53 protein-coding genes and 1 pseudogene (1 of these 54 cut by a window edge) are annotated in these 55,405 nt (G+C 73.3%); 25 read left to right on the forward strand and 29 right to left on the reverse strand.

Annotated elements, in window-relative coordinates; translation table 11 throughout:
• The 5 genes and pseudogenes from ACFVYI_RS14785 to ACFVYI_RS14805 all read left to right on the forward strand — a co-directional run.
• A pseudogene (locus ACFVYI_RS14785) lies at positions 1-316 on the forward strand (DEAD/DEAH box helicase); the annotation flags it as partial.
• Positions 317-447: 131 nt separating this feature from the next.
• Positions 448-1,335, forward strand: coding sequence for an alpha/beta fold hydrolase (locus tag ACFVYI_RS14790; RefSeq protein ID WP_387885105.1), 888 nt, complete (start codon positions 448-450; stop codon positions 1,333-1,335).
• 379 nt (positions 1,336-1,714) lie between these two features.
• The gene (locus ACFVYI_RS14795; protein ID WP_360632886.1) at positions 1,715-1,861 is read left to right on the forward strand and encodes a hypothetical protein; all 147 of its coding nucleotides are present in this window, start codon (positions 1,715-1,717) and stop codon (positions 1,859-1,861) included.
• A gap of 318 nt (positions 1,862-2,179) precedes the next feature.
• Complete coding sequence (locus ACFVYI_RS14800) at positions 2,180-2,818, forward strand: DUF6758 family protein (RefSeq protein ID WP_387885107.1); 639 nt, start codon at positions 2,180-2,182, stop codon at positions 2,816-2,818.
• A 63-nt stretch (positions 2,819-2,881) separates the two neighbouring features.
• Positions 2,882-3,742 (forward strand): PHP domain-containing protein, encoded by an 861-nt coding sequence (locus ACFVYI_RS14805; protein WP_387885108.1) that lies wholly within the window; start codon positions 2,882-2,884, stop codon positions 3,740-3,742.
• A gap of 109 nt (positions 3,743-3,851) precedes the next feature.
• Here the strand turns inward: ACFVYI_RS14805 and ACFVYI_RS14810 are convergent, their stop codons facing one another.
• Positions 3,852-4,499, reverse strand: coding sequence for a suppressor of fused domain protein (locus ACFVYI_RS14810; RefSeq protein WP_387885111.1), 648 nt, complete (start codon positions 4,497-4,499; stop codon positions 3,852-3,854).
• 453 nt (positions 4,500-4,952) lie between these two features.
• Between ACFVYI_RS14810 and corA the strand changes: the two genes are divergently transcribed.
• The gene (gene corA, locus ACFVYI_RS14815; protein WP_387885113.1) at positions 4,953-6,077 is read left to right on the forward strand and encodes a magnesium/cobalt transporter CorA; all 1,125 of its coding nucleotides are present in this window, start codon (positions 4,953-4,955) and stop codon (positions 6,075-6,077) included.
• 13 nt (positions 6,078-6,090) lie between these two features.
• On the opposite strand, the gene ACFVYI_RS14820 is transcribed toward corA, so the two are convergent.
• Complete coding sequence (locus tag ACFVYI_RS14820) at positions 6,091-7,023, reverse strand: DMT family transporter (protein WP_387885115.1); 933 nt, start codon at positions 7,021-7,023, stop codon at positions 6,091-6,093.
• Between the two features lie 123 nt (positions 7,024-7,146).
• On the opposite strand from ACFVYI_RS14820, the gene ACFVYI_RS14825 reads away from it, so the two are divergent.
• From ACFVYI_RS14825 to ACFVYI_RS14840, 4 genes are all read left to right on the forward strand, one after another.
• Positions 7,147-7,704, forward strand: coding sequence for a hypothetical protein (locus ACFVYI_RS14825; RefSeq protein ID WP_387885116.1), 558 nt, complete (start codon positions 7,147-7,149; stop codon positions 7,702-7,704).
• A 144-nt stretch (positions 7,705-7,848) separates the two neighbouring features.
• Positions 7,849-9,132, forward strand: a complete 1,284-nt coding sequence (locus ACFVYI_RS14830; protein WP_387885117.1) for a magnesium transporter MgtE N-terminal domain-containing protein — start codon at positions 7,849-7,851, stop codon at positions 9,130-9,132.
• A 76-nt stretch (positions 9,133-9,208) separates the two neighbouring features.
• Positions 9,209-9,775: a DUF1003 domain-containing protein gene (locus ACFVYI_RS14835; protein WP_387885305.1), complete on the forward strand. Its 567-nt coding sequence runs from the start codon at positions 9,209-9,211 to the stop codon at positions 9,773-9,775.
• 56 nt (positions 9,776-9,831) lie between these two features.
• Positions 9,832-10,992, forward strand: coding sequence for an Mrp/NBP35 family ATP-binding protein (locus ACFVYI_RS14840; protein ID WP_387885119.1), 1,161 nt, complete (start codon positions 9,832-9,834; stop codon positions 10,990-10,992).
• A 63-nt stretch (positions 10,993-11,055) separates the two neighbouring features.
• Here the strand turns inward: ACFVYI_RS14840 and ACFVYI_RS14845 are convergent, their stop codons facing one another.
• From ACFVYI_RS14845 to sigE, 4 genes are all read right to left on the reverse strand, one after another.
• On the reverse strand, positions 11,056-11,730 hold the full coding sequence (locus tag ACFVYI_RS14845; RefSeq protein ID WP_387885122.1) for a hypothetical protein: 675 nt from the start codon (positions 11,728-11,730) through the stop codon (positions 11,056-11,058).
• Positions 11,731-11,958: 228 nt separating this feature from the next.
• Positions 11,959-12,411 carry a sec-independent translocase gene (locus ACFVYI_RS14850; RefSeq protein WP_387885124.1) on the reverse strand — a complete coding sequence of 151 codons (453 nt, stop codon included), beginning with the start codon at positions 12,409-12,411 and terminating at the stop codon, positions 11,959-11,961.
• A gap of 129 nt (positions 12,412-12,540) precedes the next feature.
• Positions 12,541-13,581 (reverse strand): anti-sigma factor family protein, encoded by a 1,041-nt coding sequence (locus tag ACFVYI_RS14855; protein ID WP_387885125.1) that lies wholly within the window; start codon positions 13,579-13,581, stop codon positions 12,541-12,543.
• Positions 13,578-14,312, reverse strand: a complete 735-nt coding sequence (sigE, locus tag ACFVYI_RS14860; protein ID WP_387885308.1) for an RNA polymerase sigma factor SigE — start codon at positions 14,310-14,312, stop codon at positions 13,578-13,580. Before sigE ends, ACFVYI_RS14855 begins: the two co-directional genes overlap by 4 nt.
• A gap of 326 nt (positions 14,313-14,638) precedes the next feature.
• On the opposite strand from sigE, the gene ACFVYI_RS14865 reads away from it, so the two are divergent.
• Positions 14,639-15,247 (forward strand): O-methyltransferase, encoded by a 609-nt coding sequence (locus tag ACFVYI_RS14865; protein WP_360632918.1) that lies wholly within the window; start codon positions 14,639-14,641, stop codon positions 15,245-15,247.
• A 152-nt stretch (positions 15,248-15,399) separates the two neighbouring features.
• Here ACFVYI_RS14865 and ACFVYI_RS14870 read toward each other — a convergent pair whose 3' ends face one another.
• On the reverse strand, positions 15,400-15,567 hold the full coding sequence (locus ACFVYI_RS14870; RefSeq protein WP_014137929.1) for a DUF3117 domain-containing protein: 168 nt from the start codon (positions 15,565-15,567) through the stop codon (positions 15,400-15,402).
• Positions 15,568-15,864: 297 nt separating this feature from the next.
• Here ACFVYI_RS14870 and ACFVYI_RS14875 point away from each other — a divergent pair, with 297 nt between their 5' ends.
• Complete coding sequence (locus tag ACFVYI_RS14875; protein ID WP_387885128.1) at positions 15,865-16,665, forward strand: enoyl-CoA hydratase-related protein; 801 nt, start codon at positions 15,865-15,867, stop codon at positions 16,663-16,665.
• Between the two features lie 67 nt (positions 16,666-16,732).
• Here ACFVYI_RS14875 and ACFVYI_RS14880 read toward each other — a convergent pair whose 3' ends face one another.
• Positions 16,733-17,323 carry a DNA-3-methyladenine glycosylase I gene (locus ACFVYI_RS14880; RefSeq protein WP_387885129.1) on the reverse strand — a complete coding sequence of 197 codons (591 nt, stop codon included), beginning with the start codon at positions 17,321-17,323 and terminating at the stop codon, positions 16,733-16,735.
• A complete protein-coding gene (locus ACFVYI_RS14885; RefSeq protein WP_387885130.1) occupies positions 17,320-17,742 on the reverse strand; it encodes a DivIVA domain-containing protein in 423 nt (140 codons plus the stop codon). The genes ACFVYI_RS14880 and ACFVYI_RS14885 overlap by 4 nt, the downstream gene beginning before the upstream one ends.
• 174 nt (positions 17,743-17,916) lie before the next feature.
• Between ACFVYI_RS14885 and folP the strand changes: the two genes are divergently transcribed.
• Positions 17,917-18,729 (forward strand): dihydropteroate synthase, encoded by an 813-nt coding sequence (gene folP / locus ACFVYI_RS14890; RefSeq protein ID WP_387885311.1) that lies wholly within the window; start codon positions 17,917-17,919, stop codon positions 18,727-18,729.
• A gap of 90 nt (positions 18,730-18,819) precedes the next feature.
• On the opposite strand, the gene ACFVYI_RS14895 is transcribed toward folP, so the two are convergent.
• Together ACFVYI_RS14895 and dapE are read right to left on the reverse strand one after the other, a co-directional pair.
• The gene (locus ACFVYI_RS14895) at positions 18,820-19,629 is read right to left on the reverse strand and encodes a TIGR00730 family Rossman fold protein (protein ID WP_387885133.1); all 810 of its coding nucleotides are present in this window, start codon (positions 19,627-19,629) and stop codon (positions 18,820-18,822) included.
• A gap of 133 nt (positions 19,630-19,762) precedes the next feature.
• Positions 19,763-20,836, reverse strand: coding sequence for a succinyl-diaminopimelate desuccinylase (gene dapE, locus ACFVYI_RS14900; RefSeq protein WP_387885135.1), 1,074 nt, complete (start codon positions 20,834-20,836; stop codon positions 19,763-19,765).
• A 357-nt stretch (positions 20,837-21,193) separates the two neighbouring features.
• On the opposite strand from dapE, the gene ACFVYI_RS14905 reads away from it, so the two are divergent.
• Positions 21,194-22,219, forward strand: coding sequence for a hypothetical protein (locus tag ACFVYI_RS14905; RefSeq protein ID WP_387885138.1), 1,026 nt, complete (start codon positions 21,194-21,196; stop codon positions 22,217-22,219).
• A gap of 373 nt (positions 22,220-22,592) precedes the next feature.
• Positions 22,593-23,357 (forward strand): hypothetical protein, encoded by a 765-nt coding sequence (locus tag ACFVYI_RS14910; protein WP_387885140.1) that lies wholly within the window; start codon positions 22,593-22,595, stop codon positions 23,355-23,357.
• A gap of 94 nt (positions 23,358-23,451) precedes the next feature.
• On the opposite strand, the gene dapC is transcribed toward ACFVYI_RS14910, so the two are convergent.
• Both dapC and fdxA read right to left on the reverse strand, forming a co-directional pair.
• On the reverse strand, positions 23,452-24,597 hold the full coding sequence (gene dapC / locus ACFVYI_RS14915; protein WP_387885142.1) for a succinyldiaminopimelate transaminase: 1,146 nt from the start codon (positions 24,595-24,597) through the stop codon (positions 23,452-23,454).
• 21 nt (positions 24,598-24,618) lie between these two features.
• A complete protein-coding gene (gene fdxA / locus ACFVYI_RS14920) occupies positions 24,619-24,948 on the reverse strand; it encodes a ferredoxin (RefSeq protein ID WP_329489462.1) in 330 nt (109 codons plus the stop codon).
• 199 nt (positions 24,949-25,147) lie between these two features.
• Here fdxA and ACFVYI_RS14925 point away from each other — a divergent pair, with 199 nt between their 5' ends.
• On the forward strand, positions 25,148-26,092 hold the full coding sequence (locus ACFVYI_RS14925; RefSeq protein WP_387885144.1) for a GNAT family N-acetyltransferase: 945 nt from the start codon (positions 25,148-25,150) through the stop codon (positions 26,090-26,092).
• Positions 26,093-26,204: 112 nt separating this feature from the next.
• Positions 26,205-27,098, forward strand: coding sequence for a transglutaminase family protein (locus ACFVYI_RS14930; protein WP_387885147.1), 894 nt, complete (start codon positions 26,205-26,207; stop codon positions 27,096-27,098).
• A gap of 41 nt (positions 27,099-27,139) precedes the next feature.
• Here ACFVYI_RS14930 and ACFVYI_RS14935 read toward each other — a convergent pair whose 3' ends face one another.
• Positions 27,140-27,766 carry a response regulator gene (locus tag ACFVYI_RS14935; RefSeq protein WP_387885313.1) on the reverse strand — a complete coding sequence of 209 codons (627 nt, stop codon included), beginning with the start codon at positions 27,764-27,766 and terminating at the stop codon, positions 27,140-27,142.
• 86 nt (positions 27,767-27,852) lie between these two features.
• Here ACFVYI_RS14935 and ACFVYI_RS14940 point away from each other — a divergent pair, with 86 nt between their 5' ends.
• Entirely contained in the window at positions 27,853-28,791 is a 939-nt protein-coding gene (locus ACFVYI_RS14940) for a MerR family transcriptional regulator (protein ID WP_387885148.1), read from the forward strand.
• Between the two features lie 40 nt (positions 28,792-28,831).
• Here the strand turns inward: ACFVYI_RS14940 and murJ are convergent, their stop codons facing one another.
• Positions 28,832-30,418 (reverse strand): murein biosynthesis integral membrane protein MurJ, encoded by a 1,587-nt coding sequence (gene murJ / locus ACFVYI_RS14945; protein WP_387885149.1) that lies wholly within the window; start codon positions 30,416-30,418, stop codon positions 28,832-28,834.
• 65 nt (positions 30,419-30,483) lie between these two features.
• On the reverse strand, positions 30,484-31,641 hold the full coding sequence (locus ACFVYI_RS14950) for a lipid II:glycine glycyltransferase FemX (RefSeq protein ID WP_387885152.1): 1,158 nt from the start codon (positions 31,639-31,641) through the stop codon (positions 30,484-30,486).
• Between the two features lie 140 nt (positions 31,642-31,781).
• Here ACFVYI_RS14950 and ACFVYI_RS14955 point away from each other — a divergent pair, with 140 nt between their 5' ends.
• Together ACFVYI_RS14955 and ACFVYI_RS14960 are read left to right on the forward strand one after the other, a co-directional pair.
• On the forward strand, positions 31,782-32,447 hold the full coding sequence (locus tag ACFVYI_RS14955) for a response regulator transcription factor (RefSeq protein ID WP_387885154.1): 666 nt from the start codon (positions 31,782-31,784) through the stop codon (positions 32,445-32,447).
• Complete coding sequence (locus tag ACFVYI_RS14960) at positions 32,444-33,913, forward strand: sensor histidine kinase (protein WP_387885157.1); 1,470 nt, start codon at positions 32,444-32,446, stop codon at positions 33,911-33,913. Before ACFVYI_RS14955 ends, ACFVYI_RS14960 begins: the two co-directional genes overlap by 4 nt.
• A gap of 43 nt (positions 33,914-33,956) precedes the next feature.
• On the opposite strand, the gene ACFVYI_RS14965 is transcribed toward ACFVYI_RS14960, so the two are convergent.
• The 4 genes from ACFVYI_RS14965 to ACFVYI_RS14980 form a co-directional block, all read right to left on the reverse strand.
• Entirely contained in the window at positions 33,957-35,192 is a 1,236-nt protein-coding gene (locus ACFVYI_RS14965; RefSeq protein ID WP_387885159.1) for a sensor histidine kinase, read from the reverse strand.
• Positions 35,193-35,200: 8 nt separating this feature from the next.
• On the reverse strand, positions 35,201-35,923 hold the full coding sequence (locus tag ACFVYI_RS14970) for an ABC transporter permease (protein ID WP_387885160.1): 723 nt from the start codon (positions 35,921-35,923) through the stop codon (positions 35,201-35,203).
• The gene (locus tag ACFVYI_RS14975; protein WP_387885162.1) at positions 35,920-36,876 is read right to left on the reverse strand and encodes an ABC transporter ATP-binding protein; all 957 of its coding nucleotides are present in this window, start codon (positions 36,874-36,876) and stop codon (positions 35,920-35,922) included. The genes ACFVYI_RS14970 and ACFVYI_RS14975 overlap by 4 nt, the downstream gene beginning before the upstream one ends.
• Positions 36,877-37,217: 341 nt before the next feature.
• Positions 37,218-39,401, reverse strand: coding sequence for a prolyl oligopeptidase family serine peptidase (locus ACFVYI_RS14980; RefSeq protein WP_387885163.1), 2,184 nt, complete (start codon positions 39,399-39,401; stop codon positions 37,218-37,220).
• 316 nt (positions 39,402-39,717) lie between these two features.
• Between ACFVYI_RS14980 and ACFVYI_RS14985 the strand changes: the two genes are divergently transcribed.
• The 5 genes from ACFVYI_RS14985 (at position 39,718) to ACFVYI_RS15005 (ending at position 45,758) form a co-directional block, all read left to right on the forward strand.
• Complete coding sequence (locus ACFVYI_RS14985; RefSeq protein WP_363610822.1) at positions 39,718-39,912, forward strand: DUF2304 family protein; 195 nt, start codon at positions 39,718-39,720, stop codon at positions 39,910-39,912.
• 31 nt (positions 39,913-39,943) lie between these two features.
• Positions 39,944-40,843 (forward strand): N-acetyl-1-D-myo-inositol-2-amino-2-deoxy-alpha-D-glucopyranoside deacetylase, encoded by a 900-nt coding sequence (gene mshB / locus ACFVYI_RS14990; RefSeq protein ID WP_387885166.1) that lies wholly within the window; start codon positions 39,944-39,946, stop codon positions 40,841-40,843.
• A complete protein-coding gene (locus ACFVYI_RS14995) occupies positions 40,840-41,301 on the forward strand; it encodes a DUF6113 family protein (protein ID WP_387885168.1) in 462 nt (153 codons plus the stop codon). Before mshB ends, ACFVYI_RS14995 begins: the two co-directional genes overlap by 4 nt.
• A 238-nt stretch (positions 41,302-41,539) precedes the next feature.
• Positions 41,540-43,849: a hypothetical protein gene (locus tag ACFVYI_RS15000; RefSeq protein ID WP_387885170.1), complete on the forward strand. Its 2,310-nt coding sequence runs from the start codon at positions 41,540-41,542 to the stop codon at positions 43,847-43,849.
• 199 nt (positions 43,850-44,048) lie between these two features.
• The gene (locus tag ACFVYI_RS15005; RefSeq protein ID WP_387885173.1) at positions 44,049-45,758 is read left to right on the forward strand and encodes an ABC transporter family substrate-binding protein; all 1,710 of its coding nucleotides are present in this window, start codon (positions 44,049-44,051) and stop codon (positions 45,756-45,758) included.
• Positions 45,759-45,832: 74 nt separating this feature from the next.
• Here ACFVYI_RS15005 and ACFVYI_RS15010 read toward each other — a convergent pair whose 3' ends face one another.
• The 9 genes from ACFVYI_RS15010 to ACFVYI_RS15050 form a co-directional block, all read right to left on the reverse strand.
• Positions 45,833-46,852 (reverse strand): ABC transporter ATP-binding protein, encoded by a 1,020-nt coding sequence (locus tag ACFVYI_RS15010; protein WP_387885176.1) that lies wholly within the window; start codon positions 46,850-46,852, stop codon positions 45,833-45,835.
• Positions 46,845-47,945 (reverse strand): ABC transporter ATP-binding protein, encoded by a 1,101-nt coding sequence (locus ACFVYI_RS15015; protein ID WP_387885179.1) that lies wholly within the window; start codon positions 47,943-47,945, stop codon positions 46,845-46,847. Before ACFVYI_RS15015 ends, ACFVYI_RS15010 begins: the two co-directional genes overlap by 8 nt.
• 15 nt (positions 47,946-47,960) lie before the next feature.
• Complete coding sequence (locus ACFVYI_RS15020; protein WP_387885180.1) at positions 47,961-48,944, reverse strand: ABC transporter permease; 984 nt, start codon at positions 48,942-48,944, stop codon at positions 47,961-47,963.
• Positions 48,937-49,881: an ABC transporter permease gene (locus ACFVYI_RS15025; protein ID WP_387885181.1), complete on the reverse strand. Its 945-nt coding sequence runs from the start codon at positions 49,879-49,881 to the stop codon at positions 48,937-48,939. Before ACFVYI_RS15025 ends, ACFVYI_RS15020 begins: the two co-directional genes overlap by 8 nt.
• 93 nt (positions 49,882-49,974) lie before the next feature.
• Positions 49,975-51,621: an ABC transporter substrate-binding protein gene (locus ACFVYI_RS15030; protein WP_387885183.1), complete on the reverse strand. Its 1,647-nt coding sequence runs from the start codon at positions 51,619-51,621 to the stop codon at positions 49,975-49,977.
• Between the two features lie 412 nt (positions 51,622-52,033).
• Positions 52,034-53,164 carry an ABC transporter ATP-binding protein gene (locus ACFVYI_RS15035; protein WP_387885184.1) on the reverse strand — a complete coding sequence of 377 codons (1,131 nt, stop codon included), beginning with the start codon at positions 53,162-53,164 and terminating at the stop codon, positions 52,034-52,036.
• The gene (locus ACFVYI_RS15040) at positions 53,157-54,206 is read right to left on the reverse strand and encodes an ABC transporter ATP-binding protein (protein ID WP_387885187.1); all 1,050 of its coding nucleotides are present in this window, start codon (positions 54,204-54,206) and stop codon (positions 53,157-53,159) included. Before ACFVYI_RS15040 ends, ACFVYI_RS15035 begins: the two co-directional genes overlap by 8 nt.
• A 15-nt stretch (positions 54,207-54,221) precedes the next feature.
• On the reverse strand, positions 54,222-55,136 hold the full coding sequence (locus ACFVYI_RS15045) for an ABC transporter permease (protein WP_360633059.1): 915 nt from the start codon (positions 55,134-55,136) through the stop codon (positions 54,222-54,224).
• Between the two features lie 76 nt (positions 55,137-55,212).
• On the reverse strand, positions 55,213-55,405 hold the 3' end of the coding sequence (locus ACFVYI_RS15050; protein ID WP_387885190.1) for an ABC transporter permease. Its footprint extends 734 nt past the window's final position; only the last 193 of its 927 coding nucleotides appear in the window; its start codon lies beyond the right edge, outside the window — the gene reads right to left on this strand; its stop codon occupies positions 55,213-55,215.

Here is a 55,405-nt window from a genome sequence, read left to right on the forward strand (position 1 = left end):
CCGCCGTCGCCGCCCGCGCGGCGCCGCCGGCGAGACCGCCGTCGCCGCGGTGGCCGAGGCGCCCGCCGCGGTGGCCGAGGCCGCTGCTCCGGCCGCCGCCGAGAAGGTCACGGAGAAGCCCTCGGAGAAGTCCGAGGAGAAGCCGGCCGCCAAGCGGACCCGCTCGCGGGCCAAGGCGAAGGCCGAGCCCGCCGCCGAGGCCGCCACGGCGCCCGAGGCCGGCGTGGACGCCCCGGCCGAGGCCCCGGCCCCGCGCCGTCGGGCCCGCACCCGCCGCCCGGCCGCCGAGGCCCCCGAGGCGACGCCGGAGAGCTGATCCCGGCACCGCACCACGCGGAGGGGGCGGCCCCGTCCACCACAGGACGGGGCCGCCCCCTCCGGCGTGTCCACCCGGCTACGCTCGGGGGTTACCGGCCAGTCGCCCCGCCGCACCGCAGGAGATCGCCCATGAGCACGCCGCCGTTCCTCACCCTCCCCCGCTGTGCGCGAGCCCTGCGGGTGGCGACGGCGCGCGGGGAGTTCGCCGCACTGCGGGCCGAACCGGCGGGTGCGGTCCGCGGGGCGGCCCTGCTGGTCCCCGGGTTCACCGGCAGCAAGGAGGACTTCATCGCGCTGCTGGAGCCGCTGGCCGCGGCCGGCTACCGGGTGACCGCGATCGACCAGCGCGGCCAGCACGAGAGCGGCGGCCCCGACGACCCGGCCGCCTACGCCGTCGACGCCCTGGGGGCGGACGTCCGGGCGCTGACCGAGGCGCTCGCCGAGGGCGCCGCACCGCTGCACCTGCTCGGTCACTCCTTCGGCGGCCAGGTGGCCCGGGAGGCCGTCCTCGCGGCCGCCGCCGACGGCCCGCTGCCGTGGAGCTCGCTGACCCTGATGTCCACCGGCCCCGCCTCGATCCAGCCCGGTGAGGCGGAGCGGACCAAGCTGCTGATCGACGTGCTGCCGTCGATGAGCCTGGAGGAGATCTGGCAGGTGCTCCAGCAGATGGACCAGCAGGCGCAGGAACAGGGCGGCGACGCGGTGCGCCGTCCGTCCCCGGAGGTCGCGGAGTTCCTGCACCGCCGCTGGGTGGCCAACGTGCCGCAGGCGCTCGCCACCACCGGCGCCCATCTGATCGCCGCTCCCGACCGGGTGGACGAGCTGGCCGCGACCGCGTCCGCGCTGCCCGCGCTGGTGCTCTCCGGGGTCCGGGACTACGCCTGGCCGGTGCCGGAGCAGACCCGGATGGCCGAGCGCCTGGGCGCCCGCCGCGTGGTGATCGAGGACGCCGGCCACTCCCCCAACGCCGAGCGGCCGGCCGCCACCGCCGCGGCCCTGGCGGACTTCTGGGGCTGAGCCCGGGACGCCCCGGGGCGTCCCGGCCCGCCCCCGCACGCCCCCGGGGCCCGCGGCGCGGCCGTGCGCCCACGCCCCACGGTGGCGGATCCCACAGGACAAAAGTCGTTAGTTGCGGTAATATTTGATTCTGTCCGGGAATCATCGTCGCTGCCGACGCTGGCGACAATCCGCCGAAACCTGGACTTTACGGGTGGGCAACGGCCCGGTAGCAGCACCACGACACAGTGGTTCACGAGGCACCAGACGCACTTGGCAAGCAGGGGGAGCCCCTTTGCCTCAGCAGATCGTCGACCGTTCGAACCGACAGACCGCGAAAGGGCTGATACCCACTCAGCCACGACCGCCCCGCCCGACGGGGCAAGAAAAGGAGAGGCCCATGCGCTTCGAGATCCTCCGACTGGACGACGCCCACGGCACCGCCACCGACCGCGTGATCGCCGACGCCGAAACCGTCCGCGAACTCGTCCAGGCCGCCGCCCGCACCGGCGAGCGCCTGCTCATCCGTCCGTGCCCGACCGTCTGACCCAGCGCGGCGCCTCCGACCGGGAGCCCTCACCCGCCGCCGAAGAGCCGGGAGCGTCCGATCCGGACGTTCCGATACCGGGCTGACGCCCCGTCACCGCGATCGCCGATGACGGGGCGTCAGTGCGTCCGGGCCCGTTCCCCGCACGGCGGCACCGACGTTTGCCGCCGCCCTCCGCTGGACATCCCCTAGCGGGAACCGCCCGCAGCGCGCCCAGCCGGCGACGGACGGGCGTCCGCCACCGACAGGTGCCGCCGCGCCCTCCGTACGGGTGATCGTCCTTGACGCGGCGGTCCGGAGGGAGGAGCGTTGTCGGCTATGAGGGGCGAGCCTAGCTGCCCGAGGTGCGCCGGTCGGGTCCGCGCCCCCGGTCTGTTCTCAGACACCTGGCAGTGCGACCGGCACGGAGCGGTGCACCCGATGCAGCCCGTGCTGCCCCCGAGCGTGGAGGCGCTCGGCGTCGCCGTCGCCCGTTCCCAGGTCCCGGTCTGGCTGCCCTGGCCCCTTCCGGTCGGCTGGCTCTACACCGGCATCGCGCACGTCGGCGACGACGTCTCGGGCGCCCGGGCCACCGCCGTCGCCTGCTCCGGACCGGCGCCGCTGGGCGGCTTCGGCGAGCTGGTGCTGGTCGCGGAGGAGCTCGGGGTCGGGCTCGGCGCCCGGTACGCGGGCCTGTCCGGCCCGGACCCGGGCGAGTCGGTCTCCCTCTACAAGCCCGCCGACGCCAAGCTGATGGCGGCCGGGCGCCCCACCCCGATGTTCCACGTGCCGGACGCGCCGGCCGACCGCGCGGTGTTCGTCGGCGAGGCCCGCGGCCTCTGGCTCTGGGCGGTGGCCTGGCCGGAGCAGTCAGCCCTGGTGATGTACGACGAGCTGGTCCTCACCGACCTGCGCGAGGCCGGCGCCGAGTTGGACCTGCTGCCCTGCGGCGCGCTCTCCCCCCAACTGCTCGGCTGACGGCCCCGCGGGCGCCCGCACTATCCTGGGCGACACCCGCCACCCAGCCCAGGAGCCGACTCCGTGCGCATCGACCTGCACGCCCACAGCAACGCCTCCGACGGCACCGACAGCCCGGCCGAGCTGGTCGCGGCGGCGGCCGCCGCGGGCCTGGACGTGGTGGCGCTCACCGACCACGACACGGTGGCCGGCCACGCCGAGGCCGCCGAGGCGGTGCACGCGCTGCCGGCCGGCACCCGACTGGCCCTCGTCCCGGGCGCCGAGCTGTCCTGCGCGGTGGACGGCATCAGCCTGCACCTGCTGGCCTACCTCTTCGACCCCGCCGAACCGGCCTTCGCGCGCGAGCGCGAGCTGGTGCGCACCGACCGGTTCCGGCGCGGGCGGGCGGTCGTCGAGCGCTGCCGCGCGCTGGGCGCCGACATCAGCTGGGAGCAGGTCCAGCGGATCGCGGGGACCGGCTCGGTCGGCCGGCCGCACATCGCGAGCGCCCTGGTCGAGGCGGGGGTGGTGGCCACCGTCTCCGACGCCTTCACCCCGGACTGGCTGGCCAACGGCGGGCGGGCGGACGTCCGCAAGCACGAGACCGACCCGGCCGAGGCCGTCCGGCTGGTCCGGGCGGCGGGCGGGGTGCCGGTCTTCGCCCACCCGGGCGCGGTCAAGCGCGGGCGGACCGTCTCCGACCAGGTGATCGCGGACCTCGCGGCGGCCGGGCTCGCGGCGCTGGAGGTCGACCACACCGACCACGACGAGCCCACCCGGGCCCGGCTGCGCGCACTGGCCGCCGACCTCGGTCTGCTGACCACCGGGTCCAGCGACTACCACGGCAGCCGCAAGACCGTCCGGCTCGGCGAGCACACCACCGACCCCGCCGTCTACGAGGCGTTGCTGGCCCAGGCCACCGGCGCGAAGCCGATCGGGGGCTGAGCCCTCCCGGCCGGGCACGCGGGCGTGCGGGAGCGTACGGCCGGGTGCGGCCGCGGCGCGCGCCCCTGTGACGCCGGCGGCGGGCACCGGCGTCACAGCTGACGCGGCGTCAGTCCAGCGGCACACCGCGGCGGTCGGCGTCGCGCAGATCGGTGCCGTGCTTCAGCCAGCGCTCCTCCAGCGCGGCCGCGCCGTGCACCCGCTTCCAGCCGGCCTCGTTGGGCGTCATCGGCAGCAGCGGCAGGAAGCGCACCGGGTCGGCCGGCTCGTCCAGCTCCAGATCGGCCACCAGACCGCCCGGCTCCGCGGCCAGCACCGAGGTGAACGGGGCGCCGTCCCAGAGCGGGGCGCCGAGGTCCAGCGAGCCACCGGGGGCCAGCACCAGGCCCTCCACCTGCGGCGTCGCGGCGAAGGTGGCCAGGGTGCGGAGCACGCTGTCGCGGACCCCACGGACCGTCAGCACCAGTTCGGCGCGCGGGCCGCGGAGCTGGTCGGCGACCGGCGCGGTCGGGTCCGCCATCGGCGCGGCGGCCATCCCGAGCGTGGCGTAGCGGACCAGGCCCTCGGCGTCCGGGCCGAAGCGCAGCACCTCGATCCGGTCCGCGCCGAGGAAGGTGACCGCGGCGCGGCCGCTCGGCTCGCCGAAGGTGGTCAGCAGCCGGGCCTCGACGGCGGCCAGCACCGCCTCGCGGGAGAGGCCGGCGGGGTCGTGGGAGCCGCCGGAAGGGTCACCGAAGAGCGGAAAGTCGTGCGCCATGCCGGTGAGCGTAACCGGTGCGCCCGCGGAGCCGGCGCGGCCACCGGGAGAACATCGCAGCGACGATGCCCGGTCAGATGTTAGTGTGAGCGACTGGCCACCGGGGATCCTCTCTCCGGGGCAGCGGCGTGAAGGAGGTGGTTGCGGTGGATACCAGCCGACCATGCAGTACCGGCAGCTCTACCCGGCCCGGACGCCTTCCCCGTACCCCTCGCCTCGCAGGCTGAAACAGCAGCACCAGTAGCTGGAACTGCAGCCGCGTCCACCGAGACGATCGAGGCGGTGTCGGCCCGGCCGGGAGAGCACCCTCACCGGCGTCCGGTCGTTCCAGCGCGAGCCCCAGCAAGGCCGAGGACCGACCGCAGGCGTCATTCCACCGGTGTTCCATGCCGTCGCACCACGGCCACCCGTCACCGCGCCGCCGTGCGGCGGTTCCTGCCCAGGGAGCCTGCCATGTCGATGATCAACAGCCTGCGCGCAGCCGTCCGCACCAACCGCCGCCGCTCCGCGGCCGGCCTGTTCGACTCGATCCACCCGGGCCAGTCCGCCTCCGCGGTGGTGGACTGCGCGGTCTACCAGTCCGGCAAGCGGCACGGCGAGACCTGCAGCCCGCGCGAGGCGGCCCGCCGGGTGAAGGCGTCGCAGCAACTGCCGGACGGTACGGGATCGTTCAGCTGGATCGGGCTGCACGAGCCGACCGAGGCCGAGTTCGAGGGCATCGCGCAGCGCTTCGGCCTGCACCCCCTGGCGGTCGAGGACGCCGTCCACGCGCACCAGCGGCCCAAGGTCGAGCGGTACGACGACGTGCTGTTCGCCGTCTTCAAGACGATCCGCTACGTCGAGCACGACCAGCTCACCCCGACCAGCGAGGTGGTCGAGACCGGCGAGCTGATGGTCTTCGCCGGGCGGGACTTCGTCATCACCGTCCGGCACGGCGGGCACAGTTCGCTGCAGGAGCTGCGGCACCGGCTGGAGGCCGACGCGGACGGCTCCGGGCTGCTGGCCAAGGGCCCCTCCGCGGTGCTGCACGCCATCGCCGACCACGTGGTGGACAACTACCTGCTGGTCGCCGACCGGCTGCAGACGGACGTCGACGAGATCGAGTTCGACGTCTTCTCCAACAAGGGCGGCCGGGGCACCGACGTCGGCCGGGTCTACCAGCTCAAGCGCGAGGTACTGGAGTTCAAGCGGGCGGTGACGCCCCTGCTGCGGCCGATGCAGCAGCTCTCCGAGCCGCTCCAGCGGCTGGTCGACCCGGACATCCAGAAGTACTTCCGGGACGTCGCCGACCACCTCGCCAGAGTCACCGAGCAGGTCCACGGCTTCGACGAACTGCTGAACTCGCTGCTCCAGGCCAACCTGGCACAGGTCTCGGTCGCGCAGAACGAGGACATGCGCAAGATCACCGCCTGGGCGGCGATCTTCGCCGTGCCCACCATGATCACCGGCGTCTACGGCATGAACTTCGACTACATGCCGGAGTTGCACCACGAGTACGGCTACCCGATGGTGCTCGGCAGCGTCGTCCTGATCTGCGTCGGGATGTACCGCGGCTTCCGCCGCAACGGCTGGCTGTAGCCGGGCGGCAGACCTAGCGCCGGCCGTCCCGGGCCACCAGCACCAGGCCCAGCAGGATCAGCACCACCGCCGGGTAGGCGGCCACCGGGGGCCACTGGCCGAGCCAGAGCGCCGCGATCAGCGCGGCGCCCGGGGTCTCCAGCAGGATCGCGGTCGAGGTGAGGGACGGGCCGAGGGTACGCACCACCCGGTTGCTGAGCGAGTGGCCGAGCAGCTGGGCGGTGACCATCAGCAGCACGATCTGCCACCAGACGCCGGCCGGCCACCCGGCCATCGACGTCCCGGCGGCCAGGCAGACCACCAGCAGGACCACCGCCGTGGTGGCGTAGCAGACCAGGGTGTAGGCGGTGGTGCTGACGGTCCGGCGGACCTCGGCCCCCAGCAGCATGTAGCCGGCCGCGGCGAGGCCCGCGCCGAGCGCCAGCGCATCGCCCAGCAGGGCGCGCGGCGAGAGCGTGAGGTCGACCCCGGTGAGCACCAGCACACCGGCGAAGGCCACCGTCATGCCGATCCAGACCGCGCGGGGCGCCCGCACCCCGCGCAGCCGCATCAGCAGGATGGTCCAGAGCGGGGTGGTGGTCACCAGCGCGGTCGCCGAGGCCACCGAGGTCATCCGCAGGCTCGGCATCCAGAGCGCGAAGTGCACGGCGAGCAGCGCGCCGGCCGCCACCGCCAGCAGCAGCGCCCGGCGGCCGATCCCGCGCAGCTCGGCCCGGTGCCGCAGCAGCGCGTACGGCCCCAGCACGCCGACCGACATGACGTTGCGCCAGAACGCGATCGCCAGGGCGGGTGCGGCGGTGGCACTGATCAGCGGCGCGGAGAGCGAGATGCCGGAGATCGAGACGGCGAGCAACAGCAGGTCGATCCTGGGGAGCGGCTGGGTCGGCGCCGCCGCGGCGGAACCGGACGCGACGGAGGGGGCTGCGGTCTCGGGCCGGGCGGGCACGGTGCTCCTCGGGCTCGGGGTCGGACTGGGCGGCTCCTAAGGTAAGGCCCGTGCGGCCATCACGGAACTGTCGCCCGACGGGTGAGACACCCCGTGGACGGCACAGGCCGTACGCTGTCCGCCATGGACCGTACGCCCGCCGCCGCCACCGCCGACGACTTCCTCGACCGGGCCCTGTTGGAGGAGGCCGCGAAGAAGTCCGGCCTGCTCTGGGTGCGCGCGGACGGCCAGGAGCACAGCCGCCCGCTCTGGCACGCCTGGCACGACGGCGCGGTGGTCGTGGTCGGCGACGGCGGCGAGCAGCCGCTGCACGGCCTGACCGCCGGATCGGGCGCGGTGGTGACGGTCCGCAGCAAGGACAAGGGCGGCCGGCTGACCGGCTGGGCGGCCCGCGTCGTCGAGCCGGCGCCGCGGAGCGAGGCCTGGCTCGGCGCGGTCGAGGAGCTCAAGGGCAAGCGGCTGAACGCGCCCGACACCGACACCATCACCGACCGCTGGGCCCGCGAGTGCCGGGTGCTCCGGCTGGAGCCGGTCGGCACCGGCCCGGGCCTGCTCGACGAGCACCCGGGCGCCATGCCCGAGGGCTCCCACGCCACCGCCCCGATGCCCACCGGCGCCACCACCCGCAAGCCCGTTCCGGCCGGCCTCCCGAAACTGCTGTTCAAGCGCCGCAAGAGCTAGCCCGCTCCGGGTCCGCGCCCGGTCCGCGCCCGGGCACGGAAGCGGCGTCGTGGCTCGTCGGGCCGGGTGCGGGGGGCGCGGGTAGCCTTGGCCGCGGGGCGTGCCCGCGCGCCCCTCCGGGCGTCGAGCGAGGCGAGGGAGTCCATGGCAGGAGCAGGCAGCCGGGTCTTCATCTCGCACCTCTCCGGCGTCGCCGTCTTCGACCCGAACGGCGACCAGACCGGCCGGGTCCGCGACGTGGTGGTCACGCTCCGCCTCGGCGGCCGGCCGCCCCGGGTGCTCGGGCTGGTGGTCGAGGTGATCGGCCGCCGCCGGATCTTCCTGCCGATGACCAGGGTGACCAGCCTGGAGTCCGGCCAGGTGCTCACCACCGGCGTGATCAACATGCGCCGCTTCGAGCAGCGCCCGGCCGAGACCCTCGTCCTCGGCGAACTGCTGGACCGCACCGTCACCTGGACCAAGACCGACCAGGACGTCACCGTCCTGGACGTCGCCATGGTGCAGACCCGGCTGCGCGAGTGGGAGATCAGCAAGGTCTTCGTCCAGGTCGGCCGGGTCGGCCGGCTGCGCAAGGCCAAGGGCGAGTCGCTCACCCTGGACTGGAAGGACGTCACCGGCTTCACCCTCCCCGAGGAGGGCCAGGGCGCCGCCAACCTGCTCGCCACCTTCGACCAGCTGCGCCCCGCCGACCTCGCCAACGTCATGCACCACCTCTCCGCCAAGCGCCGCGCCGAGGTGGCCGCCGCACTCGACGACGAACGGCTCGCCGACGTCCTGGAGGAGCTGCCCGAGGACGACCAGGTCGAGATCATCGGCAAGCTGAAGGACGAGCGCGCCGCCGACGTCCTGGAGGCGATGGACCCGGACGACGCCGCCGACCTGCTCTCCGAACTGCCCGGCGACGAGGCCGAGCGGCTGCTCCAGCTGATGGAGCCCGACGAGGCCGAACCGGTCCGCCGCCTGCTGTCGTACGAGGAGAACACCGCCGGCGGTCTGATGACCACCGAGCCGATCGTGCTGGAGCCGGACGCCACGGTGGCCGAGGCGCTGGCCCGCGTCCGGGTCTCCGACAACAAGCCGGCGCTGGCCGCCCAGGTCTTCGTCTGCCGCCCGCCGAACGAGACGCCGACCGGCAAGTACCTGGGCACCGTGCACTTCCAGCGGCTGCTGCGCGAACCCCCGTACACCCTGGTCGGCTCGCTGGTCGACGACGACCTCGACCCGCTGCCGCCGGACACCCCGCTGCCCCTGATCACCAGCTACCTGGCGACGTACAACATGGTCGCCGCGCCCGTGGTCGACGAGGCGGACCACCTGATCGGCGCGGTGACGGTCGACGACGTGCTCGACCACCTGCTGCCCGAGGACTGGCGCGAGGCCGCGCTGCACGGACTGGACGACGAGCGAGAGGTGACCGGTGGACGCTGACCGCAAGGGCCGACGGGACGACAGCCCCCGCCAGCGCCTGCAGGGCGAACTGCGCCAACTGCGCCAGCTGCGCGAACTGCGGGCCCGCGAGGGCGCCCGCGACCGGCGCAGCGAGCCCTCGACCGGCGGCCCCGCCCGCTCCCGGCTCGACCAGCCGCGAACCACCCGCCCCGGCCTGATCACCCTGCCGACGTACGACCCGGAGGCCTTCGGCAAGCTCTCCGAGCGGATCGCGCGCTTCCTCGGCACCGGGCGCTTCATCGTCTGGATGACGGTCGTGGTGGTCGTCTGGGTGGGCTGGAACACCGTGCTGCCGGACCAGGTCCACTTCGACGACTACCCGTTCATCTTCCTCACCCTGATGCTCTCCCTGCAGGCCTCGTACGCGGCGCCGCTGATCCTGCTGGCCCAGAACCGCCAGGACGACCGGGACCGCGTCAACATGGAGCAGGACCGCGCCCGCAGCGACCGGAACATCGCCGACACCGAGTACCTGACCCGGGAGGTCGCGGCGCTGCGCCAGGGCCTCGGCGAGGTCGCCACCCGGGCCTTCATCGCCTCGGAGCTGGGCACCGTCCGCTCCGAACTGCAGTCCCTGCTCAAGGAGATCGACGAGCGCCGGCAGGGCTCCGAGATGCTGTGACCGGCAGCACGCTACCGACGGGTTAAGCGGTACGCCCGGCGCCGTACCATCAAGGCATGGCCAACGAGACAGAGGTCGCGGCCGGCGTCACGGAGGAGTCCGTACGCCAGGCGCTGTCGACCGTGAACGACCCGGAGATCAACCGCCCGATCACCGAGATCGGCATGGTGAAATCGGTCGAGATCGCCGAGGGCGGCGAGGTCCGCGTCGCGGTCTACCTCACCGTCTCCGGCTGCCCGATGCGCGACACCATCGTCACCCGGGTCCGCGACGCGGTCGGCAAGGTCCCCGGCGTGACCGGCGTCGAGGTCGAGCTCGACGTGATGAGCGACGAGCAGCGCAAGGAGCTCTCCCAGCTGCTGCGCGGCGGTGCCCCGGAGCGGGAGATCCCGTTCGCCAAGCCCGGCACGCTGACCCGCGTCTACGCGGTCGCCTCCGGCAAGGGCGGCGTCGGCAAGTCCTCCGTGACGGTGAACCTGGCGGCCGCGATGGCCGCGGACGGCCTGAAGGTCGCCGTGGTCGACGCCGACATCTACGGCCACAGCGTGCCGCGCATGCTGGGCGTCGAGGGCCGGCCCACCCAGGTCCAGGACATGATCATGCCGCCGCAGGCGAACGGCGTGAAGGTCATCTCGATCGGCATGTTCACCCCCGGCAACGCCCCGGTGGTCTGGCGCGGACCGATGCTGCACCGCGCCCTCCAGCAGTTCCTGGCCGACGTGTACTGGGGCGACCTCGACGTCCTGCTGCTGGACCTGCCGCCCGGCACCGGTGACATCGCGATCTCGGTCGCGCAGCTCGTCCCGAACGCGGAGATCCTGATCGTCACCACCCCGCAGATGGCCGCCGCCGAGGTGGCCGAGCGGGCCGGCACCATCGCGGTGCAGACGCACCAGAAGATCGTCGGCGTGATCGAGAACATGTCCGGCATGCCCTGCCCGCACTGCGACGAGATGATCGACGTGTTCGGCACCGGCGGCGGCCAGATCGTCGCGGACGCGCTCACCCGGACCGTCGGCGCCAACGTGCCGGTGCTCGGCTCGATCCCGATCGACGTCCGGCTGCGCGAGGGCGGCGACGACGGCCGCCCGGTCGTGCTCGCCGCCCCCGACTCCCCCGCCGGCGCCGCCCTGCGCGCCGTCGCGGGCAAGCTCGGCGGCCGCCAGCGCGGCCTCTCCGGCCTCTCCCTCGGACTCACCCCGAAGAACAAGTTCTGATCGTCGCGTCGCGAAGGGCCGGGCGGTTGCCCGGCCCTTCGTGCTGCCCCGGTCGGGGCGGGCCTACGGGCGGGTGTAGGCCGTCAGGTCGGGGACGGTGGAGAAGCCGGTGCCGTAGGCGCTGACGCCGCGGCCGTAGGCGCCGAGGAGGACGCCGGGGGCCTCGCCCGCGAGCACCCAGCCGTACTCGGACTCGCGGTAGCGGAAGGGCTGCGGCAGCCCGTTCACCGGGAGGCTGAGGGTGGACCAGCCGGGGCCGGCCAGGTCGTCGGCGAGGTCCCAGGCGAGGGTGCTCTGCTGGTCCAGCCAGTCCTGGCGCAGCGCGCGGTCCAACTGGCCCGGCCAGGTGGACGCGAGCAGGCCGGAGCCGGCCAGCCAGGCGGCGGAGGAGGCCGAGGTCGCCTCCAGCGTGCCGGTGTTGTCGGCGCTGCGGCGGCTGCCCCGGCGGGCGACCGTGACGACGACGGCGAACTTGCGCATGTCGCGCGGCTCGTACTGCCGGGCCGGCTCCTCGCCGTGGCCGAGGGTGCCGTAGTCGACGCTGCCGGCCGCCCCGCCGCGCGGGCCGCCGGCGCCGGCCTGCATCAGGTAGCGGCGGCCGCTCCAGCCGTCGTCCAGCCCGTACCAGGGGAAGTCCGCCGACAGGTAGGGGACCAGTGGGTCCGCCGGGCCGGCCTGTCCGCCGACCATCGGGCCGTCAGCCGTCGCCGTCCCCACCGCATGACTCGTCGCGTCCATCCCCGGACCTCCTCAACGCAGATTGCCTGCCGTGGCGCGCTCCCATCGTGGCGTACCGCGGCGTCTCCGCCGGGTGCCTTCGGTCCGGAAGCGACCGGAAGTGACCGACGGCACAGCGGGAACAATCAGCACAATAGCGGCGCACACGCCACCGCCCCGCTCAGCCGTGCGGCCGGGCGGGGCGGTGGCGTGTGCCCGGGTCCCAGCGCCCGGAGGCGAGTGGGCGAATTACGTCGCGTCAGGGTCGAACGGGGGGCGCTCGCCTGGCTGGAGCGCGGGGCCGGAGGAGGCCGCACCCGCCGCACCCGCGGCGCCGGCCTTGTCCATGCTGACCGTGCCGGCGCGGCCGTGGCCGTTCACGGCGGCGGCGGGCTTGTCGTCCAGCACCGAGCGGATGTCCAGGCTGTCCCGGATCTCCTTGAGGCCCAGCGGGTCCTCCTGGCCGCCCATGAGCTGCTTGCGGACGAAGGTCTTGGGGTGGAGGTCCTCGAACTCGAAGTCCTTGAACTCAGGGCCCAGCTCACTGCGGATGTCCTCCTTCGCGGTGTCGGCGAAGGAGCGGACCTTCTTGATGAAGCCCATGGTGTCCTGGATCAGCTTCGGCAGCTTGTCCGGACCGAAGATCACGATGGCCATGATGACCAGAGTCAGGATCTCCAGCCCGCCTACGTCGCTGAACACCTAAGCTCCCTCAGCTCGTCGGACAACGGTTCCTACAGCGTAATGGCCACCGTCGGGTCCGGACCCCACAGTGTGATGAAGCCGTGGTGAAGACCCGCCGATGGCCATGGCCGTGGTGACCGGCGTGCGCTACCGGTTCTCCCGGTGCAGGCCGGCGAGGCCCGAGCTCGGGATGCGGTCCGGCACGACGTGCGGCGGGGTCGCGCTGCGGGTGGCCGCCACCGGGCGGACCGGGAAGTCCACCGGGACCTGCGCCTTCATCGGGGCGTACCCGCCGCTGCGGTCGGTGTTGCCGACCGGGCTCACCGAGGTGCCGTGCTGCTCGTCGCTCTGGGCGGCGAAGCCGCCGACCCCGCCGAGCGTCACCGCGGCGACCGAGAAGGCCCCGGCGGCGGCGAAGACGAACCGGCGCCCGCGCGGCGGCGCCTGCCGGACCACCGCGGGCCCGGTCGCGGCTGCGGCCGGCTGCGGTGCGGCGGCCTCGGGACGGCCGGAACGCCGACCCATCAGGGGGCGCAGCACCGAGCTCCCGCGCGCGAACGCCCTGGGGTCGATGCCCGGCACCGGTGCGTCCGCGCCGAGCGCGCCCGCACCGAAGGCGCCCGCGCCACGGCCGAAGGAGCCGCCGTTCAGCCGACTGCCGCCGAGGGTGCCGCCCCGGGCGTCCGGCCGGGTGGACCCCCAGGCCGCGGGCAGTCCGCCGCCGGGCAGGTCGTCGTCGTCCCGGCGCGGCCGGTCGGTGGCGGGAGGTTCCTCGTCCTGGAGGGCCCCGACGGCCATCAGCCGGGACATCAGCGCCGAGGACGGGCCGGGGGTACCGGTACGGGTCAGCAGGTGCTTCACGGCACGGCCCTCGTCGGCCTCGGCGAGGCACTGCGGGCAGGTCGCCAGATGGGCCTGGACGCGGTCGCGGGAGTCGTGGCCGAGTTCCCCGTCCACGAAGGCGGAGAGCCGCTCCCCGAGGTGGTGCTCCTCGGCGGCGGGCTCGGTGGGCTTGACGGCCACCGAGCGCAGCGATGCCTCGCCCGGCAGGGCCGCGGTGGGCGGCAGCGGCTCGTCGGCCCCGTCCTCGTGGCCTCGGCGGCCCAGCTGGGGCCAGCCGCCGCGCCAGGCGGCGCCCTTGCCGGGAGCGTCCGGTCGGCCCGGCCCCGACCGGCCGGTTCCGCTCACGATCGCCTCCGTCCGCGCCCGCCCGGCGCACCCGGGGCCTCGCCCGCCACGGCGCCGACCGGCACCGGCTCCTCGGAGCCGCCCCGGCGCTCGCGGCCCGGGGCCGCGCCGGGGGCGCGGTGCTTCAGGGCGGCGCGCAGGTGCGAACGGCCGCGGTGGATGCGGCTGCGGACGGTGCCGAGCTTGACGCCGAGCGTCGCCGCGATCTCCTCGTAGGAGAGGCCCTCGATGTCGCAGAGCACCACGGCGGCGCGGAACTCCGGGGCGAGGGTGTCCAGCGCCTGCTGGACGTCGGCGTCGAAGTGGGTGTCGCTGAAGTGCTGGGCCGGGCTGGGCTCGCGGCTGGCCAGGCGCTCGGCCGCGTCGTCGCCGAGCGCGTCGAAGCGGATCCGCTGGCGTCGGCGGACCATGTCCAGGAACAGGTTCGTGGTGATCCGGTGCAGCCAGCCCTCGAACGTGCCGGGGGTGTAGGTCGACAACGAACGGAACACCCGGACGAAGACCTCCTGGGTGAGGTCCTCGGCGTCGTGCTGGTTGCCCGTCAGGCGGTAGGCGAGGCGGTAGACGCGGGCGCTGTGCGCCTCGACGATCTCCTCCCAGGAGGGCGGAGTCCAGGTCTGCGCGTCGGGCCCCTCGGCGAAGCTCGCGAGGGCGGCGGGTGCCTCGGTGGTACCGGCGGCCGGCGTCGCGGCGGCCGGCTGGTCCAGGGTGGAGTGCGCAGGCTGGTTCATCACGGGCTTCGGCGTACGGGCTGACGCGGTGCCGCGGGAGTGCCGCCGCACAGGGACGTCGCCCTCGGCCACACCTCCTCGGTTGGCTCTTCTGCCCAGCAGGGCCACCACCATATCCACCTCACCCGTCAAGCCCGGATAAAAGTGCCCGGGGGGTATCCCGGGGGTATCCGTTACCCGGTCCCTTCCTCTGCAACGGCCCGCCGCCGTACGCGGTTCCCGGGCGGCCAGTAATCTGTGGCAGGAAATATCGACTTCCGCTCGGCACCGGGCCACTGCCCGGGGCTCCGAAAGAGGCAGCCATCAGCGAGTTCGGGCCCGCGCGCGTGGCCCTCTCCGACACCTTCGTCGGCGAGGACGCGGTGCTGACCTACGCCCGGGCACAGTCCGCGCGCACCGGTATCAGGGCGATCGGGCCGGGCGGTGGGGCCTGTCTGCGGCTGCTGGCGGCCGCGCTGGACGCCAAGGCGGTGGCCGAGATCGGCACCGGGACGGGCGTCTCCGGGGTCTATCTGCTGCGCGGAATGCGCCCCGACGGCGTGCTCACCACCGTGGACACCGAGCCGGTGCGACAGCAGCTGGCCCGGGAGGCGTACCACGCGGCCGGCTTCGCGGCGAACCGGTCCCGCTTCATACCGGGCCGGGCCCTGGACGTGCTGCCGCGGCTCGCGGACGGCCAGTACGACCTGGTGTTCTGCGACGGGGACCCGGCGGAGTCGCGGGAGTACCTGGCGGAATCGCTGCGGCTGCTGCGCCCGGGCGGGATGGTCTGCTTCGAGGGCGTCTTCCAGGAGGGCCGGCTGGCCGAGCCCGACCAGCAGGACCCGCAGACGCACGCGGTGCGCGACCTGGTCCGGGACGTCCGGGAGAGCGAGTCCCTGCTGCCGGCGCTGCTGCCGGTCTCGGACGGGCTGCTCTGCGCCGTGAAGCGCTGACCCGGGGCGGCGGGGGGCCCGGAACCCAGCGGCCCCGGAACCCTGTGGTTTCCGGAGCCCAGCGGCCCCGGAAACCACAGGGCCCGGGCCGACGTGATGTCGTACCCGGGCCCGGCGGCACATCTCCAGGAGATGGGGAGCGCCCGCTGCGGTCAGCCGCAGGCCTTCTTCAGGGCCTCGCCCAGGGCGTCGGCCTCGTCAGGCGTGAGCTCCACCACAAGGCGTCCGCCGCCTTCGAGCGGAACGCGCATGATGATGCCCCGCCCCTCTTTGGTGACTTCGAGCGGGCCGTCACCCGTCCGCGGCTTCATGGCCGCCATGCTCGTTCCCCTTCCTGCAACCGCTCAGCTACGCACCGGCAGTCCGTCCACCGCCGGTATCGAACGCATTGATCGGAAGCCATTATCCCGCATGCCACGGCCTGATGACCAACATCACTCTCGGTGCAACCACGGCCGGACCGGCTCCAAGCGCCACATTTCCTGCCATAAGCCCCGGCGCGGCGGCGGTCGGCGCGCCGCCGAAAGGTGCGATACCTCACACTCCCCACCCGGCCGCGCGCTCCGGCATCCTGACACACGACCGACCTGTGACGACCCCAAGGGAGCCCCTCGCCCATGTCCGATTCCGTGCTGTACGAGCTGGACGGCGGCCTGGCCGTCATCACCATCAACCGCCCCGAGGCGATGAACGCGCTGGACACCGCCACCAAGGTGGCGCTGCGCGACACCGTGACCGCCGCGGCCGAGGACCCGGCGGTGCGGGCGGTTCTGCTCACCGGCGCGGGCGAGCGGGCGTTCTGCGTCGGGCAGGACCTCAAGGAGCACCTGGGCCTGCTCAAGCGGGCCGAGGAGACCGGCGAGGGCGCGCTCAGGACCGTCGCCGAGCACTACAACCCGCTGGTGCGGGCGCTGGCCGGCATGCGCAAGCCGACGGTGGCGGCGGTCGGCGGTGTCGCGGCGGGCGCGGGCGCCTCGCTGGCCTTCGCCTGCGACTTCCGGATCGTCGCGGACACGGCCGGGTTCAACACGGCCTTCGCCGGGATCGCGCTGACCGCCGACTCGGGCGCCTCCTGGACGCTGCCCCGGCTGGTCGGGCACGCCAAGGCCACCGAGCTGCTGATGCTGCCGCGGACGGTGAAGGCCACCGAGGCGATGGAGCTGGGCCTGGCCACCAAGGTCGTCCCGGCCGCCGAGCTGGCCGCCACCGCACGGGTCTTCGCCAAGGAGCTGGCCGACGGCCCGACGGTGGCGTACGGCGCCATCAAGGAGTCGCTGGCGTACGGCGCCTCGCACTCGCTGGACGAGCTGCTCGACAAGGAGGACGAGCTGCAGACGCTGGCCGGCGACAGCGAGGACCACCGGATCGCGGTCCGCGCGTTCATCGCCAAGGAGAAGCCGACGTACCTGGGTCGCTGACGCCCGCCGCGGGTACCGCCCGGGCCCCGACGGCCCGGGTGGCACCCGCACAGGGCCCCGACGGGACCTAGGCGACCCGCAGGGCGCTCCGGACGTGGCAGTCCGCCAGGTGGTCGTCGACCAGGCCGCAGGCCTGCATCAGCGCGTACGCGGTGGTCGGGCCGACGAACCGGAACCCCGCCTTCTTGAGCGCCTTCGCCAGCGCCGTCGACTCGGGCGTGACGGCCGGTACCTCCGCCAGGGTGCGGGGGGCCGGCCGGTCCGGATCCCCGGCGTACTGCCAGATCAGCGCGTCCAGGCCGCCGTCGAGGTCGCGGGCGACCCGCGCGTTGGCGATGGACGCCTCGATCTTGGCCCGGTTGCGGATGATGCCGGCGTCGCCGAGCAGCCGCTCGACGTCGGCCGGGCCGAACGCGGCGACCTCGTCGATCACGAAGCCCGCGAACGCGGCCCGGAAGCCCTCGCGACGGCGCAGGATGGTGATCCAGGAGAGGCCGGACTGGAAGGCCTCCAGGCAGACCCGCTCGAACAGCGCGTCGTCGCCGTGGACCGGACGGCCCCACTCGGTGTCGTGGTAGACCCGGTAGTCCTCCGTCGAGTCACCCCAGCCGCAGCGGCGCAGGCCGTCCGTACCGAGCACCGCACCGGCGTCGGTCACTGCTCCGCCGCCGGCCGCGCGCCCTCGGGGTCCTTGGTCAGCGTGACGACGGGCTCGACGACCTGGGCGAACTCCTCCAGCCCGGGCAGCGGTTCGGCGCCCGTGTCCGGGCCGGTGGTGGCCTCGACGGCGCCGCGCAGCGCGCCGGCGGCCTCCAGCTCGGCGATCCGCGAATCCCGGTAGGCGAGTTCGGCGCCGAGGCGGTCCAGCACGTCGTCCACCTCGTCCATCCGGTAGCCGCGGACGGCCATCGGCAGGCGGATGCCGTCCACGTCGTCCCGGCTCAGCGGACGGTCCTGCGGCAGCCGCGCGGCGATGCGGTCCTGCACTGCCTCCGGCAGTGAGCCGCCCCCGCCGAGCGCCACCAGCGCGGCGCCTCCGACCACGACGGCCATCGCCACCACGATCACCCAGAACACGAGCGGTCCTCCCGACTTCCCTGCCGGCGCTGACAACAGTGCCCGGCTCACGATCATGACAGCATGGTTCCCGATAGGCCGGGGGCCATCATCGCACCCGGAGCAGAGTTGGAGGAGACATCGGTGGCACTGCGCCTGGGACCACGGGAATTCGGTGACGACGAGCTGGTGATCATGGCCATCGTCAACCGCACCCCGGACTCGTTCTTCGACAAGGGCGCCACCTTCGCGGACGAGGCCGCGTTCGCCGCCGCCGACCGGGCGATGGCCGAGGGCGCCGCGATCCTGGACATCGGCGGGGTGAAGGCCGGACCGGGCGACGAGGTCACCGTCGAGGAGGAACTGCGGCGCACCGTGCCCTTCGTGGCGGAGCTGCGCAAGCGCCACCCGGAGGCCGTGATCAGCGTGGACACCTGGCGGCACGAGGTCGGCGAGGCGGTCTGCGAGGCGGGTGCGGACCTGCTGAACGACGCCTGGGGCGGGGTCGACCCGAAGCTCGCCGAGGTGGCCGCCCGGCACGACGTCGGCCTGGTCTGCACCCACGCGGGCGGCGCCGAGCCGCGGACCCGGCCGCACCGGGTCGGCTACCCGGACGTGATGGCGGACATCCTGCGGGTGACCGTCGGGCTGGCCGAACGGGCGGTGGAACTGGGCGTGCGGCGGGACGCGGTGATCATCGACCCGGGGCACGACTTCGGCAAGAACACCCGGCACTCGCTGGAGGCGACCCGCCGGCTGCCCGAGATGACCGCGACCGGCTTCCCCGTGCTGGTCTCGCTCTCCAACAAGGACTTCGTCGGCGAGACGCTGGACAAGCCGCTGGACGAACGGCTGCTCGGCACGCTGGCGACCACGGCGGTCTCGGCCTGGCTGGGCGCCCGGGTCTACCGGGCGCACCAGGTCGCCGAGACCCGGCAGGTTCTGGACATGGTCGCCTCGATCCGGGGCACCCGACCCCCGGCGGTCGCCCGCCGGGGGCTGGCCTGACAGGCGCCCCCCTCTTCGGGCTCGGCTCGCCTCCGGGGGGCTCGACCCGGCGCCGGGGGGCCGGGCTCAGGCGTGTCCGTCCGGCCGGGGTCAGATCTCGTGGGCCGGGCGGCGGGCGTCGGCGAGGATCTTCATGACCTCGTCGATGTCGTCGGTGATGTGGAACAGCTCCAGGTCGTGCGGGGCCGCCTTGCCCTGTGCGACGAGGGTGTTCTTCAGCCACTCGTAGAGGCCGCCCCAGTACTCGCTGCCGAACAGGATCACCGGGAACCGGGTGACCTTCTTCGTCTGCACCAGGGTCAGCGCCTCGAACAGCTCGTCCAGCGTGCCGAGGCCGCCGGGCAGCACCACGAAGCCCTGCGCGTACTTCACGAACATCGTCTTGCGGACGAAGAAGTAGCGGAAGTTCAGCCCGAGGTCGACGAACTCGTTGAGCCCCTGCTCGAAGGGCAGCTCGATGCCGAGGCCGACGCTCAGGCCGCCGGCGTCCGAGGCGCCGCGGTTGGCCGCCTCCATCGCGCCCGGCCCGCCACCGGTGATCACCGCGTAGCCGGCCTCCGCCAGCGCCCGGCCGATCGCCACGCCGGCCGCGTACTCGGGGGAGTCGACCGACGTCCGGGCGGAGCCGAAGACGCTGATCGCGGCCGGGAGTTCGGCCAGCGCGCCGAAGCCCTCGACGAACTCCGAGGTGATCCGCAGCACCCGCCACGGGTCGGTGTGCAGCCAGTCCGTCGGGCCGGTGGTGTCCAGCAGGCGCTGGTCCGTCGTGCTGGTGCCGACCTGGTCCCGGCGCACCAGCACCGGGCCCTTCTGCTTCTCGGGCCACGCCTTCTTCGGGCGCGGCTCGCCCACCTGCTCGGGTCCGTGTCCGTAGTGCTTTTCGTCTCCAGTGCCTGTCATGACGAAACCCTACGCCCGCCGATGCCCGTTTTCAGGCAACGGTGAAAGGTCGGTTGGGCAACCGGAAGGTGGCGTTCGACCACCGCCCGGGCGGTCCGGGCGGGTGCGGGCCACCCGGACCGCCCGGGGCGGCTCAGCCGGTCAGCCAGGCGCGCAGCCGCTCCTCGGTCTCGGCGATGGCGCTGAGCGAGCAGTGCTCGTCCCGCTTGTGCGCCATGTTCGGGTCGCCGGGGCCGTAGTTGACCGCGGGAATGCCGAACGCGCTGAACCGGGCGACGTCGGTCCAGCCGAACTTGGCCCGGGCGACGCCGCCGGTGGCGGCCAGGAAGGCCCGGGCGGCGGGCTGGTCGAGCCCGGGGAGTGCGCCGGGGGCGGAGTCGGTGACGGTCACCTCGAAGCCGTCGAAGACCTCGCGCAGGTGCTTCTCGGCGTCCGCCTCGCTGCGGTCCGGCGCGAAGCGGAAGTTGACCGTCACCACGCACTCGTCGGGGATGACGTTGCCGGCCACGCCGCCGTCGATCCGGACGGCGTTGAGGCCCTCGCGGTACTCCAGGCCGTCGATCTCGACCCGGCGCGGCCGGTACGCGGCGAGCCGGCCGAGCACCTCGGCGGCGTGGTGGATGGCGTTGTCGCCGAGCCAGCCGCGGGCCGCGTGGGCGCGCACGCCGGTCAGCCGGATCTGCACCCGCATGGTGCCCTGGCAGCCGCCCTCCACGGCGGCGCCGCTGGGCTCCATCAGCACGGCGAAGTCGGCGGCCAGCCAGTCCGGGTGCTCGGCGGCGAGGTGGCCGAGGCCGTTGCGGTGGGCCTCCACCTCCTCGCAGTCGTAGAAGACGTAGGTGAGGTCGCGGTTGGGCTCGGCCAGGGTGGCGGCCAGCCGGAGCTGGACGGCCACACCGGACTTCATGTCGGAGGTGCCGCACCCGTAGAGCAGGTCGCCCTCGACGTAGGACGGCACGTTGTCGGCGATCGGCACGGTGTCCAGGTGGCCGGCGAGCAGCACGCGCTCGGCGCGGCCCAGGCCGGTGCGGGCGACGACGTTGTTGCCGTGCCGGTCCACGGTCAGGTGCGGGTGGGCCCGCAGCGCCGCCTCCACGGCGTCGGCGAGCGCCTGCTCGTCGCCGCTGACCGACGGGAAGTCGACGAGCCGGGCGGTCAGCGCACCGCCGTCGAGAGTGAGGTCCAGGGGCGTCTCAGAGCTGCTCATGGTCCTTCAGCCTAGGGCCTGTCTTCAAACTCCCGTCGTTCGCCCGGAGGGCGGGCGGTGCGGCGTTGGGGTGCGTGCATCGCAAGGCGGAGGAGGGAGCCACTGCGGTGGGGGCACCTCCCGGCCGAAGGCTGGGGGCCATTGGCGACTGACGACAACGCGGCGAGGTGCGTACGTGCCCTGGGGGTACCTCCCGGCCGAAGGCTGGGGGAGCGCCGCACCGCAGGCGGGGGTTTGAAGACAGGCCCTGGGTCCCGGGCCGCCGGCCGTCCCGTGCCGCGGACCGCAACCGGTGGCGCCGCACATCCGTCCGAGTGGGTACGGTGTCCGATCAGGAGCAGGTGGAAAGGGGCGGCGGTGGCCAGGAAGAGGAGCGGCGGGCAGGGCGGCGACGCGGCGCCCCGGCGTCGGCGGCGCAGGCCGTTGCGTGCGGTGCTGATCGTCCTGCTGGCGCTCGTGGTGGTCGCGGTGGGCCTGTACTGGCTGCGCGACCAGAAGCTGACCCCCGAGGGCTGCGCCGTGAAGACCCCGTCGGGCGAGGGCACGCTGGAGATCCCGCAGGCGGCCAACGCCGCGACGATCGCCGCCGTGGCGCACTCGCGCGGCCTGCCGGACCGGGCGGTGACCATCTCGCTGGCGACGGCGATGCAGGAGTCCAAGATCCGCAACCTGTCGGGCGGCGACCGGGACTCGGTCGGCCTGTTCCAGCAGCGTCCCTCGCAGGGCTGGGGCACCGTCGAGCAGATCATGGACCCGGTCTACGCGACCAACAAGTTCCTCGACGGCCTGGTCAAGGTCCCCGGCTACACCCGGCTGCCGCTGACCGACGCGGCCCAGCAGGTGCAGAAGAGCGGCTACCCGCAGGCGTACGCCAAGCACGAGACCAAGGCGACGCTGCTCGCCTCGGCGCTGACCGGCCGCGAGGCGGGCGCGCTGAACTGCGTGGTGCACGACTTCGCCGCGCCCGAGGAGGAGACCGACGACGCCGCCGCGGCCGCCACCGGCGCCGCCGCGCCCTCGGCCGCCCCGGCCCCCCGGCCGGACCGGGTGCAGGTGCTGAGCGACCGGGTACGTCGCGAGTTCGGCCGGACAGTGACGCCGGCGGCCGGCTACACCTCGACCGTCAAGGGCGCCGAGAACGCCGTCTCGCTGACCCCGGACCCGGCGGCCAGCACCGATGCCGGTCCGGACGCCGAGCGGCAGAACGGCTGGGCGGTGGCGCACTGGGCGGTGACGCAGGCCCAGCAGCTGGGCATCGAGACGATCGCCTACGACGGGAAGATCTGGCGCAAGTCCAAGTCCGAGGACGGCTGGAAGCCGCAGCCGACCGGCACCTCGACCAAGCTGGTGCTGGTCTCGCTCGCGGCGCCCGGAAAGTCCTGAGGAAGGGCCTGCGCAGGCCTCCCGCGGGCCTGCGGGGGGCGCTCCCTAGGCGGCCGTGTGCCGGACCGCCACCCGGCCGTCCGGCGGGCTGACGCACTGGTGTCCGGGTTGCCGCCGAAGGAGTGATTCCGGTCAACCCCGGTGGACGGTGCGGCAGGCGCCGGAGGCCGGCCGCAGAATCGTCACTCCCCTTGGCCCGTCCCGCCTTCGCGGCTCCGGACGGACCGGCCGGAGCCCTCCGGCACCGGGCCTACGATCCGATCGTCGGTAAGACCGTTTCCTTGCACCGGCCGAAACCTTCTGGCTTCTCAAGCGGTAAGAACGTCGTCCGCCCGGCGGACAGGACGGACCCAAGACCCTTTCGAGGAGCCCCATGTCTCACTCCCTCACGCGCCGGATCGCCCAGGCCGCGCTGCTCGTGGCGGCCGGCGCGACCCCGCTCGTCGCGGTCGGCACCGCGTCCGCCGCCGACGCGCTGCTGCCCAAGTCCGACCTGGCCGCGCCGCTGGGCCAGCTCACCAACACCGACGCGGGATCCACCCTGCAGCACACCACCCACGAGCTGGGCCAGGCCGCCGGGGACACCGGCGCCGCCACCGTCGCCGCGGGCGTACCGGCCACCGCCGACGCCACCGGCAACATCGTCGCCCACCAGCTGCCCGAGGCGAACGAGAAGGCCGGCTCGCTGACCGCCCCGGTCGACAAGACCGCCGCCACCACCGGCCAGCTCTCCTCCATCACCCCGAAGGTCGCCGCCGCCCTGGCCGGCAAGGTCGGCGAGGCCGTGACCGGCGGCAGCGGCGCGACCGGCCGCAGCGCGGGTGCCGGCGCCAACCCGGTCGGCGGGCTCTCGCAGACCGCCGGCCTGACCCAGGGCCTGCCGGGCGCCGGCGCGCTCACCGGCGCCGTCCCCGGTGCCGACGCCGTGACCTCCGCGCTCCCGCTGGGCGCCCTGGGCCGCGCGCTGCCGGCCGAGGTCCCCGGCGCGGACGTGCTCGGCCTGGCCGAGCACGGCTCGGCCAACCGCCTCGGCGGCGCCGACCTCGGCCCGAACTCCCCGCTGGCCGGCCTCGGCCCGATCACCGGCCTGCTCGGCGGGCTCGGCGGCGGCGGCCTCGGCGGCCTGCCGATCGGCTGATCCGGCTCCGCCCGGCGCGCCCCGCACAGCACTGAAGGGGGCCGGTGTCCCGTCCTGGACACCGGCCCCCTTCGCCGTGCGCGGGCTGCGCCGGTCAGCCGCGCAGCCGCTCCACGGCCGCCGCGACCCGCTCGTCGGTCGCGGTGAACGCGACCCGGACGAACCGCTCGCCGGCCGGCCCGTAGAAGTCGCCGGGCGCCACCAGGATGCCCAGCCCGGCCAGTTCGGCCACCGTCTCCCAGCACGGCCGGTCCTGGGTCGCCCACAGGTACAGGCTCGCCTCCGAGTGCTCCACCCGGAAGCCGTACGCCTCCAGCGCCGCACGCAGCGCCGAACGCCGGGCGGCGTAGCGCCCGCGCTGCTCGGCCACGTGCGCGTCGTCCGCGAGCGCGGCGACGACCGCCGCCTGGACGGGGGCCGGGACGATCATCCCGCCGTGCTTGCGCACCCCCAGCAGTTCCTTGACCACCACCGGGTCGCCCGCCACGAAGGAGGCGCGGTAGCCGGCCAGGTTGGAGCGCTTGGAGAGCGAGTGGACGGCCAGCAGACCCTCGTGGTCGCCTCCGCAGACGTCCGGGTGCAGGACGGAGACCGGGTCGGCCTCCCAGCCCAGTTCCAGGTAGCACTCGTCGCTGACCAGCAGCACCCGGTGCTCCCGGGCCCACTCGACCGTGCGGCGCAGCTCGTCCTTGCCGAGCACCCGCCCGGTCGGGTTGGACGGCGAGTTGACCCAGAGCAGGCGGACCCTCGACCCGTCCAGCTCGTCCACCGAGTCGTACTCGACCGGCTCCGCGCCGCAGAGCCGCGCGCCCACCTCGTAGGTCGGGTAGGCCAGCCGCGGGTAGGCCACCTGGTCACCGGGGCCGAGGCCGAGCTGGGTCGGCAGCCAGGCCACCAGCTCCTTGGAGCCGACCGTGGGCAGGACGGCCTGCGGGCCGATCTCGGCGCCGACCCGGCGGCGCAGCCACCCGGCGATCGCCTCGCGCAGCTCCAGCGGGCCCCAGACGGTCGGGTAGCCGGGCGTGTCGGTGGCCGCGGCCAGCGCCTTCTGGATCACCTCGGGAACCGGGTCGACCGGGGTGCCCACCGAGAAGTCGCAGAGCCCGCCGGGGTGGGCCAGCGCGGTCTTCTTGTACGGCTCCAGCTTGTCCCAGGGGAAGACCGGCAGGAGATCGGAAACGCGGCGCGCCGCCCCCGGGTGGCCCGGGAACGGCGCGAGCGTGCTGTTCTTGGTACTCACAGCTCAGTTGCCACCGATCGTTCAGTGCTCGTCGGTGTTCTGCGGAGGCAGGGCGGCGATGAACGGGTGGTCCCGCTCGATCAGCCCGAGCTTCGAGGCACCACCGGGCGAACCGAGGTCGTCGAAGAACTCGACGTTCGCCTTGTAGTAGTCCTTCCACTCCTCCGGAGTGTCGTCCTCGTAGAAGATCGCCTCGACCGGGCAGACCGGCTCGCAAGCGCCGCAGTCGACACACTCATCCGGGTGGATGTAGAGCGATCGCTCGCCCTCGTAGATGCAGTCAACCGGGCACTCTTCGATGCAGGCCTTGTCCTTGACGTCGACACAAGGCTGCGCGATGACGTAGGTCACGCTGTCGTTCCTCCTCGGAAGGGCTCGGCGGCCCATTCTGTTTGCTCGCGTGCGCGGGTGAGCGCGGCGTCGTCGATGCCCGCCCCTAGTATCGCGGGTCGGAGACCGCAAATGCACAGGAGGTGCCCAGATGGCGGCTGGCGGACCGGTCCAGAACCGTCCGGAGGTCCGGATAGATCGCTCTGACGTGGGACTACGAGTGTCAGTTCGGCGTGTCGCGGAGTTCGTGGACGACAGGCCGGTGTTCCGCGATGTGATCGGTGTGCTCACATCCTGGGACGATCTTGAGCTGACCGTCGTCCCCCGGAGCGGTGATCCGGTCACCTTCGCGGAGAAGCTGCTGGTCGCGGGCAAGGTGGTGCCGCTCTTCCCGGCCCGCCGTGCGACGCCGCCCGTCGCCTCGGCGGAGGAGCTCCAGCGGATCGCGGCGCTCGGGTGGCCCGCCGTCGAGCAGGAGCCGCTCGGCGAGTGGACGCTTCGGGCCTCCGCCGGCTTCACCCGGCGGGCCAACTCCGTCCAGGCGCTCGGCGACCCCGGCCTGCCGCCGGCCGAGGCGCTCGCGGCGGTACGGCAGTGGTACGCGGCGCGCGGGCTGCCGGCCTGGGTGGAGGTCAGCACGCCCGGCTCGCCGGAGGACCTGCGCGGCGAGCTGGACCGGCTGGGGGCGGCGTACTCGCCCACGCTGGTGCGGGTCGCGGCACTCGCGCCGCTCGCCCGGCTCGGCTCCGGCCACCACCGCGTGCGGCTCGCCCGGACGGCCGGCGCCGAGTGGATGTCGCTGTACCGGCGGGTGACCGACGACCCGGCGGTGGAGGAGGCGGCGCGGCGGGTGATCCACGGCGGCCCGTCGGTCTGGTTCGCCACCGTGCCGGGCGCGCCGGGACAGCCGCCGCTGGCCATCGGACGCTGCGTCATCGACGGTCCGTGGGCCTGCTTCGGCGCGATCGAGGTCGCCCCGTACGCCCGCCGCGCCGGGCTGGCCACCACGCTGATGGCGGTGCTCGCCGCCCGGGCCGCCGAGGAGGGCGCGACCGGGGCCTACCTCCAGGTCGAGGCGGAGAACGATGGTGCGATCGCGCTCTATGACGGACTTGGCTTCACGACCAGTCACACTTACCACTACGCGCGCCTGCCCCAGGGGTAGCGCGCACGTACCGCCACGCCCGTCCGTCCGATCCACCGGCCCCGGCCGGCGGTTCCACCCCCGGTTCCGCCCGCCGGTGCCACCCGTCAGTCCCGCCTGTCTGTCCGCCCGCATGAAAGCCGTCGCAGCCACCGTGACCGAGCAGAGCAGAGCACGCTTCCGGACCGAGGCCCGGGCCGAGCACCCCGATCCGGTGCTGCTCTGCCTGCTCGCGGCCGCCGAGCACAGCCCCGTCCTGGACCCGGACGACCCCCGGGACCCGCCCACCCTGGAGGCCCTGCTGGCCGCCTGCGAGGCGGCGCTGGAGCGGCACGCCGCCGCCGTCCGGCTCGCCGTCGCCGAGCGGGCCCCGGCCGGGCCGGAGGAGACGGCCGCGCTGCTGGCCGCCGTGCTCGGCGGGCGGGAGCGGTTCCACGGGCGGCAGTCCGACTACCGGCGGCTGGAGTCCTCGCTGCTGCCGGACGTCCTGCGGCGCCGGCGCGGGCTGCCGATCATGCTCGCGCTGGTCTGGACGGCGGTCGGCCGGCGGGCCGGGGTGCCGGTGCACGGGATCGCGCTGCCGGGCCACTTCATCGTCGCGGTCGGCAGCCCGGGCGGCGGTGACGACTACGTCCTGGCCGACCCGTTCCACGGCGGGCGGCTGCTCGACCTGGAGGACGCGGCCGGCCTGGTCCGGGCCGCCGGCCACCCGTTCTCGCCCGAACTGCTCACCCCGGCCCAGCCGCTGGACACCGTGCACCGGGTCCTCGGCAACATCCGGGTCTGGGCCGCCGAGCGCCCCGAGCACGCCCGCACCCAGCTCTGGGCCACCGAACTCGCCCTGCTGCTGCCCCGGCACCCGGCCCAGCTCCGACTGGAGCGCGCGGAGCTGCTGGTGCGGACCGGCGACTTCCTCGGCGGCTCGGCCGAGATGGACGCCTACGCGGAGATCCTGGACACCTTCGACCCGGACACGGCGGCGAAGGTCCGCCAGGAGGCGCGGGCGGCCCGGCACCGGCTCAACTGAGCGCCGCCGGGCCGGGCAGGGGGGCCGTGCGACCGCGGGCCCTACAGCCAGCCCTTCTCGCGGGCGATCCGGACCGCCTCGGTGCGGTTACGGGCCTCGGTCTTCTGGATCGCCATCGAGAGGTAGTTGCGCACCGTCCCCTCGGACAGGTGCAGCCGGCGGGCGATGTCGGCGTTCACCGCCCCGTCCGCCGCGGCCGCCAGGACGTCGCGCTCGCGGGCCGTCAGCGGGTTCGCCCCCTCCGCGAGCGCGGCGGCGGCCAGCACCGGGTCGATCACCCGCTCACCGCGCAGCACCCGGCGGATCGCCTCCGCCAGCTCGGCCGCCGGGGCGTCCTTCACCAGGAAGGCGTCCGCACCCGACTCCATCGCCCGCCGCAGGTAACCGGGACGGCCGAAGGTGGTCGCGATCACGATCTTGGTCTGCGGCCGGCGCCTGCGCAGCTCCGCCGCGGCCTCGATCCCGGTCATGCCGGGCATCTCGATGTCCAGCACCGCGACCTGCACGTCCTGGGCGACCGCCGCCTCCACCACCTCGTCGCCGCGTCCCACCTGGGCCACCACGTCGATGTCCCCCTCCAGCCCGAGCAGCGCGGCCAGCGCCTCCCGGACCATCCCCTGATCCTCCGCCAGCAGCACGCGGACGGACGGGGCACCGTCGCTTCGCATCTCACTCATGCGGTCGACCCTAGGGCCACCGGCAGCGGGAATCACCTGTTGAGTCTCCCCCGGGGGGAGACGCCAGAGTGGTCCGCATGGACGACGACGTGCGGTACTCGATCGGTGACCTCGCCCGGCGGACCGGCCTGACGGTCAAGAGCATCCGCTTCTACGCCGACGAGGGCCTCGTCCCGCCCACCGGCCGGACCTCGGCCGGTTACCGCCGCTTCGACGTCCACGCCCTGGCCCGGCTCGACCTGGTCCGGACGCTGCGCGAGCTCGGGCTGGACCTGGCCACGATCCGGCGGGTACTGGACCGGGAGGCGCCGCTGCACGACGTCGCCGCCGCCCACGCGGACGCGCTGGACGTTCAGATCCGCGCCCTCCGGCTGCGGCGCGCGGTGCTCCGCGCGGTCGCCCGACGTGGTTCCACCCCTGAGGAGACAAGACTCATGCACAAGCTCGCCCAGCTCTCGGACGCCGAACGCCGGCGCCTCGTCCACGACTTCGTCGAGGACGTGTTCGGCGGCCTGGACGCCAACCCCGAATTCGTCGCCATGATGCGCTCGGCGATGCCCGAGCTCCCGGACGAACCCGGCGCCGAACAGGTGGAGGCCTGGGTCGAGCTGGGCGAGCTCGTCCAGGACGGGGAGTTCCGCGCCTCGGTGCGGCGGATGGCCGAACACCAGGCCGCCGAGCGGGCGGCGGGCGACACCACCGGCCTGCACCACGCCCTCACCGCGGCGGTCCGCGAACGGGTCGGCGCCGCGCTCGCGTCCGGCGTCCCGCCCCGCGCCCCGGCGGCCGACGCGGTGGTGGACGGGCTCACCGCCCGGTACGCCGCCACCTTCGGCCGCCCGGACGACGCGGAGCTGCGCCGCTGGCTGCTGCGGCGACTAGAAGCCGCGGACGACCCGCGCGCGGAACGGTACTGGCGGCTGCTGTCGGTGATCAACGGCTGGCCGGTCCCGGAGAGCCTGACCGAGGTGTCGGCCTGGTTCACCGAGGCCCTGCGGGCCCGGGTCGCGCCGTAGCCGGTCGCGGGGCCCGGGGGCGGCGGGGCCCCGCCGGGCCTCAGCGGCGGCGCAGGCGGGCCGTCAGCACCGACAGCTCCTCCACCCGCAGCAGCCGGCCGAGCAGCAGGAACACCGCGCCCAGCACCAGGCCGCCCAGCGCGAGACCCGCCCAGGCCCGGTCGACCGCGTGCGCCGCCGCCCAGGCGGCCGCCGCGGCCGGCAGGGCCGCCGCGAGCAGCCTGGTGTGCGTCGCCAGGACCCGCCGGGCGTCCAGCCCGCCGAGCCGGCGCCGCAGGAGCAGCGCCGCACCGGCCACCGCCAGCAGGAAGGACCCGCCGTAGCAGGCGGCCATCCCGGTCACCGCCCAGCGCGGCGGCAGGCAGTGGTAGCAGAGCAGCGACCCGGCGGCCGACGCCGCGACCGGCAGGAGGTTCAGCAGGAATGGCGTCCGACTGTCCCGCAACGCGTAGAAGACCCGGGTGAGGGCGTACGCCGCCGAGTAGAGCACCAGCCCGGGCGCGAAGGCCGTCAGCATCCACCCGATGGCCCGCACATCCGCCTCCCCGGCCCGTCCGTGTCCGAACGCGATCGCCGCCAACTGTGGCGCCAGTACGGCGAGTCCGCAAGCGGCCGGCACGGTCACCACGGCCACGGTCCGCACCGCCCGGGAGGCGAGCCCGCGCACCACCGACACCTCTCCCCCGGCCGCCGCCACGCTCATGCCCGGCAGTGCGGCCGTCACCAGGGACACCGTCATCACGCCGTGCGGCACGATCCAGAGCAGGTAGGCGCTGCTGTAGGCGGTGTAGCCGGCGCCGCCCGGCACGCCCGCGGCCGCGGCCTGCTCGCCGACCGCCGTGGAGAGCCGCGTCACGACCCAGTACCCCGCCTGGTCGGTCAGCACCAGCAGCAACGTCCAGCCGGCGGCGCGCAGCGGGTCGCCCAGGCCGGCTTCGCGCCAGTCCCAGCGCGGGCGCAGCCGGACGCCGGCGGCCCGCAGGCAGGGCAGCAGGGCGAGGCTCTGCACCACCACGCCGAGCGTGGTCCCGGCGCCCAGCAACGCCAGTTGCGCGTCGGTCGGCGCCCCGGTCCTCGGCAGCGACCAGAAGACCGCGATCACCACCAGGTTGTTGAGTACCGGCGCCCACGCCATCGGCGCGAAGCGCTGCCGCGCGTTGAGCACCTGGCCGAGCACGGTGAAGAGGCCGTAGAAGAAGACCTGCGGCAGGCAGAGGTAGGCGAGCAGCACCGTCCGGTCCAACTGGCCGCCGCCGTAGGAGGTGTAGGCGCGGACGATCCACGGCGCCGCCGGCACCACCACCGCCGCGATCACGGCCAGCGCCACCACGAGCAGTGTGACCAGCCGGTCGATGTGGGCCGCCCCGCCGTCCTCGGACTCCCGAGCCGCCCGCACCAGGTGCGGCACCAGGGCGGTGTTCAGCGCGCCGCCGATCAGCAGGACGAAGAGGATGTTGGGCACGGTGTTGGCCACGTTGTACCCGTCGGCCGACACCCCGGCGCCGAGGACGGCGACGACCAGCGCGGCACGGACGAACCCGGTGGCGCGCGACACGATCGTCCCGCCGGCCATCACCAGGCTCGCGGGCGGCCGGCGCCGCGGCCGGCGGTGACTGGAGCGCTCCATCGGCGACCTCCCCCGGGCCGAGGCACCAACTACCTTGTTCTCGCCAAGAGTTGTATTCAAACGACTCACCCCTGCCGCCGCGCCAGATAGCGCCGGAACGCCCGGTGCAGCGGCCGGTTCAGGGCCAGCTCCCACTCCCCCGAGCCCTCCACCACCCGGCCGCCGGTGCCGAGCTTCCAGCGCAGCAACCCGTAGTCGGAGCCGGCCCGGTCCAGCGAGGGCTGGACACCCCGCAGGTCGTACTCGTCGGCGCCCAGCCCGTGCGCGGCCTGGATCATCGCCCACTGCAGGGCGTTGGTGGGGCGGACCTCCCGCCCCCGCGAGGCCGAGCCGCCGGTCAGGTACCAGGCGCCGCGGCCGACCGTGACGAGGGTGTGCGCGGCCAGCACCTCACCCCGGTACCTGGCCAGGAACAACCGCATCCGGCCGGGCAGTTCGGCGTTCAGCTCGGCGAACTGCCGCCGGTAGTAGGCGAGTCCGCGCCCGAGGTCGAAGGCGCCCCGCCGCTCGGTCTCCTGCACCAGCGCGTAGAAGGACTCCAGGTCCTCGGCCGAGCCCTCCACGATCTCCACCCCGGCGCCGTGCGCCCGGCGCAGGTTGCGCCGCCACTGCGGGCTCAAGCCGTCCCGGACCGCGTCGAGTCCACGCCCGGCGAGCGGCAGCCGGAAGGTGAAGCGGGGCTGGGTGTCCCGCGCGGCCGGCTCCCAGCCGAGCACCCGCAGCCGCTCCCCGACCATCGCGCCGACCGGATCGACGGCGTCCGGCAGGACGTCCCGCAGGTGCGTGACCGCGCCGGCGCGGACCGCCGCCCGGATCGTCGCCGCCTCCCAGACCCGCAGGGCCGGCGGCGGCCCGATCCGCACCGTGAAGGCACCGCGCGAGCGCAGCGCGGCGGTCAGCGGCTCCAGCCACCGCCCGAGGTCCGGCGCGGCCCAGTCGATCACCGGTCCCTCGGGCAGGTACGCGAAGCACCGCCCGAGCCCCGGCAGGTCCCGGTACAGGACCAGCGCGGCGCCGACCGTCCGCCCCTCGGCGCCCGTCCAGGCCAGGCTCTCGGACCGCCAACCCTCCTTCACCCGGCCCCAGGACGGGCACTGCAGGAAGCTGACACCGCCGTGGGCGGCGGCCCAGGCGGCGTGCTCCGCCGCCGGTATCGACACCAGCCGCAACGGGCCGGTGTCCGCGCGGCCGGCGGCCACGGCCTCCGGGACGACGACGGTCATCGGCGAACCCCTCTCGCGTCGGGCGCCGGCCTGGAGCGCCGGCGGACGGCGAGAGCATGCGCCCACCCGCCTGAAGCGAGGCTGAGAAAGCTGAAGATCGCTTAAGCAACCATCCGGGCCCCGATGGCATCCTGATCCGCATGGAGATTCTGGTGGTGGAGGACGACCCCCAGGTGGCCGCAGCCGTCCGGCGCGGGCTGGAGGCGGAGGGCTACACCGTCGACCTCGCCCCGGACGGCCTCACCGGCCTCCGGCTGGCGCAGCGGCACGCGTACCGGGCGATCGTGCTCGACATCATGTTGCCCGGCCTCAACGGCTACAAGGTGTGCGAGGCGCTGCGCGAGGGCGGCAGCACCACGCCGATCCTGATGCTCACCGCCAAGGACGGCGAGTACGACGAGGCCGAGGGTCTGGACACCGGCGCGGACGACTACCTCACCAAGCCGTTCTCCTACCTGGTCTTCCTCGCCCGGCTGCGCGCCCTGCTGCGCCGCAGCGCCACCCCCGGCGCGCTGCTGCGGGTCGGCGGGCTCTGGATGGACCCGGCCGCCCGCCGCTGCGGCCGGGACAACGCCGAAATCACCCTCACCGAGCGCGAGTTCGCCGTACTGCGGTTCCTCGCCGAGCACCCGGGCGAGGTGCTGTCCAAGCGCCGGATCGTCGACGAGGTCTGGGACATCGCCTTCGACGGCGAGGAGTCCATCGTCGAGGTGTACATCAGCATGCTGCGCCGCAAGGTGGACACGCCGTTCGGCCTGCGCTCCATCACCACCGTGCGCGGCGCGGGCTACCGGCTGGAGCCGTGAGCGTGCTCGACCGGCTCTCCGTCCGGGTCCGCACCTCGCTCGCGGCCGGCCTCGCGGCGGCGCTGCTGCTCGGCGGCGGCGCCTGGTGGCTGCGCGACCACATGTACCGGGCGCAGTTCGCCGTCGCCGAGTCGGAGGCCCAGTACCAGGCGCGCGAGATCGGTCGCGGCCTCGGCCGGGGCCAACCGCCGGCCGCCGGCGACCTGGTGCCGTACGTCGCGCTCGACAAGGACGGCCAGGTGTTCGCCCTCGGCGGCCCGCTCACCACCCAGCACCTGACCGGTCCGCTGCCGCCGGCCCCCGAGCACGCCGCCGAGGACTGGGCGCCCCGGGAACAGCTGATCAGCGTCGGCCCGGCGAGCGCGGCCGCCGCCAACCGCTTCTCGGGGCGCACCTTCACCGCCATGGGCGCGTGGACCATGTACTTCCGGGTGTCCGACACCACCGGCCCCAGCACCCCGCCGCTCGGCCCGATCACCGTCTACGTGCCGGCCACGCCGTTCACCGCCGAGGCCGCCGTCCGCACCATCGACCCGGTGCTCCAGGCGGGCGTGCCGGCCGCCGCGCTGCTGGTCGCGCTGATCGCCTGGGTGGCGACCGGCCGCGCCCTGCGGCCGGTCGAGGCGATCCGCGCCGAGCTGGCCGCGATCGGCGAGCACCGGCTGGACCGCCGGGTGCCGGTGCCGAGGTCCGGCGACGAGATCGCCCGGATGGCGACCACCACCAACGCCACCCTGGACCGGCTGGAGCGCTCGGCCGTCCAGCAGCAGCGGTTCGTCGCGGACGCCTCGCACGAGCTGCGCAGCCCGATCGCGGCGCTGCGCACCAACCTGGAGGTGTCGCTGGCCCACCCCGAGCGCACCGACTGGCCGGCGGCCACCCAGGAGGCGTTGACCTCGGTCGAGCGCCTCCAGCACCTCACCGAGGACCTGTTGTTCCTGGCCCGCGGCGCCCACCCGGCCGCGACCGGGGCGGACGCCCCCGTCGATCTCGCCGCCGTCCTGGGCGAGCTCGCCGACCAGTACCGCCCGACCGTCGGCGGCCGGCTCGCCCTGCGGGTGGACGCGCCCGACCCGGTGCCGGTGCGCGGCAGCCGGATCCGGCTGCACCGGCTGGTCCGGAACCTGCTCGACAACGCCCGGCGGCACGCGGAGTCGGAGATCGTGCTGGTCGCCCGGGGGACGGCGCACGGCTGTGTGCTGGAGGTCCGCGACGACGGCCCGGGCGTACCGGTGGCGGACCGCGAGCGGATCTTCGAACCGTTCACCCGGCTCGACGAGGCGCGCAGCCGTGACGCGGGCGGCAGCGGCCTCGGCCTGGCGATCGCGGCCGACATCGCGACCCGGCACGGCGGCACCCTGCGGGTCGCCCACTCCCCGCGCGGCGCCCGCTTCGTCCTGGAGCTCCCCGGCCTGCCGCCGGAGCGACCCCACCGGGAGGACCACGCCGGGCGGGACCGGACCTAGACGACCCCGCCGGGCCGGACGCCCGCGCCGGGCCGGACCGGGCTCAGACGACCGAGACCGTCCGCAGCGGCACCAGCGCGCGCAGCCGGAAGCCGCGGCCACGGTCGCCCGGCCCCGTCTCCAGTCGGCCGCCGACCAGCGCCAGCCGCTCCTCCAGGCCGGAAAGCCCGTTGCCCGGCGCGGACTTGCCGGGCCCGGCCCCGTTGTCGGCGATCTCCAGGACGGCATACCGCTCGCCGCCGCCCTCCCACGTCTCGTCCGCCCGCACCGTGCAGACCGTGGCCCCCTCGCCGTGCCGGACGATGTTGGTGACCGCCTCGCGCAGCGCCCAGGCCAGCGCGCCCGCCTCCTCGTTGGCCAGCCCCGGCCAGGCGTCCACCAGCTCCGGCGAGACCTCCAGGCTGACCTGCGCCGCCGCCAACGCCGTCCGGGCGGCGGCGAGTTCGACGGGCAGGGTGGGCCGGCGGAAGCCGGTCACCGCCTCCCGGACGTCGATCAGCGACTGCCGGGCCACCTTCTCGATGTCGGCGACCTGCGCCCGCGCAGCCTCGTCCTTGCCGCCGTCCATGAGCCGACCGGCGAGCTCGCCCTTCAGGGTGATCAGCGACAGCGAGTGCCCGAGCAGGTCGTGCAGGTCCCGGGCCATCCGCAGCCGCTCCTCCGAGGCGGCGAGGTGGGCGACCGCGGCCCGCGCCTCGCGCAGCTCCTTCATGGTCGCGACCAGCCGCTGCAGCCCGGTCATGGCGACGCCGGAGAGGAACGCGGTGAGCGCGATGGTGGGGATGTCGCCCCGGTCGGCATGGCTGAGCAGCCCGACCACGACGGTCAGCCCGGCCATCGCGCCGACCCCGGCGAGCGCGAAGCGCAGCGGCGCGATGATCCCGACGGCGACCGAGGCGTAGGTGAACAGCGTGAGCCACGCGGTGCCGAGCCCGAAGGAGGTGGCGATAGCGGTCACGATCATCGCCGCGACCACCAGCCGGCAGGCCAGCGGCCGCCGGTCCGCCGTCGAGCGGAGCACCACCAGGCCGATGTAGCAGCCGACGAAGGCCACCAGGGCGATCCAGCCCGCCAGCGTCGCCGACGGCGAGTGCCCGCCCTTGAGCAGGTCGCTCACCGGGTACAGCAGGTAGACCATCCAGAGCAGCATCCAGCTGACCTTGACCAGCAGCTGCCGCCGGTTCTCCACCGGGGCGCCGGGGACGTTCATGAACGACACGCGCCCCGTCCCCGCCGCCGGCTGCTCGTCGGGTCGGCGGGTGCGGGGCGTGTCGGGCATGGGGGCCATCATGCCTGCCGGGTGTCCCGCCGGTACAGCACGGCCGCGGCCGCGACGAAGACCACCAGGAACCCGGCCAGGCCGGCCACCGCGCCCAGGTCCAGCGCGTGCCCGGGCCGCGTGAAGGCGGCCAACTCGTTGTACAGGTAGACGGGGTCGAGCTGCGCGATCGTCCGCAGCGTGCCGGTCACCGGGAACCACGTCCCGCCGAACAGCGCCATCACCATGTAGGTGATCATCACGATGGTCTGCACCGAGTCCGGCGCCGCCGCGTAGCCGAGCGCCACCCCGAGCGCCGCGAAGACGAAGCTGCCCAGCCAGAGCGCGACGGCCAGGCCGATCCACTGCGCGGCGCCCAACCGCACGCCCTGGGTGGCACCGACGGCGAAGACCACCAGGATCGCGGGCAGCGTCGTGACGGCGCTCGCGGCGATCTTCGCGAGGGTGTACGCCCGGCCGGGCAGCGCCGTCAGCCGCAGCTGGCGCACCCAGCCGCTCGCGCGCTCCAGGGAGATCCGCTGCGCGCTGCCGGTGAGCACCGCGCCGACCGCACCGAAGGTGGCCATCGAGACCATGAAGTAGGTCTTCACCGGCAGGCCGCCGGCCAGTTCGTCGGTGCCGTAGGCGTGGATGAAGAAGAAGTACATCAGCGCCGGGTAGAGCACGGTGAAGAGCAGGTACCGCTTGTTGCGCAGGGTGCGCAGGATCTCCAGCCGGATCAGCGTGGTCATCGCGCGGCCTCCGTCGCGTACTCGGTGGTGTCGGCGGTGTCCTGCTCGCCGGTGATGGTCAGGAAGGCCTGCTCCAGGCCCAGGCCGGTGACCTCCAGGCCGCGCGGGTACAGGCCCGCCCGGTAGAGGCCGGCCACGCCCGCGTCGGCGTCCGCCGTCCGGATCCGGACCGTCCGCACCCCCGGCACCCGGGCGCTGACGTCCAGGGCCAGCACCCCCGACAGGCCGCGCAGCACCGACTCGTCGAACGGGCCGTCCGCGTCGTGCAGTTCGAAGGTGATCCGGCGGGCCCCGGCCTTCGCCTTGATCTCGGCGGAGGTGCCGTCGGCGATCAGCCGGCCCCGGTGCAGCACCAGGACGCGGTCGGCGATCGAGTCCGCCTCCTCCAGGTAGTGGGTGGCGAACAGCACCGTGCGCCCGGCGTCGGCCTGCGCCCGCATGCTCGCCCAGAACGACCGGCGCACGGAGACGTCCATGCCGGTGGTGGGCTCGTCCAGCACGATCAGGTCGTTGGCCCCGGCGATCGCCAGCGCGAAGCGCACCCGCTGCTCCTGGCCGCCGGAGAGCTTGTCGACCCGGCGCTCGGCCAGGTCGGTGATCCCGGCGTCGGCGAGCACCTCCCGCACCGCGCGGCCGCGCGGGTGGACGTCGCAGGCCAGCTCGACCAGCTCGCGGACCTTGACGTCGGCCATCAGCCCGCCGCTCTGGAGCATCGCGCCGACCCGGCCGGCCGCGATCGCGGCGCGCGGGGCACCGCCGAACAGCGTGACGCTGCCCCGGTCCGGTTCGCGCAGGCCGAGCAGCAGGTCCAGGCTGCTGGACTTGCCGGCGCCGTTCGGGCCGAGCAGGGCGACGGTCTCGCCCGGCCTCAGCACGAGGTCGAGGCCGTCCACGGCCCGCACCCGTCCGTAGCTCTTGCCGACGCCCCGGAAGGCGGCTACCTCCGTACCCATCGTCCCGGTCCTCTCCCCTGCTGGTGTCGTTCGCACCAGCTCAGAGTCCCGCGCCGGGCAGGGGCGGCGGCAGTGCCCGGCGTCGTGCCTTCGGCATGACGGATGTCATGCCGGCGGCCGGTACCCGGAGCACGGGTACCGGCCGCCGAAGCCGCAGGTCGGAGCACCTCTCGACATGATTGTCGGAGCCGTGGGCTACTTTCCTCCCCGAGGCCGGACAGGTCGCCCGCGTGCGGGCACACGCGGCCGAGGGGGAGCGGTGCGGGCACCTCGGCACCGCTCGTCCGCGGGCCCCCGGCGCCCTGACGGAGACCGGCTCCGCTCCCCCTCCTCCTCCGGCCTCAGATCCCGAGCGACTTCTTCACGAAGTCGACCTGGAGCAGCAGCAGGTTCTCCGCGACCTCCTCCTGCGGCGTCATGTGCGTCACGCCCGAGAGCGGCAGCACGGTGTGCGGCCGGCCGGCCGCGAGCAGCGCCGAGGAGAGCCGCAGGGTGTGCGCGGCCACCACGTTGTCGTCCGCCAGACCGTGAATGATCATCAGCGGCCGCTCCAGCCCGGCCGCGTGACCGGTCAGCGAGTTGGCCGCGTAGACCTCGGGCCGCTCGGCGGGGTCGCCCAGGTACCGCTCGGTGTAGTGGGTGTCGTACAGCTCCCACTCGGTCACCGGGGCGCCGGCCACGGCCGCGTGGAAGACGTCCGGGCGGCGCAGCACGGCGAGCGCCGCGAGGTAGCCGCCGTACGACCAGCCGCGGATGGCGACCCGGCCGAGGTCCAGCGGGAACTCCTCGGCGAGCGCCTGGACCGCGTCCACCTGGTCGTCCAGGGTGGCGCCGGCGAAGTCGAAGGCGATCGACTTCTCCCAGTCCGGCCCGCGCCCGGGGGTGCCGCGCCCGTCGGCGACGACCACCGCGAAGCCCTGGTCGGCGAACCACTGCGAGTTGAGGTGCGGGTTGTGCGCCTGGACGACGCGCTGCCCGTGCGGGCCGCCGTACGGGTCCATCAGGACGGGCAGCAGGCCGTCCCGCTCGCGGTCGTAGCCGGTGGGCAGGAAGACGGCGGCGGGGATGCGGCGCTCACCGGCGAACCGGAAGACCGGGCGCGCGGTGAGGACCGGGGTCTCGGCGTAGGACGCGACGGTGGCGACGACGTCGACCACCACGCCCTCCGGGAGGTCCCGGGCGACCTGGACCAGCGTGCCCGGCAGGTCGGGCTCCGCGGTGGCCCGCACGGTGACGCCGGCCGCGTGCACCGCCGTGGTGACCGAGGTGAACGGCCGGTCGTTCGCGGCCTCCCAGGAGAGCCGCTTGCCGTCGTGGCCGATCCGGCCGACCGCGATCCAGCCCGGCTCCGGGTCGGTCTCCTCCGCGCCGCCGGAGGCGGTGAAGAAGACCTCCTCGTCCGTCACCGCCAGCACCGAGCGCAGCAGCAGGTCGGCCCCGGTGACGGCCTGGTCGCCGATCACCAGCACCCGGGCGCCGCCCTCGCCCGCGCCGTCCGAGATCCGGACCAGCTTGCCGTCCGGCGTCCAGGCCGGGACGCCCTGGAAGAGCTCCAGCCAGGCGTCGTCGCGCTCCTCGACCAGCACCTCGGTGGCGCCGGTCGCGACGTCCACCCCGAGGATCCGCTGGCTGCGCTGGTCCCGGGCCTGGACGAGCAGCAGCGGCACGCCGCCGGTCGACCAGTGCACCCGGGCCAGGTAGGGGAAGGCCTCGTCGTCCCAGACGACCTCCGTCCGGCCGCCGTCCAGGCCGAACAGCCAGAGCCCGACCTCGGCGTTGGCGGTGCCGGCGGCGGGGTAGGCGACCTCGGCGGGCTCGGTGCCCGGGTTGGCCGGGTCGGCGATCCACCAGCGGCGCACCGGGGTGTCGTCGGCCCGCTCGACCAGCAGCCGGTCGCTCTGCGGCGACCACCAGAAGCCGCGGTCGCGGCTCATCTCCTCCTGGGCGATGAACTCGGCCTGGCCCCACGTCACCCCCGGGCCGTCGGGCTGCGCGAGCGCCCGGTCGCCACTGCCGTCGGTGCGGGTCAGCCGCAGCTCGCCGGCGGTGTTGGCGTACGCGACGTGGGAGCCGTCCGGGGCGAGGCGCGGATCGACCACCGGGCCCTCGACGGGCAGCTCGGCCGTTCCGCCGGTGGCCAGGTCGGCCGTGAAGAGCCGGCCGGACAGGGCGAAGGCGGCCAGCGCGCCGGCGCCGTCCAGGGAGTAGCCGACGATGCCGGCCGAGCCCTCGCGGCTGCGCTCGCGGCGGGCCTTCTCGGCCGGGGAGAGGTCCTCCTCGCCGCCGCCGAGCAGGGTGACCGGATCGGCGGCGATCCGCTCCTCGCCGGTGGCGGTGTCGAGGGTCCAGAGGCGGTTGGCCCGGTCGCTGCCCGCGGGGGCCTCCCCGGTCGAGGGGAGGGAGCGCAGGAAGACGACCCGGGAGCCGTCGGATGCGACGGAGAAGGACCGGGGGGCGCCGACGGTGTAGCGCAGGGTGCGCGCGTACTGCCGCGGGAAGGTGTCCGCAGGGGTGTGGGAGGTCATGGCACCAGACCCTATGACGTTCCCGCGCCACCACCCGGTGGATTGTGATCACTCGTTCGGAGCATCGTCCGCGAGGACGCCCGGAGGGGGTCCACACCCCTTCCGACCGGCTCATGCGCCCCATTTGTGCCACCATGCCCCGGCGCGTGCAGACTCACTGAACGTAATGCGCCCCTCACTCATCGGGTATGACTGGTTCAACGAGTGATCGCCAGGCCCCGTCCCGGGCCCCGGTCGCCCGACCGCAAGTCCCGCACGGTCCCGACCGCCACCCTCCCCGAGGGGGTGGCGCACCCGAGAAGGGGTGTGAGCCGACATGGCTTTGTCCATCTCCGCAGCCATGCTGATGCTGGTCATCGTGGTGGTGCTGATCCGCCGCTCCGGTCTGAAGCTCGCGCACGCGATCATCTGCGCGCTGCTCGGCTTCTACCTGGCGTCCAGCTCCATCGCGCCGTCGATCAGCCAGGTCACCAGCAACCTCGCCGGAATGATCAATGGCCTGAAGCTCTGACCCCTCGCGGGCGGTCGTTAGGCTTCCCCCCATGACCGCGACTACCGGCCGCCGCCTGCTCCTGGTGCACGCCCACCCCGACGACGAGTCGATCGGCAACGGCGCCACGATGGCCAGGTACGCCGCCGAGGGCGCCCTGGTCACCCTGGTGACGTGCACCCTCGGCGAGGGCGGCGAGGTGATCCCGCCGGAGCTGGCCCACCTGACGGCGGATCGGGACGACACCCTCGGCCCCCACCGGATCGGCGAGCTGACCGACGCCATGCGCGCGGTCGGCGTCGCCGATTTCCGCTTCCTCGGCGGCCCCGGCCGCTACCGGGACTCCGGGATGATGGGCGTCCCCGACAACGACGTGCCCGGCTGCTTCTGGCAGGCGGACGTGGACGAGGCGGCCGACCACCTGGTCGCGGTGGTCCGCGAGGTGCGGCCGCAGGTCCTGGTCACCTACGACGAGGACGGCGGCTACGGGCACCCGGACCACATCCAGGCCCACCGGGTGACGATGCGCGCCCACGAGCTGGCCGCCGACCCCGCGCACCGGCCCGACCTGGGCCCGGCCTGGCGGATCGCCAAGGTGTACTGGAACCGGATGCCCCGTTCGGTGATCGAGCGGGGGCTGGCCGAGACCGCCGCCAAGGCGCCCTCACCCGGGGTCGCACAACCCTGCGACGTCCCCGGCGTGGTGGACGACGCCGTGATCACCACCGTGCTGGACGGCGCCGCGTACGCCGACCGCAAGGCGGCCGCGATGGCCGCGCACGCGACTCAGATCACCGTGCACGGCGACTGGTTCACGCTCTCCAACGACCTCGGCCAGCCGCTGGTCGTCACCGAGTACTACCAGCTGGTACGCGGCCAGGCCGGACCGCGGCTGCCGGAGGACGACCTCTTCGCCGGCCTGGACAGCACCTTCGAGGAGAGTGCCCGATGACCGAGCCCGCCACCCAGCAGGCCCGCCGCCGCTCGATCCCGGCGACCGTCCTCGGCACCCGAGCCGAGCGGCTGGCCGAGCCGCAGCCCCCGCGGATCGGGCGGATCGCGGCCTATGTCCTGTTCTTCCTGCTGGGCATCGCGGTGTCGGTCTGCGGAGCATTTGTGCAGGCCTTGTGGCCGCCCGTGGGAGTCCTGCTGGCACTCGCCGCCACCGGCGCCACCTTCTACGCGGGCCTGCGGGTGACCGGCACCCGGCTCGGCGCGGCACTGCCGGCGGCGGGCTGGTTCCTGGCGCTGCTGCTGGTGATGGTCCCCCGCCCCGAGGGCGACAATGTGCTCTGGACCAATGCCACGTCGCTCGCCTGGCTGTTCGTCGGCTCCGTCCTGGGCGTGATCTGCGCCACCCTGCCGACCCGGAGCAGCTGGTTCCCCGGGGTGCCCGGCCCACCGCGCTGACCGCCCGGGCGGGCCGCGTACGGTACCGCGTACGACGCGCAGTCAGGACCACGCGGTCGTACTCTCATACCGGAGGAACCGGACGTATCAGGTTCTATCCGAACCGGTTCACCGGTCAGTTCTTCCCAGTATGGTGGTGCCGCAGAACGCCGTACCCGACCGCCGCCCCGCCAGGCCCGGCGACCACGAACCGCGGTCGCGCCGCACGGCCCGCCCGCGAACCCGGAGCAGAGCAGCATTGAGCAGCCGCGAATCTGAGAACGCCCACCCGACGCCTCGGCGGACGGGTCCGGACGCCTACCCGTCGGGCACCCCGCCCTACGGCACACCGGGCTTCCCCGGCGGCGACCGCGCGGGTGCCGGTGCCGCCCCGGGCTCCGCGTCTGGTGGCGAGGACGAAGCCCCGAAGACCGAGACCACGCTGACCACGCGGGTCCGCATCAACATCCCGGGCTCGCGCCCGATCCCGCCCGTGGTGGTCCGCAGCACCGTCAAGAACGAGGACGGCCAGGGCGAGGAGAACCCGCCGGCCGCCCCCGAGCCGGCCGGGCCCCGGCACCGCTCCGCGGCGTCCGCCTCCCCCGTGCTCGGGGTGATGGACGGCGGCGCGAGAACGGCCACCCCGCCGAACCTGCCGCCGGAGTGGGAGATCCCGCCCGCCACCTCCGAGTCGGAGTCCACCGGTGCGTGGTTCCGGCCGCGCCAGAAGAAGGGCTCGGCCGCGGAGTCCGCCCCCGCCGCCGTCCCGGCCGGCGCCCCGGGCGCACCCGCCGACCCGTTCGCCCCGGCCCCCGCGCCGAACGCCGGCGCCGAGGCCCGCCCGAACGGCGCCCGGCCCAAGGCCGCCCGCCCCGCCCAGGCCGCGGGCCCGGGGGCGACCCGCCCGAACGGCCGCCCGGTGCCGGCGCAGGCCGCCGCACCGCGCCCGACCGGCGCGCCCGCCTCCCCGTTCGGCACCGGCGTCGGAGCGGACGCCCCGGCGGACGAGGCCGGCGTCTACGAGGACGCCCCGGACCCGTTCGGCACGGGCCCCGGCGCGAACCCGTTCGCCCCCGGCGCCGGCCGGCCGCAGCCGCAGGGTCCGGGCCACCCCGTGGGCGGCCCGGCCGACACGGCGAACCCGGAGGACACCTCGGTCGACGGCTTCGCGCCGATCCGCTCGGACACCCCGCCGCCCGCCGCCATATCCGGCCTGCCCAACGGCGCCGCGGCCCAGCACGGCCTGCCGCCGAACGGCGCCCCGCAGAACGGCCGCTCGCAGAACGGCCTGTTCGCCTCGGCCCCGGCCGGCGCCGACCCGTTCGCCGCCCAGCGCACCCCGACCGGCGCGGAGCCGTACGGCACCACCGCCCCGGGCGGCCTCTTCCCCGGCGCCCCCGGCCGCCAGGGCGAGCCGACGGCCCCGCTCGACCCGCACGCCGGCTGGCAGGAGGGGCCCGGCAGCGCCGCCCCCGGCCGGCCGTACCCCGGCCCCGGCGGCCCCGAGGCCGAGGCCCCGGCCGGCCCGGTGCCGGCTCCGGCGCCCGCCCCGAAGCAGGCCGCGCCCGCCGAGCCGAAGGCCCCCAAGGCCGCCACCGGCAAGGCCAAGCGCGGCGGCGCCGGCAAGAAGCTCGTCAAGCTCGGCGTCTACGGCGTCGCCGCGGTGCTCTTCCTCGGTGCCGCCGCGTACGGCACCGGCCTGATGCTGAACCAGTCCGACATCCCCAAGGGCACCGTGGTGCTCGGCACGGACATCGGCGGCAGCAACCGCGACCAGGCGATCCACCAGCTCGACGAGTCGGTCGGCAAGGCCGGCCAGCAGCCGGTCAAGCTGAAGATCGGCGACCAGGCGCTGGACCTCGACCCGACCGTCGCCGGGCTGAGCTTCGACACCACGGCCACCGTGGACCGGCTCACCCAGCACTCGTACAGCCCGGTGGACGTGATCACCTCGCTGAAGGGCGACGAGAAGGCCGTGCCGCCGGAGGTCAAGGTGGACCGGGCCAAGCTCAAGGTCGCCCTGGAGGCGCTGGCCACCGGTTCGGGGCAGGGCCTCCAGGAGGGCTACGTCAGGTTCGGCGACTCCGGCGAGCCCGTCGTGGTGCCCGGCAAGGCCGGCCAGGCGGTCGACGCCGCGTCCGCCGTCGACCAGGTCGAGCAGGCCTACCGCGACCGCGCCGCGGGCAAGGGCGAGCAGCCCGTCGCCCTCACCGTGACGGCCGCCCAGCCCAAGGTCTCCCCGCAGGCCCTGCAGGCCGCCGCGGACAGCCTCGGCAAGTCCGCGGTCAACGGCAAGATCCACATCGTGGCCGGCGCCAAGACCTGGGACTTCGGCCCGAAGACCGCGCCCAAGACGCTCACCCTGGTGCCCGACGCCGCCGGCAAGATCGTGCCCAAGTGGGACCTCGAAGCGCTGAACGGCCAGCTGGGCAGCGTGTTCGACAAGGTGAAGGTCAAGAAGAACGGCCAGACCGCCGCGATCACCCCGCAGGACGTCGCCGACGCCATCACCTCGGTGCTGGACAAGACCGGCGACAAGGACCGCACCTTCAAGTTCACCGTCGCCTGAGCGGCTTCACCCGTCGCCTGAGGGCGTTCACCCGCCGCCCGGGCGCACCCACCGGCGCCGGGCGCACCGCAGGGTGACCGAACGACCGGGGGCGGGGCCCGGATCGGGGCCCGCCCCTCGACAACCCACTCCCCCGGTCAGCAAGATGTGACGCCGTACCACCCGTCACATCCCTCACCTCCGCACCGGGAGAAGCATCATGGGCCGCCTCACCCCCCACCGCACGGCCCTGCTCGCCGGCCTCACCGCCGTCTCGCTCTCGCTGACCCTCTGCGCCTGCGGCTCCGGTACGGGCGGCGCCCGGACGCTCCCCACCCCGCTCGAAACACCCAAGCTCACCGCGGTCGACATCAACCCGCACGACCGCGCCGAGCTGCGCCAGGGCGGCGCCCTGCGGGTCGCGGTCGCGCAGTACTCCACCCAGTGGTCGCCGATCCACACCGACGGCAGCGAGTCCTCCACGGTCACCGTCACCAAGCCGCTGCTGCCGACCTTCTTCCGCTCCGACGCCGCCGGCACCCAGAGCATCAACCCGGCCTACCTCCAGGACGCCCGCTCCGAGTTCAGGGACGGCCACCAGGTCGTCACCTGGACGCTCAACCCGAAGGCGAAGTGGTCCGACGGAACGCCGCTCACCTGGCGCGACATCGAGGCCAACTGGCTTGCGCTGAACGGGAAGGACCCGGCCTTCAAGGCCTCCAGCAGCACCGGCTTCGAGCTGGTCGCCTCGGTCGAGAAGGGCAAGGACGAGTTCCAGGCCGTGATGACCTTCGAGCGGCCGTTCTCCGAGTGGCAGTCGATGTTCAACGGCGCCGCCAACGCCCCGCTGCTGCCCGCGAGCCGGATCGCCACGCCGGAGCTGTTCAACACCTCCTACCTGGACGCGATACCGGTCACCGCGGGCCCGTTCAAGGTGGAGAAGCTGGACCGGGCGGCGCAGACCGTCACCCTGGTCGCCGACCCCGCCTGGTGGGGCGAGAAGCCGCTGCTGGACCGGATCGTGTTCCGCGCCATGGTGCCCAACACGATGGCCGCCGCCTTCGCCAAGGGCGAGATCGACTTCTTCAACAACGGCCCGGACGTGGCCGGTTACCAGCTCGTCAGGAGCACCAAGGGCGCCGCCGTGCGCCGCGCCGGCGGGCCCGACTTCCGCCAGTTCACGCTGAACAGCAGGAGCCCCGTGCTGACCGACCCGGCCGTCCGGCAGGCCCTGTTCCAGGCGATCAACCGGGACGCCATCACCCGCGCCGACCTCAGCGGTCTGGACTGGCCCACCGTCACCCTCAACAACCACCTGCTGGTGGCCAACCAGAACGCCTACCGGGACAACTCCCTCGGCCTCAGCCGCTACGACCCGGCCGACGCCGTCCGCAAGCTGGACGCGGCCGGCTGGAAGCTCGACGGCGACGTCCGCCAGAAGGACGGCCGGGAGCTGAACCTGCGGATGGTCATCCCGGCCGGCGTCACCCAGGCCCAGACCGAGGCCGCGGTCACCACCCGGATGCTCAAGGACGTCGGGGTCAAGGTCACCACCGTGACCGCCGCCGCCAACGAGTTCTTCGACAAGTACGTCAACCGGCACGACTTCGACATCGCCGCCTACTCGCTGCTCGGCACACCCTTCCCGGCCAGCGGCAACCGGGCCAACTTCGTCCAGAACGGCGGCACCAACCACTCCCAGGCCGGCAGCGCGGCCGCCGACGCCGCCCTCGACCGGGCCGCCGCCGCGACCGACACGGCCACCGCCTTCGAGGCCATCAACCAGGCCGACGGCGAGTTGTGGAAGGTGGCCGGGGTGCTGCCGCTCTACCAGCGCCCGCAGCTGTACGGCGCCCGCGCCGACCTGGCCAACATCGGTGCCCAGGGCCTCTCCGACATCGTCTGGGAGAACGTCGCCTTCCAGAAGTGACCGACCCGGCAGGGCCGTTGTGACGCGCCGGGCCCCGGGGTCGCGTCGGCCCCGGGGCCCGGCCCGCCGCGCGGTCAGCCCGCGCCGATCACGTCCCGGACCTCGGCGAAGTGGCAGGCCGACTCGTGGGCGGCCGGACCGCTCAGCGTGCTGGGCACCGCCAGCAGCGGGACCTCGGTGGAGCAGCGCTCCTGCGCCTTCCAGCAGCGGGTGCGGAACCGGCAGCCGGACGGCGGATTCGCCGGCGACGGCAGGTCGCCGCTGAGCAGGATGCGTTCGCGGTGCTCCCGGCCGGTCGGGTCCGGCACCGGCACCGCGGAGAGCAGCGCCTGGGTGTACGGGTGGGTCGGGTGGGAGTAGATCTCGTCCTCCGTCCCGATCTCGACCATCTTGCCGAGGTACATCACGCCGACGCGGTCGGAGATGTGCCGGACGATCGAGAGGTCGTGCGCGATGAACATGTACGACAGCTCGAAGTCGCTCTGCAGCTGCTCCAACAGGTTGATCACCTGCGCCTGGACGGAGACGTCCAGGGCGGAGACCGGCTCGTCGCAGATGATCAGCTCCGGCTTGAGCGCCAGCCCCCGGGCGATGCCGATGCGCTGGCGCTGGCCGCCGGAGAACTGGTGCGGGTACCGGTTGATGTACTCCGGGTTCAGGCCGACCACGTCCAGCAGGTCCTGGACGGCCTTGCGCCGGTCGCCCTTGGGAGCCACCTCGGGGTGGATCTCGAAGGGCTCGCCGATGATGTCGCCGACCGTCATGCGCGGGTTGAGCGAGGTGTACGGGTCCTGGAACACCATCTGGATGTTGCGGCGCACCGCCTTCAACCCCGCGCCGGTGAGCCGGGTGATGTCCTCGCCCTTGAACAGCACCTGGCCGGAGGTGGCCCGCTCCAGGTTCATCAGCACCTTGGCCAGCGTGGACTTGCCGCAGCCGGACTCGCCGACGATCCCCAGCGTCTCCCCCCTGCGCAGGTCGAAGGAGATGCCGTCGACCGCCTTCACGGCGCCGACCTGCTTCTTGAAGACGATCCCCTGGGTCAGCGGGTAGTACTTGACCAGGTCCCTGACCGCCAGGATGGGCTCAGCCATGGAGGGTCTCCTTCCAGAAGTGGCAGGCGCTGCGGCGGCCCGGCAGGTCGGCCCCGTCGGCGGCCAGCACCGGTACCAGCTGCGGGGGTTCGCTGCGGCAGCGGTCCGCCGCCCGGTCGCAGCGCGGGTTGAACGCGCAGCCCTCGGGGATCCGCAGCAGGCTCGGCGGCAGGCCCTGGATGGCGTAGAGGTTCTGGCCCTTCTGGTCCAGCCGGGGGATGGAGCGGAGCAGGCCCTTGGTGTACGGGTGCGCCGGCCGCGCGTACAGCTCGTGCACGGGGGCGGTCTCCACGATCCGGCCCGCGTACATCACGGCGATCTTGTCCGCGACGTCGGCGACCACGCCGAGGTCGTGGGTGATCAGGATCAGGCCCATGTTGAACTCGGCCTGCAACTCCGCCAGCAGGTCCATCACCTGGGCCTGGACGGTCACGTCCAGCGCGGTGGTGGGCTCGTCCGCGATGATCAGGTCCGGCTCCAGCGCCAGCGCCATGGCGATCATGATGCGCTGGCGCATGCCGCCGGAGAACTGGTGCGGGTAGTCGCCCACGCGCTGCCTGGCGGCGGGGATGCGCACCCGCTCCATCAGCTCGATGGCCTTCTCCTTGGCCACCTTGCGGGACGCCCCCTGGTGCACCCGGAACATCTCGCCGAGCTGGTAGCCCACGCTCAGCACCGGGTTCAGCGAGGAGAGCGCGTCCTGGAAGATCATCGCGATCTTCCGGCCGCGCACCGCCCGCCGTGCCTTGGGGCTCATGGTGAGCAGGTCCTCGCCCCGGAACCGGATCGAGCCGGCGGTGATCTTGCCGGGCGGCATGTCCAGGATGCCCATGATCGCCTGCGCGGTCACCGACTTGCCCGAACCGGACTCCCCCAGCACCGCCAGGGTCTCCCCGGCCGACACCGAGTAGCTCACACCGTTGACGGCCTTGGCCACGCCGTCCCGGGTGTGGAACTCGATGTGCAGGTCGTCGACCTCCAGCAGCGGCGTCCCGGGCACCAGGTTCTCCCGGCCGGCGCCGATCAACTCGACCGTGTCCCGGCGCGGGGCGCCGTCCTTCGACTGCTTCGACAGCCTTGTCGCGTCACTCATCGTCCGCGGCCCTCCTCAGCGCAGCTTCGGGTCGAGGGCGTCGCGCACCGCGTCGCCGAGCATGATGAACGCCAGCACGGTGATGCTCAGCACGGCGGCCGGGAAGAGCAGCACATGGGGCGCGGTCAGGAAGCGGGACTGCGCGTCGCTGATCATCAGACCCCAGGAGATCGCCGGGGACTGGATGCCGATGCCGAGGTACGAGAGCGCGGCCTCGGCACCGATGTAGACGCCCAGGTTGATGGTCGAGACCACGATCACCGGGGCGACCGCGTTCGGCAGGATGTGCCGGGAGACGATCCGCCCGGTGCCGGCGCCGAGCGCCTTGGCCGCGACCACGTAGTCGTTGTGCTTGTTGGCGAGCACCGCCGAACGCATCAACCGGTAGATCTGCGGCCAGCCGAGGACGGCCATCACCGCGGAGACCGTCCAGGCGTTGCCCTTGCCCCAGGTGGACATGATCAGCATGCCGCCGAGCAGCAGCGGGATGGCGAAGAAGATCTCGGTCATCCGGGAGAGCAGGCTGTCCCAGAGCCCGCCGGTCCAGCCGGCCCAGAGGCCCAGCGCACCGCCGACGGCGACCACCAGCGAGGTGGTCAGGATGCCCACGATGATCGAGTTGCGGGCGCCCCAGACGGTGCGGGTGTAGATGTCGCAGCCCTGGACGTCGAAGCCGAACCAGTGGTCGGCGCTGGGCCGCTTCAGCGAGTCGGACAGGTTGCAGAAGCCCGCCGAGGTCGGGTCCCCCTCGGTGAACAGGTGCGGGGCGACGGCGAGCGCCACCATGAACAGCGCCAGGAACCCGCCGATCAGGAACAGCGGGTTGCGCCGCAGGTCGTACCAGGCGTCGGTCCAGAGGCTGGCCACCCGCTCGCCGCCGGCCTTGCCGCCCTTGGTGGGCGTCGCGGCCTCGGCGCCCGGCCCGCTCCCGGCCGACCCCGAGCCGGGCTGTCCGGGGATCGCCACTTTCGCGTTCTCGCTCTTCGTCGGCTCACTCATAGCGGATCCTCGGGTCCAGGACGGCGTACAGCAGGTCGACCACCAGGTTGGCGAACAGGTAGACGAGCACCAGGGCGCTCACGATGCCCACCACGATGGTGCGTTCCCGCAGGTAGACGGACTGGAAGAGCTGGTGTCCGACCCCGGGGATGTTGAAGATGCCCTCGGTGATGACCGCGCCGCCCATCAGCCCGCCGAGGTCCATGCCCAGGAAGGTGATGATCGGGATCAGCGCGTTGCGCAGCCCGTGCCGGACGACCACCCGCAGCGGGCCCAGCCCCTTGGCGACCGCCGTCCGGACGTAGTCCGCCCGCATCACCTCGATCAGGCTGGTCCGGGTGAGCCGGGCGATGTACGCCAGCGAGGTGGAGGCGAGGACGTAGGCCGGCAGCAGGTAGGACCGGAAGCCGGCGTCCTCGTTGAACGACACCGGGAAGAAGTCGATGCCGTAGTCGGTGTTGAGCTTCACCCCGATGAGCAGTTGCAGCACGAAGCCGATCACGAAGACCGGGATCGAGATGACCATCAGGGTCGAGATCAGCACCACGTTGTCGATGAACCTGCCGCGCCGCAGGGCGGCGACCACACCTGCGGTGACACCCACCACCATCTCGATGACCAGCGCGGTCACCGCCAGGTTGATGGTGTACGGGAACGCCGTCTTCATGACGTCCACGACCTGGTTGCCGCGGTAGTCCTCCCCGAAGTCGCCCTTGAACAGGCCGACCAGGTAGTCCCAGTACTGGATGAAGAACGGGTCGTCCAGGTGGTAGCGGTCCCGCAGGACCGCGACGACGGCGGGGTCCTGCCGCTTCTCACCGGCCAGTGCCGTGATGGGGTCGCCAGGCAGCAGGAAGACCAGTGCGTAGATCAGGAACGTCGCGCCGAGGATCACAGGTATGGCCTGGATGATCCGGCGGACCACATAGCGGCCCATGCGGCCTCCTCGTGGTTCGGGGCACGCCTGTGCCGGGCGGCACGGGGGTTTCCCGCACCGCCCGTCAGCTCGTGCCGGTCAGCTGGGACGCGGTCAGGCCAGCTCTACGTCGGCGAGGTCGATGCGGTTCTGGGCATCGATGACGACGTTCTTCACGGCCTTGGTGTAGGCACCGGAGGTCATGTACGTGTAGACCGGGATGTACGGCAGTTCCTTGATCAGGATGTCGTCGGCCTGCTGGTAGAGCTTGATGCCCTCGGTGTCGCTCGTCGCGCTGTCGGCCTTGGCCAGCAGGGCCTCGAAGTCCTCGTTGACGTAGCCGCCGTAGTTGGAGCCGTTGTCGATCGCGATCTTGGAGAAGATCGGCCGCAGGTAGTTCTCGATCGACGGGTAGTCCATCTGCCAGGCCATCCGGAAGGCGCCGGAGTACTTGTGGTCGCCCAGCGCGGTGAGGATCGCGCCGAACTTCTCGAACGGCTTGAAGGTGACCTCGACGCCGAGGTTGTTCTTCAGCTGGTTGCCGACGGCCTCGATCCACTCCTTGTGGCCGCCGTCGGCGTTGTAGCCGATCTCCAGCGTGTTGCCGGGCAGGCCGCCGGCCTGGGTGAAGAGCTCCTTGGCCTTCTTCGGGTCGTACTTGGCGACATCGCCCATGGCGCCCTTGCGGTACCCGGGAATGATCGGGCTGATGAAGTCGTCGGCCGGGACGCGGGTGCCCGAGAAGATGGTCTTGGTGATCGTTTCCCGGTCGATCGCCATCGAGATCGCCTTGCGGATCTCCGGCTTCGCGAACGCCGGATTGGTCGAGATCGGGAATCCGAGGTAACCGACCCCGGATTCCGGCTTGTAGATGTAGCGGTCACCGAACTCCTGGGCGACGCTCGACATCGCCGAGACCGGGAGCTTGTTGGTGATCTGGATGTTGCCCGCGCGCAGGTCGTTGTACGCGGTCTCCAGCTTGTCGTAAATCTTGAAGGTGACGGAATCCAGCTTGGCCTTTCCGTCGGCCGCCGGGAAGTTCTCGTACCGCTTCACCTTGATCTGCTTGTTGTGCTCCCACTTCCCGTCCATCTGGAACGGGCCGTTTCCGATCGGCGCTTCCTCGAAGGCCTTCGGGTCGGCGAAGAACGCCTTCGGCAGCGGGAAGAACGCGGTGTAGCCGAGCATGGTCTTGAACTGGGAGAACGGCGCCTTGAGCGTCACCGTGAAGGTCTTGTCGTCGACGACCTTGAGGCCCTTGAGCTTGTCCGTGGCGGGCTTCTTGTCCTTGCCCGGGGCCAGCTCGTCGGAGCCGAGGATCTTGTCGAAGAACGGCAGGCCCTCGTTCGCGTTGTCCTGGTTCGCCCCGAAGTTCCAGGCGTCGACGAAGTTCTGCGCGACGACCTTCTCGCCGTTGTGGAAGGTGTAGCCGTCCTTGAGCTTGATCGTCCAGGTGGTCGCGTCGGGACTCTCGATCGACTCCGCGGCCCGGAGCTTGGGCGAGTTGTCCTTGTTGTCGTAGTCGATCAGGCCGACGAAGAGCGCCGAGAGGACCGAGGCACCCTCGGACTCGGCCGTGTTCTGCGGCACCAGGCCGTGCTGCGGCTCACCCGACTCGATGCTGATCGAGCCGCCCTTCTTGCCGGACCCGCCGCTCGCCTGGTCCGAGGACTTCTTGTCACTGCCGGTGCTGCACGCGGAGATCGCAAGCGCGGTGCAGGCCGCCAGCGCGGTCCAACGCATCGTCTTGGTGAGCCTCATTCAACTGCTCCTCGATTTAGGGGCTTACGAACGAACGGCGCCCCGCCAGTCGGTGTGCCGGGCATGGCGAGGGTCGACATCTCAGGGCCGATCCGCACAGTTGGCGAGGTGACCACTGATACGCGCAGAGCAACTATCGATCACCCGACCCCTCCGGCGGAATCCGCGTCACATCTCTTTTCAATTACATGCTCAGACCAAGTCGTGACAATGCTCGCCAAATTCCTGCATATCGCACTTGGAATGCCGTGTTCCGGTTTCCGAATACCGAACAATAAACTCCGGTATTCGATGCTTTACGGAGCGTAATGATCATTTTCGGGCCGGGAATTCCGGCGTTTCCGCAGGACAACGCAAGGGCGCGCCCTCCGGATGGAGGACGCGCCCTCGGTGCGGGGTCGGGACTACTGTGTCAACTGGATTCCGGTGCCGGCGCCGGGACGTCCTGGCCGGCCGCTCCGTCTCCCGGGCCCCCGCGCTCCGCCGCGAAGTGGCAGGCCGAGTCGTGCCGGGCGAGCCCGTCCAGCCAGGCGGGAGCGGCCAGCAGCGGCACCTCCACCGCGCACCGCTCCTGAGCCTTCCAGCAGCGGGTGCGGAACCGGCAGCCGGACGGCGGATTCGCCGGCGAGGGCACGTCCCCGGTGAGCACGATCCGGTCCCGCGACTCGCGCGCCGTCGGGTCCGGCACCGGCACCGCGGAGAGCAGCGCCTGGGTGTACGGGTGCGTCGCGTGGTCGTAGATCTCCAGGTCGGAGCCGATCTCGACCATCCTGCCGAGGTACATCACGCCGACCCGGTCGGAGATGTGCCGCACGATCGAGAGGTCGTGCGCGATGAACATGTACGAGAGGTTGAACTCGCCCTGCAGCTGCTCCAGCAGGTTGATCACCTGCGCCTGGACGGAGACGTCCAGGGCGGAGACCGGCTCGTCGCAGATGATGATCTCGGGCTTGAGCGCGAGGCCGCGGGCGATGCCGATGCGCTGGCGCTGGCCGCCGGAGAACTGGTGCGGGTACCGGTTGATGTACTCCGGGTTCAGCCCGACCACGTCCAGCAGGTCCTGGACGGCCCTGCGCCGGTCCCCCTTCGGCGCCACCTCGGAGTGGATCTCGTACGGCTCGCCGATGATGTCGCCGACCGTCATCCGCGGGTTCAGCGAGGTGTACGGGTCCTGGAACACCATCTGGATGTTGCGGCGCACCGCCTTCAACCCCGCGCCGGAGAGCCGGGAGATCTCCTCCCCCTTGTAGCGCACCGACCCGCCGGTGGCCGGCTCCAGGTTCATCAGCACCTTGGCCAGCGTGGACTTGCCGCAGCCGGACTCCCCCACGATGCCGAGCGTCTCGCCCTGCATCAGGTCGAAGCTGACCCCGTCGACCGCCTTCACGGCGCCGACCTGCTTCTTGAAGACGACGCCCCTCGTCAGTGGGAAGTGCTTGATCAGATCCCGGACTTCGAGGATCGGCTCGCCGCGCGGCACCTCCTGCGCGAACGTCACCTCCTCCGGCACCGGCGGCCCGAGCGGGCTGGCCCCGTCAGCCATGGAGGGTCTCCTTCCAGAAGAAGCAGGCGCTGCCCCGCCCGGCCAGCTCGGCGCCGTCGTCCGCGGTGACCTGGAACAGCTTCGGCACCTCGGCCCGGCAGATGTCCTGGGCCCGCGGGCAGCGCGGGTTGAACGCGCAACCCGGCGGGATCCGCAGCAGGTTGGGCGGCAGCCCCTTGATCGCGTAGAGCTCCTGGCCCTTCTGGTCCAGCCGCGGGATCGAGTCCAGGAGGCCCCGGGTGTAGGGGTGGGCCGGCCGCGCGTACAGCTCGTGCACCGGGGCGGTCTCGACGATCCGGCCCGCGTACATCACCGCGATCTTGTCGGCCACGTCGGCGACCACGCCGAGGTCGTGGGTGATCAGGATCAGGCCCATGTGGAACTCGGCCTGCAGCTCCGCCAGCAGGTCCATCACCTGGGCCTGGACGGTCACGTCCAGCGCGGTGGTCGGCTCGTCCGCGATGATCAGGTCCGGCTCCAGCGCCAGCGCCATGGCGATCATGATGCGCTGGCGCATGCCGCCGGAGAACTGGTGCGGATAGTCGTTGACCCGGTCCTTCGCCGCCGGGATGCGCACCCGGTCCATCAGCTCGACGGCCTTGGCCTTGGCCTCCTTGCGCGACGTCCCGTGGTGGGCCCGGAACATCTCGCCGAGCTGGAACCCCACGCTCAGCACCGGGTTGAGCGAGGAGAGCGCGTCCTGGAAGATCATCGCGATCTTCTGGCCCCGGATCCTGCGCCGCTCCTCCTTGCCCATCTTCAGCATGTCCTGGCCCCGGAAGCGGATCTCCCCCTGGGGGATGCGGGCCGGCGGCATGTCCAGGATGCCCATGATCGCCTGCGCGGTCACCGACTTGCCCGAACCGGACTCCCCCAGCACCGCCAGGGTCTCCCCGGCGCGGACGCTGTAGTTGACCCCGTTGACCGCCCTCGCCACGCCGTCCCGGGTGACGAACTCCACGTGCAGGTCCCGGACGTCCAGCAGCGGCCCCTCGTAGGGCGCCTCCCGCTCCGGCTTGCCGGTGTCGACAGCTGTGGTCACGATGAGTCCCCTCGCTCAGCGAAGCTTCGGGTCGAGGGCGTCGCGCACCGCGTCACCCAGCATGATGAAGGCCAGCACGGTGATCGAGAGTGCCGCGGCCGGGAAGAACAGCACGTACGGGGCCGTCCGGATGACCTTCTGGGCGGAGGCGATGTCGATGCCCCAGGAGATGGTCGGATCCTGCAGGCCGATGCCGAGGAAGCTCAGGGTGGCCTCGGTCGCGATGTAGCCGCCCAGCGCGATGGTGGCGACGACGATCACCGGGGCGAGCGCGTTCGGCAGGATGTGCCGGAACATCAACCGCCCGGTGCCCGCGCCGAGCGCGCGACCGGCCACCACGTAGTCGGACTGCTTGACGGTCAGCACGGCGCCGCGCATGACGCGCGCGATCTGCGTCCAGCCGAGCACCGCGAGGGCGATCACCACGCTCCACACCGTGCGGGCGGAGAAGGCGCCCAGCAGGACCAGTGCGCCGAGCAGCAGCGGGATGCCGAAGAAGATGTCGACGACGCGGGAGATCACGGCGTCCACCGCGCCGCCGAAGTACCCGGCGACCATGCCGGTCAGCCCGCCGAGCAGGGTGACCCCCAGGGTCACGAAGATGCCGACGGTGATCGACGCCCGCGCCCCGTAGATCACCCGGGCGTAGATGGACCGGCCCTGGCCGTCGTAGCCGAACCAGCCGGCGCCGAAGAAGTCCGTCCAGTCCGGGCGCTTGAGGAAGTCGTTGACCAGGTCGGCCTTGCGCGGATTGGCGTCGGTGAACGCCCAGGGGAAGATCGCCATCACGATCAGCAGCACGATCAGCAGCGCCGAGATCAGGAAGATCGGCCGGCGCCGGAGGTCCCGCCAGGCGTCGCCCCAGAGGCTGCGGGCCTCTTCCCGCTTGGCCGGGTCGCCCTCGACCAGGGTCTCCTGCTCGACCGCCATGCCCTGCTCGCCGGCGTAGTCGAGGTGGTCGACACCCGGTGCCGGATGCGGCTTGAACTCGCCCTCGTCATGCAGGTCAGGCATAGCGGATCCTCGGGTCCAGGACCGCGTAGAGCAGGTCGACGATCAGGGAGGCGACCAGGTAGACGATCACCAGGACGGTCACGATGCCGACCACGGTGGGGCCCTCCTTCTGGTTGATCGCCCGGTACAGCACGTTGCCGATGCCCTGGACGTTGAAGATGCCCTCGGTGACGATCGCACCGCCC

The sequence above is a fragment of the Kitasatospora sp. NPDC058218 genome (assembly GCF_042882445.1).
GTDB lineage: Bacteria > Actinomycetota > Actinomycetes > Streptomycetales > Streptomycetaceae > Kitasatospora.

What these genes read in the sequence shown, in the direction of transcription:
- ACFVYI_RS15045 (WP_360633059.1), bottom strand. Translation starts at nt 55,136, where the DNA reads ATGGCGGTCGAGCAGGAGACCCTGGTCGAGGGCGACCCGGCCAAGCGG.
- ACFVYI_RS14950 (WP_387885152.1), bottom strand. Translation starts at nt 31,641, where the DNA reads ATGACCGTCGTCGTCCCGGAGGCCGTGGCCGCCGGCCGCGCGGACACC.
- ACFVYI_RS14930 (WP_387885147.1), top strand. Translation starts at nt 26,205, where the DNA reads ATGAAAGCCGTCGCAGCCACCGTGACCGAGCAGAGCAGAGCACGCTTC.
- corA (WP_387885113.1), top strand. Translation starts at nt 4,953, where the DNA reads ATGTCGATGATCAACAGCCTGCGCGCAGCCGTCCGCACCAACCGCCGC.
- ACFVYI_RS14980 (WP_387885163.1), bottom strand. Translation starts at nt 39,401, where the DNA reads ATGACCTCCCACACCCCTGCGGACACCTTCCCGCGGCAGTACGCGCGC.
- ACFVYI_RS15005 (WP_387885173.1), top strand. Translation starts at nt 44,049, where the DNA reads ATGGGCCGCCTCACCCCCCACCGCACGGCCCTGCTCGCCGGCCTCACC.
- ACFVYI_RS14995 (WP_387885168.1), top strand. Translation starts at nt 40,840, where the DNA reads ATGACCGAGCCCGCCACCCAGCAGGCCCGCCGCCGCTCGATCCCGGCG.
- dapE (WP_387885135.1), bottom strand. Translation starts at nt 20,836, where the DNA reads ATGAGCAGCTCTGAGACGCCCCTGGACCTCACTCTCGACGGCGGTGCG.
- ACFVYI_RS14795 (WP_360632886.1), top strand. Translation starts at nt 1,715, where the DNA reads ATGCGCTTCGAGATCCTCCGACTGGACGACGCCCACGGCACCGCCACC.
- ACFVYI_RS14975 (WP_387885162.1), bottom strand. Translation starts at nt 36,876, where the DNA reads ATGGGTACGGAGGTAGCCGCCTTCCGGGGCGTCGGCAAGAGCTACGGA.
- ACFVYI_RS14955 (WP_387885154.1), top strand. Translation starts at nt 31,782, where the DNA reads ATGGAGATTCTGGTGGTGGAGGACGACCCCCAGGTGGCCGCAGCCGTC.
- ACFVYI_RS14840 (WP_387885119.1), top strand. Translation starts at nt 9,832, where the DNA reads ATGGCCAACGAGACAGAGGTCGCGGCCGGCGTCACGGAGGAGTCCGTA.
- ACFVYI_RS14965 (WP_387885159.1), bottom strand. Translation starts at nt 35,192, where the DNA reads ATGCCCGACACGCCCCGCACCCGCCGACCCGACGAGCAGCCGGCGGCG.
- ACFVYI_RS14830 (WP_387885117.1), top strand. Translation starts at nt 7,849, where the DNA reads ATGGCAGGAGCAGGCAGCCGGGTCTTCATCTCGCACCTCTCCGGCGTC.
- ACFVYI_RS15015 (WP_387885179.1), bottom strand. Translation starts at nt 47,945, where the DNA reads ATGAGTGACGCGACAAGGCTGTCGAAGCAGTCGAAGGACGGCGCCCCG.
- ACFVYI_RS14895 (WP_387885133.1), bottom strand. Translation starts at nt 19,629, where the DNA reads ATGACAGGCACTGGAGACGAAAAGCACTACGGACACGGACCCGAGCAG.
- ACFVYI_RS14800 (WP_387885107.1), top strand. Translation starts at nt 2,180, where the DNA reads ATGAGGGGCGAGCCTAGCTGCCCGAGGTGCGCCGGTCGGGTCCGCGCC.
- ACFVYI_RS14935 (WP_387885313.1), bottom strand. Translation starts at nt 27,766, where the DNA reads ATGCGAAGCGACGGTGCCCCGTCCGTCCGCGTGCTGCTGGCGGAGGAT.
- murJ (WP_387885149.1), bottom strand. Translation starts at nt 30,418, where the DNA reads ATGGAGCGCTCCAGTCACCGCCGGCCGCGGCGCCGGCCGCCCGCGAGC.
- ACFVYI_RS14825 (WP_387885116.1), top strand. Translation starts at nt 7,147, where the DNA reads ATGGACCGTACGCCCGCCGCCGCCACCGCCGACGACTTCCTCGACCGG.
- ACFVYI_RS14970 (WP_387885160.1), bottom strand. Translation starts at nt 35,923, where the DNA reads ATGACCACGCTGATCCGGCTGGAGATCCTGCGCACCCTGCGCAACAAG.
- ACFVYI_RS14845 (WP_387885122.1), bottom strand. Translation starts at nt 11,730, where the DNA reads ATGGACGCGACGAGTCATGCGGTGGGGACGGCGACGGCTGACGGCCCG.
- ACFVYI_RS15035 (WP_387885184.1), bottom strand. Translation starts at nt 53,164, where the DNA reads ATGGCTGACGGGGCCAGCCCGCTCGGGCCGCCGGTGCCGGAGGAGGTG.
- sigE (WP_387885308.1), bottom strand. Translation starts at nt 14,312, where the DNA reads ATGAACCAGCCTGCGCACTCCACCCTGGACCAGCCGGCCGCCGCGACG.
- ACFVYI_RS14790 (WP_387885105.1), top strand. Translation starts at nt 448, where the DNA reads ATGAGCACGCCGCCGTTCCTCACCCTCCCCCGCTGTGCGCGAGCCCTG.
- ACFVYI_RS14875 (WP_387885128.1), top strand. Translation starts at nt 15,865, where the DNA reads ATGTCCGATTCCGTGCTGTACGAGCTGGACGGCGGCCTGGCCGTCATC.
- ACFVYI_RS15020 (WP_387885180.1), bottom strand. Translation starts at nt 48,944, where the DNA reads ATGAGTGAGCCGACGAAGAGCGAGAACGCGAAAGTGGCGATCCCCGGA.
- ACFVYI_RS14940 (WP_387885148.1), top strand. Translation starts at nt 27,853, where the DNA reads ATGGACGACGACGTGCGGTACTCGATCGGTGACCTCGCCCGGCGGACC.
- ACFVYI_RS15025 (WP_387885181.1), bottom strand. Translation starts at nt 49,881, where the DNA reads ATGGGCCGCTATGTGGTCCGCCGGATCATCCAGGCCATACCTGTGATC.
- folP (WP_387885311.1), top strand. Translation starts at nt 17,917, where the DNA reads ATGGCCATCGTCAACCGCACCCCGGACTCGTTCTTCGACAAGGGCGCC.
- ACFVYI_RS14870 (WP_014137929.1), bottom strand. Translation starts at nt 15,567, where the DNA reads ATGGCGGCCATGAAGCCGCGGACGGGTGACGGCCCGCTCGAAGTCACC.
- ACFVYI_RS14810 (WP_387885111.1), bottom strand. Translation starts at nt 4,499, where the DNA reads ATGGCGCACGACTTTCCGCTCTTCGGTGACCCTTCCGGCGGCTCCCAC.
- ACFVYI_RS14910 (WP_387885140.1), top strand. Translation starts at nt 22,593, where the DNA reads ATGTCTCACTCCCTCACGCGCCGGATCGCCCAGGCCGCGCTGCTCGTG.
- ACFVYI_RS14985 (WP_363610822.1), top strand. Translation starts at nt 39,718, where the DNA reads ATGGCTTTGTCCATCTCCGCAGCCATGCTGATGCTGGTCATCGTGGTG.
- mshB (WP_387885166.1), top strand. Translation starts at nt 39,944, where the DNA reads ATGACCGCGACTACCGGCCGCCGCCTGCTCCTGGTGCACGCCCACCCC.
- ACFVYI_RS15030 (WP_387885183.1), bottom strand. Translation starts at nt 51,621, where the DNA reads ATGAGGCTCACCAAGACGATGCGTTGGACCGCGCTGGCGGCCTGCACC.
- ACFVYI_RS15010 (WP_387885176.1), bottom strand. Translation starts at nt 46,852, where the DNA reads ATGGCTGAGCCCATCCTGGCGGTCAGGGACCTGGTCAAGTACTACCCG.